Source organism: Crenobacter oryzisoli, from assembly GCF_030385785.1.
Taxonomy (GTDB): Bacteria; Pseudomonadota; Gammaproteobacteria; order Burkholderiales; family Chromobacteriaceae; genus Crenobacter_A; species Crenobacter_A oryzisoli.
Genome location: NZ_JAUEDK010000033.1, coordinates 1 through 46,903 on the forward strand (window position 1 = coordinate 1; position 46,903 = coordinate 46,903).

Genomic DNA, 46,903 nt, shown 5'->3' on the forward strand with positions numbered 1-46,903 from the left:
CCGAAGTCCGTGCTGCCGTTCGACTTGCATGTGTAAAGCATTCCGCCAGCGTTCAATCTGAGCCAGGATCAAACTCTTCAGTTCAATCTTTCGCTAATTTCGTACTTGGCTGCAAGCTCAAAGAAACCATGCGATTTCCTTAATCTTGCGGCATGAGCTCCTGATCAATCCAGGCTCTCACACCTATCGGTTGTTCGTGCTGTTAAAGAGCGGTTGTTGCTGACGGCGTCGCTTCGTGGCGTTGCTGGGTCAGCAGCAGAGGAGGTGAACTATACGCCCCGACCCCGGCGGCGTCAACACCTGCTTGCTGAAAAAAGGCGAAAAACCGGCAAACCAGAGCAAAACCACAACCAAGGCATTGATAAAAAACAAATTATGATTATTAACTGTTTTACAAAAACAGCCCGACCAGTCGCTAGCCCGCCAATGGCGACCTTTCTGACCCTGGCTCCATCCCCAATTCCGACCGTTAAACCCGCTGCATCACCCCAAAAAACCAAAAGCCAGGCCGAACTGACGTTCGGCCTGGCTCTGTAATGGCAATGTCTGCGATCGCGAGGGTTGTGACTCCCTCTCTAAACAAAGGCACTCATAGGACTATGCTGCGTTTGCCTTGCGCTTGCGACTACGCTTTGCCGGCTTGCCCTTCCCCCCATCAGCAAGCTCCGTTGCCTCTACCTCCGGCCGCTCCACCAGAACAAAGTCCACTTTGGAACTCTCTAGATCGGCACGAGCCACCTTGACGGTCAACCGATCACCCAGGCGGTACTCGGCGCCACTTTTCTCTCCGACGATAGCCATCACTTCGGGGCGGTAGTGAAAGTAGTCCTTACCCAATTCGGAGATGTGGACCAGCCCTTCAGCATGAATCTCGTCCAGCATCACGAATACGCCAAAGCTGGTCACCGCGCTGACTTTTCCGGTAAATACTTCGCCGACCCGGTCGCGCATATAGTAGGTCTTCAACCAAGCCTCGACGTCGCGGCTCGCATCATCCGCTCGTCGTTCCGTCACCGAGCAGTGTTCACCCAACTGCAACCACTTTTGCTCGGGCTTGTAGTGCCTCCCGGCCAATACCGCCTTGATCGCACGATGCACCAGCAGATCGGGATAGCGGCGAATCGGCGAGGTGAAGTGGGTGTACGCCTCGTAGGACAGGCCGAAGTGACCAATATTGTCCGGGGCGTAAACTGCCTGGCGCATCGACCGCAGCAACATGGTCTGCAACGCTTCGGCATCGGGACGGCCTTTGATCTGCTCGCTCAGTGCGGCGTAGTCCTTGGTTGTCGGCTTTTCCCCACCCTCCAGGGTCAGGCCGGCCAGACTAAGGAAGGTGCGCAGGTTCTCAAGCTTTTCTGGTGTCGGTCCTTCGTGCACCCGGAACAGGCAGGGATGCTTGTGCTTGATCAGGTAGTCGGCCGAGCAAACGTTGGCGGCCAGCATGCATTCTTCGATCAGACGGTGGGCGTCGTTACGCACCACCGGAACGATGCGGTCGATCTTGCCGTCGTCATTGAACAGCATCTGCGTTTCGATCGTGTCGAAGTCGATCGCACCCCGCTTTTCACGCGCGGCAAGCAGTACCTTGAACAAATTGTAGAGCACGTCGATCTGTGGCTTTTGCGGATGGTCGCTGCCGTTCTGCACCCAGTCCCATACCTGATTGTAGGTAAGCCGCGCGCGCGATTGCATCACTCCCGGGTAGAAACGGTAGGCGGTGACCGCACCTTCTACCGAGATCTGCATGTCGCAGACCATGCACAGCCGCTCGACTTCGGGGTTGAGCGAGCAGATGCCATTGGAAAGTGCTTCGGGCAGCATCGGGATCACCCGGCGCGGGAAGTACACCGAGGTGCCGCGGTCGAGCGCATCGACATCTAGCGCATCGGCTGGCTGCACATAATGGCTGACGTCGGCAATCGCCACCACCAGACGGAAGTCATTGCCGACGCGTTCGGCGTACACCGCGTCGTCGAAGTCGCGCGAGGTCTCGCCATCGATGGTCACCAGCGGCAGGTCACGGATGTCTTCGCGCCCCTTGCCTTCCAGATCCTTCTTGCGCACGTTCTTCGGCGTTTTCTTCGCCTGTTCGACTGCGGCGTCGCTGAAGCGGTACGGCAGCACATGCTTGCGCAACGCAATCTCGATTTCCATACCTGGGTCGGCGTAGGCGCCGAGCACCTCGATCACCCGGCCGATCGGCTGGCGATAGGCGTCGGGCTGGGTAAGGATCTCGACCATCACCACCTGGGCGTGCAGAGCCGTTCCCTGCCCACCTGGTTCGATCAGAATGTCCTGGTTGATGCGGCGGTCCTCAGCCACTACCAGCCAGACGCCGCGCTCTTGATAGATACGGCCAACCAGCTGTTTGACCGCTCGTTCGAGCACTTCGACGATGCGCCCTTCGCGGCGGCCACGCCGATCGGTACCGATCACGCGCACCAGCACCTGGTCGCCGTGCAGCACCTTGTGCATCTCGCGCTCGGACAGGAACAGGTCGTCGCCGCCTTCTTCAGGGATTGCGAAACCGAAACCGTCGCGGTGCCCCTGCACGGTGCACTTGATCAGGTCGAGCTTGTCGGCGACGCAAACCGCGCCCTTGCGGTTGATGACGACCTGGCCGTCACGCTCCATCGCGGTCAGGCGGCGTTCGAAATAACGGAATTCCTCTTTCTGGATGGACAATAGTTCGGCCAGTTCATCCGGATACATCGGTACCCCCTGCTCGGCGAGCAAGGTCATTACGTACTCGCGACTCGGTAAGGGATTGTCGTATTTGAGTTTTTCCCGCCCTAGATGAGGATCCAGTTCACGCAGGGTCATTTTTTTTGAGTCTTTCTGCTTTTTAGGCATTGACAACCTCGTCCGGGTCTATATAATTCGCAACTCGTTGATGCGTTGTGTCGGAAATGATACAGCAAAGCAGCGCCCAGGTGGCGGAATTGGTAGACGCACTAGGTTCAGGTCCTAGCGGTGGCAACACTGTGGAAGTTCGAGTCTTCTTCTGGGCACCACTCTATAAATTAGAGTAAGCTTGCTAGCAGCAACATTGAAAATTTGGTCGTGCCCAGGTGGCGGAATTGGTAGACGCACTAGGTTCAGGTCCTAGCGGTGGCAACACTGTGGAAGTTCGAGTCTTCTCCTGGGCACCAAAGATTCTTGAAGGCCGTTTTATCTAAAACGGCTGGCAGTACCGATGTATAGGTTTTAGCCCAGGTGGCGGAATTGGTAGACGCACTAGGTTCAGGTCCTAGCGGTGGCAACACTGTGGAAGTTCGAGTCTTCTCCTGGGCACCATACTGAAAAAGCGCAGCATTTTATGCTGCGCTTTTTCTTTTTCCATCCCACCTTCGCACTCCCAATGAAAAAGGGACGGCCACAGCCGCCCCTCCGTGATCGCCAAGCCTACGTTGGCCGAATCCCCTTATTTCTTCTGCGAGAAATCCAGCGCCGCGCTCAGGTCGCCCATAGGCTTGAAGCCGTTGGCCAGCAGTGCCGCATCGCGCTGCGCTAGGCCGGGCAATACAGGCAAGGAGTAGCGATGCGTGATGAGGCGCAGGATCGACGCAGTATCGTACTGGGTCTTGTCAATGAAGCCCTTCTTCGCGAACGGTGAAATGATGATCGCCGGGATGCGGGTACCTGGCCCCCAGCGGTCCCCCTTAGGGACAGCGGCATGGTCCCAGAAACCACCGTTCTCGTCATAGGTGACTACGATCAGCATGTTTTTCCATTGCGTGCTGGCCTGAAGCTGGGAGATCACGCCGGCGATGTGCGTGTCACCATCGAATACGTTGGCATAGCCTGGATGTTGGTTGAGGTTGCCTTGCGGCTTGTAGAAAGCCACCGCCGGTAGCTTGCCCGCTGCTGCGTCTTGCAGGAACTGGCTGTCGAAGTCCTTCAAGTGTGCCGCGCGGTCGGCGGCATGGGTTGCCGGATCGAAATTGGCATAGTAGTTGAACGGCTGGTGGTGCGCCTGGAAGTTGGGCTGGGAACCGTTGTAGATTCCCGTCCGGCTCTGGCTCACCGCATTCCACGCGCCAGCATACCAGGCCCAGCTGATGCCTTTGGCCGACAGCAGATCACCGATGGTCGCCTGCGTCTGCGGCGGCAGCGTCGTGGCTTTGCTCGGGTCGGCATACCGCCCGCCGCTGTCGCTGCCGGCAGGAGCATTGCCGCTAGGCTGGTAGGCCGGCTGCATGGTGTTGACAGCGTAGAACATCCCCGAGGCATCCTTCGGCGTCAGCGTGCTATCGTTCAGATAAACGGCTTTGCCGCCCAGCACAGAAGTCGGCGAGGTAGATGCCGGAGTAAGCCGTACGAAATTGCCATTGGCATCGGTATCGATCGCCGAAATGCTGTTCTTGGCCGGAGAGCTGGCCGCATCGGCGTTTGGGTAGGTCGGTGCACAGGCGCAGATCAGGTACTGGTGGTTGAGGAAGGAGCCACCGAACGCGCCCATGAAGAAGTTATCGGCCAGGGTGTACTGCTGGGCGATCCTCCATATCTGCATCTTGCTGCCGTCGTAGTACCCCATCGACAGACCACCGGCGTCCGAGTACGCGGCGAACATGTCGTTCTTGCCGCCATTGATCTGCATTTGGTGGTTATAAAAGCGGTGAACCAAATCGCGGGTGGTGATGCTCTGCCCTACCACGACACCGGTGCCATTCAGGCCATTCGGATTGTCGATCTGAAACGGCTTGTTAGAGAAGCCGGTGGTCTGTGCCTGAGTCAGTGTGACGCTCTGTCCGGCGGCGGTGAGTCCGCCCCAAGCCGGCGGCAAGCTCGGCAGTGTCGAGCCATCGAAGTCCTTCTGCGGCACATAGCCACCAGTCGAGCTTACATTGACTCCCGGAATGCCGTTCGCGCCCGGGAACAAGCCGAACAGAGTGTCGAAACCGCGGTTTTCGGCATAGATCACTACGATGTTCTGGATCTGGTCGAGCGCCAAGCGGTTGCCCAGCGCCTTGCCGATATCGCCATCCTTGCCGGCAGCGGCCACCGCATCGGCGATGCGGCCAATCGCCTGGTCGATCTCGCCCTGTAGCGCAGCCTTGATCTTCGGGTCGCTTTCCTTGTTGTGATCTGACAGCAGCTTTTCGGCGGGCACCCCCAGGCGCTGCGCCAGGGCGGCCTTGGCGGCGGCGAGATCACCACCATTGACGCCCATCAGCGCGACCAGTTCGGTCGACAGTGCGCTGACTACCTGACCGGCCCCGGCTGGAGCACGGAATACCAGCGGGGTGCTGACCTTGGTCTCGGTTTTCTTGTCTGGGTCGTAACGGGTCGCATCGGTCCCGATCTCGGCCGCAATCGGTCCCTGTCCCGTCAGCGTATAGGCACCATTGCTATCGGTGTAGGCGCTAGACTCATTGGCGTCGCAGCGACCGTTGTTGTTCACGTCGAGGCAGACCTTGGCGTGACGGAAGTAGCTCCCCGTGACCACGCCGCTGGTGGTCGGGCCGATCGCGGAGTTAGCCGAATCGCTGCTGGAACAGCCACTCAGCACCAGCAAGACGACCGTGAGCGGTAACAAACAGAATGTGCGCTTCATCATGAAATCCATGAGGAGAAAACTGTGCGCATTATGTTGATATGATGTTACGTAGCTATGCGCAGCCCATGACAAACGGTATTTCAATGTCGCCATTTACCATATTAGTCATCAGTCGGTCACTCTCCGCGACTAGACTGCGCGCCACTCTCTAGATAGCGCAGGATCCTACCATGCTGTCCAAGCCCCCCTTTTCGACCGGATCGCTCCGTCCAGTACCCGCACTGCTGACACTGAGTTTGCTACTGGTCGCCGGCTGCAGCGACAAGGTGGCCGGTTTGCAAGCAGCGACGCAGGTCAAGGACCCCGCCTATCAAAATGCGGCGTATGCACCAGACGGCAAGCATCCATCGATCGCCGAATTGTCGGCGCTGGGCCGCCAGTTGTTCTTCGATCGTTCGCTGTCTGGTTCGGGGCAGCTCGCCTGCGCCAGCTGCCATAGCCCTGCTCATGCCTACGGCCCGCCGAACGATCTGGACGTCGGACTGGGCGCTATCGGCGGCCAAACGGAAGGTGGCCGCGCGGTGCCTTCACTACGCTATCTGCAAAATGTCCCGCCGTTCTCCGAGCACTTTCACGACAGCGATGGCGATGACAGCGCCGATGCCGGCCCGACCGGCGGACGTACCTGGGACGGCCGCGCGAGTTCTGCCCACGAGCAGGCGCGCATCCCGCTGCTGGCACCAAACGAGATGGGCAACCGTTCGCCCGCCGACGTGGTCGCCAAGCTGAAACGGGCACCATATGCGGCAGAATTCCGACGGGCCTTCGGTGACGATGTGTTCGCCAATAGCAACCGTGCGTTCGCCAAAGCATTGATGGCACTGGAGGTGTTCCAGGAGACGCCGTCCGAGTTCTACCCGTACAGCAGCAAGTACGACGCCTACCTGCGTGGCCAGGTAAAACTCAGCCGCCGGGAGGTGCGCGGCCTGGCGGTATTCAACGATCCGAACAAAGGCAACTGCGCCTCTTGCCACATCAGCACGGTCAGCAGCGAGGGGGCATTTCCGGCATTCAGCGATTTCGGCCACATTGCGCTGGGCGTGCCACGCAACCGCCGGCTGTCCGTCAACGTCGACCCCAGCTACAATGATCTGGGACTGTGTGGCCCTCTGAGGACCGACCTGAGGGACAGGCAGGAATACTGCGGACTGTTCCGGACCCCGTCGCTGCGCAACGTCGCAACGAGGCACAGCTTCTTCCATAACGGGGTGTTCCACAGTCTGCGCGAGGTACTGGAATTCTATGCGGAACGAGACACCAGTCCGCAGCGCTGGTATCCGCACGGCGCCGATGGCAAGGTGGCCAAGTTCGACGACTTGCCGGCGCGGTACCAACAGAACGTCAATAGGGAAGCGCCGTTCGGCCGACCCTCTGGCGACAAACCGGCATTCAATGCACGCGACATCGACGATATGCTCGCCTTCCTGAAGACACTGAACGACGGTTACCAGCTGCCGGCAAAGCCGCGGCCAAGGTTGGCCAAACGGTGGGTTACCGCGCCAGCTGACACGCCGAGAACCTGCTCGCGATCTTGCGAGCAGCGCCAACAAAACGGGCGCCCCTAGGGACGCCCGTTGTTCATCTTGCAAGTCTTGGCAATCAGCCGCCGAACGGATGACGCAGCACGATGGTCTCTTCGCGGTCCGGACCGGTCGAGATCATGTCCACCGGCGCTTCGCAGATTTCCTCGATGCGCTTCAGGTATGCCTTGGCAGCGGCCGGAAGGTCTTCGTAACGCTTCACGCTGAAGGTGCTGTCGGTCCAGCCCGGCATGGTTTCGTACACCGGCTCGCAACCTGCGACGGCTTCGGAGCCGAACGGCAGGATGTCGACGGTTTCGCCGTTCAGCTTGTAGCCGACGCACAGCTTGATCTCGTCCATGCCGTCCATCACGTCGAGCTTGGTGATGCACATGCCGGACACGCCGTTGATCTGGATCGAGCGCTTGAGGGCGGCGGCATCGAACCAGCCACAGCGGCGGGCACGGCCGGTAGTTGCGCCGAACTCGCTGCCGCGCTCGCCGAGGCCTGCGCCGACCTCATCGAACAGCTCGGTCGGGAACGGGCCGGAACCCACGCGGGTGGTGTAGGCCTTCACGATGCCCAGCACGTAGTTGAGCATCTGCGGGGCTACACCGGCGCCAGGGGCTGCCGCGCCGGCCACGCAGTTGGACGAGGTCACGTACGGGTAGGTACCGTGATCGATGTCGAGCAGGGTGCCCTGCGCGCCTTCGAACAGCAGCTTCTCGCCACGCTTGTTCATTTCGTACAGGGTGCGCGACACGTCGCCGACCATCGGCTTGATGCGTTCGGCCATCTTCATGGCGGCATCGAACACCGCGTCGAACTCGACCGGAGCGACCTTGAAGAACTCGGTCAGCTGGAAGTTGTACAGCGCGAGGTTTTCCTGCAGCTTGGTGGCGAAGCGCTCGCGATCGAACAGATCGATCACACGCAGTGCGCGGCGGGCGATCTTATCCTCGTAGGCCGGGCCGATGCCGCGACCGGTGGTGCCGATCTTGCTGGCGCCTTTGGCCGCCTCGCGCGCCTGGTCAAGCGCAACGTGGTACGGCAGGATTAGCGGGCAGGTCTCGGCGACCATCAGACGGCTGGCCACATCGATGCCGGCCGCTTCCAGTTCGTCGATTTCCTTGAGCAGCGCTTCCGGCGACAGCACTACACCGCTACCGATGAAGCAGTCTACGCCTTCACGCAGGATGCCCGACGGGATCAGGTGCAGAACGGTCTTCTTGCCACCGACCACCAGGGTATGGCCCGCATTGTGGCCACCTTGGAAGCGCACCACGCCCTTGGCGTGATCGGTCAGCCAGTCAACGATCTTGCCTTTGCCTTCATCACCCCACTGGGTACCGATCACGACAACGTTCTTGGACATTTTGGTCAAACCTCTTGCGTCAGAATTCAAATCAGTTGAACGAAACCACCTGCCAACCCTCGGCGGCGCGCACCAGTTCGCGGTCGCAGTTGAGGGCTTGGGCGGATTCGCCCAGGTAGTCGATGATCACCACTTCGCCACGGCGACGCAGTGCGTCGACTTCGGCGCGCGCGTCCGGCAGCAGCCGGGCGGCGACGCGGATTGCCTGTTCATGGTGGCGCTGCGGCAGGATGCGGATCAAGTCGCGCAGGTCGAAACTGAAGCCGGTGGCCGGACGACCGCGACCGAAGCTGCGACCGACGTTGTCGTAACGGCCGCCGCGGGCGATCGACTCCGACCAGCCTGGCGCGTATGCGGCGAACATCAGGCCGGTGTGGTAGCTGTCGCCACGCAGTTCTGCCAAGTCATAGCTGACGTCGACCGAATCACCCAGCGCACGGCCCACTGCGGCAAGCTGCATCAGGCCCAGCTCGATTTCCGGCAGCGACGGCAACTTGGTGCGTGCCTTGTCGAGCACCTCGCCACGGCCGTACAGCTCCGGCAGCACCAAGAAGGCGCTGCGGAATGGCTCAGCCACATCCGCCACCAGTTCGCGGATCGTCGCGACATCTTTTGTTTGCAACACATCAAGCAGTTCACGCGACGCCTGAGCAGACAGCCCCGAGGCGCTGGCAAGGCCGCGGAAGATTGCGATATGGCCCAAATCGAGGCGCACCCCGTCGACCTTAACCAAGCGCAACGACGCGAGCATCAGCTCGACGATTTCCAGGTCGGCTTCGGTACCGGCATAGCCATACAGCTCGGCCCCGATCTGCAGCGGCTCGCGCGAGCTCATCAGGCCATTAGGCCGGGCATGCAGCACGCTACCGGCGTAGCACAACCGGGTTACGCCGGTGCGTTCAGCTAGCAAGTGGGCGTCGATGCGCGCTACCTGCGGAGTAATGTCGGCGCGCACGCCGAGCTGACGACCGGACAGCTGGTCGACTACGCGGAAGGTCTTCAGCGCCAGGCCGGGATCGCTCTCGGCCATCAGCGAGTCGATGTACTCCAGCATCGGCGGAGACACCAGTTCGTAACCGCCGGTGCGAAACAGCTCCAGCATCGCAGCCTTAGCGGTTTCTACCTGGCGTGCAGTGGCCGGCAGTATGTCGGCGATATGTTCGGGTAACAGCCAATTACGCATTTTCAATTGCCACACAAGCTAAAGGCGGGAGAGGCTCCCGCCTTGTCATCGGCAAACTGGCCGGAGAGCCCGGCCAGCGCTTTCATGTCGGATTGTTATTTACCCTTGCCTGCACCTGCCTGCGGGTTCTTGAAGTATTTGAAGAACTCCGAGTTGGGTTCAAGCACGAGCACGTCACTCTTGTTCTTGAAGGACTGCTTGTACGCTTCCATGCTGCGCCAGAAGGCGTAGAACTCCGGGCTCTTGCCGTAGGCGTCGGCATAGATCTGCGCCGCCTTGGCATCGCCCTCGCCCTTCAGTTGCTGCGCCTGCTTATACGCCTCGGCGAGGAGCACCTCGCGCTGGCGGTCGGCATCGGCACGAATCTGCTCAGCATCCGCAGCACCTTCGCTGCGCAGCTGACTGGCGACGGTACGCCGCTCGGACTGCATGCGGTCGTACACCGAAGAGCTAATTTTATCCGGAAAATCGACGCGCTTTAAGCGGACATCGAGAATTTCCACGCCGATCTTGCGCGCATCGATATCGGCACGCTTGCGCACCACGTCCATCACCAGGTCGCGCTGGCCGGAAATGACGTCAGCGACGGTCTTCTGGCCGAACTCGGCACGCAGGCCGTCGTTGATGGTCTGGCGCAGGCGCGACACCGCTGCCGTCTCGTTGCCGCCGACACTCTTGTAGAACTGCTCGACGTTGATCACGCGCCATTTCACGTAGCTGTCGACCAGCACGTTCTTCTTCTCGCGGGTATTGAACAGTTCCGGCGCTTCGGTATCGATGGTCTGGATGCGTCGATCGAAGTAGCGCACGTTCTGCAGCAGCGGCACCTTAAAGTGGATGCCCGGCTGCTTGATCACATCGACCACTTCACCGAACTGGAACACGATCGCGAACTGGCGCTGGTCGACGGTAAACAGCGACAGGCTAGCGATCAGCACGGCGCCCATGATAGCGACCAGGGTGGGGATCAGTCTTTCCATGCTCACTGCCCCCCGAAGTCGCGACCGCGGGTGACCTCACGGCCGCCTCCGCGAACGGAACTGGACGAGGTCGATGGCGCGCTCGCCCCGGACGGCGCCGTCTCGGCCTGTGCAGCCGGAGCGGCCGGAGCCGATGCAGCAGCCGGTGCCGTCGACAAGGTGGTGCCCGGGTTAGTCGCCTGGATCAGCTTGTCCAGCGGCAGATACAGCAGGTTGTTGCCCCCCTTCTGATCGACCACGACCTTGGTGGTGTTGCTCATGATCTGTTGCATCATGTCGTAGTAGAGCCGGTCGCGGGTGACCTTCGGCGCTTTGTTGTATTCGGGCAACACTTGTTTGAAGCGCGACGCATCGCCTTCGGCGTTGTCCACCACCTTCTGCTTGTAGCCTTCCGCCTCTTGCAGCAGGCGCGCAGCCAAGCCTTTGGCCTTCGGCACTACCTCGTTGGCGTACGCCAGGCCCTCGTTGCGCAGCTTGTCCTTGTCCTGACCGGCCTTGATCGCATCGTCGAAAGCAGCGAGCACCGGCTCCGGCGGCTGCACGTCGTTGATGTTGACCTTGGCGATGCGCACCCCCATTCCGTAGCGATCGAGGATGGTCTGCATCAGCTTCTGGGTATTGGCGGCGAGCTGGGCGCGCCCTTCGTTGAGCACGAAATCGACCTTGTTACGGCCCACTTCTTCGCGGATCGACGTCTCGGCGACCTGCTTGACGATGTCTTTGGCGTCGCGGTCGTTGGCCGCGTTGTTGAACAGAAAGGCCTTCGGATCGGTAACGTCGTATTGCACCGACATCTGGACGTCGATGATGTTCTGATCCTGGGTCAGCATCAGCGACTCTTCCGGTACCCGGTTCTTGGCGTTGCTGCGATAGCCGACCTCGATGCTGCGCACCTCGGTCAGATTGACGATCTCAACCTTTTCGAACGGGTAAGGGATGTGCCACTGCAGCCCGGACTCGGTAGTGCGGTTATAGCTGCCCATGCGCAGCACCACGCCTTCCTCGCGCGCATCGACCACGTAGAGGCCGCTAGCGAGCCAGATGGCGGCCAGCACGCCGACGATGGTAAGTGCTCCGCCCTTAAGGGCGAGCTTGCTGTCGGGTTCGGGGGTGCCGCCACCCACCGGCTTCGCGCCCAAGAGGCGCGCCAGTTTCTGATTCAGGCGGCGAAACAACTCATCGAGGTCCGGCGGTCCGTCATTGTTCCGGCGTCCCCTCTTCGGGTCATACTGCGACATTGTTGTTGTTTTCTTCTTTCAGATAGTCGGATTGGAGGGCCTGCGCACGTTCGGCCAATGCTTCTCGCAAGAGTTCCAGCCCCTCGCCAGTCAGAGCGGAAACTCGCACTCCAATCGCAACGCCATTGACATCGCGCTCGATCGCCGGCGGTAGCCCCTTCAGGTCGGTCTTGTTCCAGACCAACAGCTGCGGGATGTCCTGCGCACCGATCTCGCCGAGCACCAGATTCACCTCTTCGATCTGACGATCTCGTGCCGGGTTGGCCGAATCGACCACGTGCAGCAACAGGTCGGCCTGCACGGTCTCCTCGAGCGTCGCGCGGAACGCCGCCACTAGGGTATGCGGCAAATCGCGGATGAAACCCACGGTGTCCGATAGCACCACCGACACGGACTCGTTCAGGTAGAGCTTGCGGCTGGTGGTATCGAGCGTGGCGAACAGCTGGTCGGCAGCATAGGCGCGCGCCTTGGTCAGACTGTTGAACAAGGTCGACTTGCCGGCGTTGGTGTAGCCGACGATAGACACCGACAGCAGGCCGGAGCGGCTGCGGCCGCGGCGCTGGGTATTGCGCTGCTTCTGCACCGTTGCCAGCCGATCCTTCAGCATCTTGACGCGCTTGCCCAGCAAGCGACGGTCGGTTTCCAGCTGAGTTTCACCCGGGCCGCGCAGACCGATACCGCCCTTCTGCCGCTCCAGGTGGGTCCAGCCGCGCACCAAACGGGTCGCCAGATGCGACAGCTGCGCCAGCTCGACCTGCAGCTTACCCTCGTGGCTGCGCGCCCGCTGCGCGAAGATGTCGAGGATCAGGCTGCGCCGGTCGATCACCCGACATTGCAGCGCGCGTTCGAGGTTGCGTTCCTGCGCCGGTGACAGCGCATGGTTGAACACCACCACGTTGGCCGAACCGGCGCGCACCGCAGCGGCGACCTCTTCGACCTTGCCCTTGCCGGCAAACAGCGCCGGATCGGGTCGACTGCGCTTGCCCTCGACGATGTCTGTCACATCGACGCCGGCACTGCGGACTAGGTCGGCGCACTCATCGACGCCGTCGCGAAAGTCCGGCTCACCGAAGTCGAGGCAGACCAAGACGGCCTTATCACCTATGTCAGGACGATCAAACACCTGAAAGAACCGAGCTGAGAAAAAAGGACGGCTGATGTCCGCGAAACTACTGTTTCACGGACATCAGCCGGTTAGACGCAGAATCAGGCGTCTTGCTGTTCCGGCTTCTGCACGCCGTGGTCATGCGGGATGCTGACCGGGCGGGCGGGCACGACGGTAGAGATCGCGTGCTTGTAAACCATTTGGGTGACGGTGTTCTTCAGCAGAACCACGTACTGGTCGAACGATTCGATCTGCCCCTGCAGCTTGATGCCGTTCACCAGATAAATCGACACCGGCACATGTTCTTTGCGCAGCGTGTTCAGAAACGGGTCTTGTAACATTTGCCCTTTGGAACTCATTCGTTAATCTCCGACTAGGTGATTTTTAATAAAAATTGTTACCGACCGGCCTGCTCGCTTAGTTGTAGCAGAAAAAAAGTTGCCGGACTATTTTTTGCCGCGCCGCGCTCCCGGGCGGTCGCCCGGACGCGGATTCCGTTCCTGATGGAACGGGTTTTCGCTGGTCTTGTACTGCACACGCAACGGCGTGCCTTGCAATTTGAACGCTTTGCGGAAGGTATGTTCCAGATACCGGGTATAACTGTCCGGGATCGCGCTCAGCGAGTTGCCGTGGATCACGATGATCGGCGGGTTCATGCCGCCCTGGTGCGCATAGCGCAACTTCGGTCGCATCAACCCATTGCGCGGAGGCGCCTGACGCTCGACCGCCATCTCCAGCACCCTGGTCAGCTTCGGCGTAGCCAGCTTCGCCATCGCGGCTTCGTAGGCTTCGTCGATCGACTTGAACAAATCGGCCACCCCACGGCCCTGCAGCGCCGAGATCTGATGGAACTTCGCGAACTCCAGAAAGCCTAGCTTGCGCGCGATGTCGCGCTTGACCTTGTCTTTCTGTTCCTGATCCAGATTGTCCCACTTGTTGACCGCCACGACCAGTGCGCGTCCCGCCTCCAGCGCGAAACCGGCAATGGTCGCGTCCTGATCGGCGATGTCTTGCTGCGCGTCGAGCACCAGCACGGCGACGTTGGCGTCCTCGATCGCCTGCATGGTCTTCACTACCGAGAACTTCTCGATCGCCTCATCGACCTTGGCACGTCGGCGTACGCCGGCTGTGTCAATGATGGTGTACGGATGTCCCTCTCGCTCGAAGTCGATGTAGATGCTGTCACGGGTGGTGCCAGGATGGTCGAAAGCGATCACCCGCTCTTCGCCGAGAATGGCGTTGACCAGCGTCGACTTGCCGACGTTCGGCCGACCGATCACTGCGAACTTCGGATGCTTGACCTTTTCCTCGGCGACTTCGTCCGGGAACGGCTCGAGCACCAGCTCGACCAGATCGCGCACCCCGTCACCATGTGCGGCGGAGATTGCCAGCGGGTCGCCCAAGCCCAGCTCGTAGAACTCGGCGGCGGCGATCGCCCGGTTCATGCCTTCGGCCTTGTTGACCGCGAGGAATACCGGGCGGCCGCTCTGGCGCAGCCGATTGGCGATGATTTTGTCCTGCGGGGTGACGCCGTTGCGACCGTCGACCAGGAAGACGATCGCGTCCGCCTCGTCGACCGCCTGCAGCGTCTGCTTGGCCATCTCGAACAGGATGCCCTCGTCGACCACCGGCTCGAAACCGCCGGTGTCGACCACCAGGTACGGCTTGCTGCCGACCCGGCCGTGACCGTAGTGGCGATCACGGGTCAGGCCGGGTTGATCCGCCACCAGTGCATCACGGCTGCGGGTCAGGCGGTTGAAGAGGGTCGACTTACCAACGTTCGGTCGACCGACCAAGGCAATAGTGGGTTTCATTACTGCAACTTATCCCAAAGAAACGAGTGCCAGACGTCCACTGCTGCCCTGCAGCAGCACCGTGTCGCCAAGCGAAACAGGTTGAGCGGTCAGCGCGTCGGTGCCGACCTTATGGCGGCCGACCAGGCGACCATCGCCAGCGTTGATCAGGTGGGCGTAACCTTCACCGTCAACCACCAGCACGTTGCCACCGATCAGCGCCGGACCGGAGACGTTGCGGTATTTCAGGTCATCCAGCTTCCACAGGTTGCGGCCGGTGCCCCGGTCAAACGCCCACACCGAACCGTCGTCGGCAGTGGCATAGAGACGCTGCTCATCCACCGCCAGTCCTTGGCTCGACGACAACTCGCGCGCCCACATCAGGTTGCCGGAGCGGGCGTCGAAGCAGGCGACGCGCCCCTGGTAGGCCGCAGCACAGATCTGGCCATGATCGAACACCGGCCGGCTGACCACGTCGGTGACACGCTCGAGCTCGGACGCGCCGCGTGGGTTGGCCACGGCCACGTCCCACAGCACATCGCCATTGCTCGGGCGCAGCGCCTGCAGACGACCACCGGCTTGGCCAGACAGCAGCGCCTCGTTGCCGACCGCGCTCAGCGACGCGGTGTTGCGAACGATCAGCTGGGGCAACGAACGGGACACCGACCACAGTTGCTTGCCATCCTGCACATCGAAGCCGGTCAGGCGGCCGTCGTTGGTGTGCACCACCAGCACTTGGCCGACCAATACCGGCGCCTCAAGCGCAATGCTGGTCAGCGACTGGCGCCAGCGTGCCTTGCCGTTGCTGCGGTCAATCGCCAAGAGCGAGCCGTCGCCGGTGCCGACATAGATCGAACCGTCGTCGGCGGCAACACCACCGGTCAGCTCAGTCTTTTTCAGGTCCCAGCGCGAGAAGGTGCGGCCGCTGGTCGCATCGAGCACACGGATGGAGCCCTCCGAGTTGGCAACGATCACATTGCCGTTGCGGTACAGCGGGGTGAAGCCGCCACGGCTGGTATCGCCGATGTCCTCGCTCCACTTGATCGCCAACTTCTGCTCGGCCTTGATGGCATGCAGCGGTGTCGGCTGGTTCGCCTGTTCTCCACCGAACCAGCTGGCGCAACCGCCGAGCAGGACGGTCGAAAGTACAGCCGTAGCAAGCAGTTTCATTCGCATATCAGGCCCCCAGCGCATCGAGTTTGGTCTGGATCAGCTGGCGGTTCGGCGAGTCGCCGATCAGCTTCGCCAGCGCCGTCTTATACGCTTCACGGGCTGCCTTGGCATCCCCCTTGGCCTGATAGATGTCGCCCTTCAGATCGAGGAACAGTGCATCGAACGAAGCGGCATGCTCGCGCTCCAGCTCGGCGATCGCTGCGTCGTAATGTTTCTCATCCAGCAGCACGCCGGCGTAGCGCAGCTGCGCCACCGCCTTCACCGCCGGTTCCTTGCTGGTATCGATCACCCATTTGAGCTGGGTCTTGGCCGTGGCCAAATCGTTCTTGTCGAACGCCACGCGGGCAGCCAGCAGCGCCCCGCGGCTGGCGTAAGCGGTCGACGGGTAGTCGGCGACGAGCGCCGCCTGCACCGGCTTCAGCTTCGCCAAGTCGCCCTGCTGGGCGGCCTGCTCGAGCTGACTGTACAGCGCCTCAGCCTTTTCCGCTTGGGTCCGCTGATAGTATTTCCAGCCCACGAAGCCCGAATAACCCAGCGCTGCGGCCAGCACGACACCGGCGATCCACTTGCCCCAGTCGTTCCAGAACGCCTTCAGTTCGTCGATCTGTTCCTGTTCCTGCAAATCGAAAGCCATGCCTTATTCCCCTTGGCCATCGAGGCCGCCGAGCGTCGCGACCAGCGCGTCCAGCGCGACGGTTTGCTGCGCGACGTCGCCACGCAGCGGCTTGAGCACCGCTTGGCCCGACGCGATCTCGTTCTCGCCGACGATCACGGCGTAGCGTGCGCCGCTGCCGTCGGCCTTCTTCATCTGCGACTTGAAACTGCCTTCGCCCAGGTGCTGGATCACCGAGTAGCCGCCATCGCGCAGTTGCTTGGCAAGCTGCATGGCGTACAGCGGTGCGCCCTCGCCCTGCTGCAGCAGATAGACGTCGACGCTGCGCTGCGCCGGCAGCAGGTTCTTTTCCTGCAGCAACAGCAGCACGCGCTCCATGCCCATCCCGAAGCCGATGCCCGGCGCGGGCTTGCCGCCGAGCTGCTCGATCAGACCGTCGTAGCGGCCGCCGGCGCAGACGGTGCCCTGGGCGCCCAGTTCGGTGGTCACCCACTCGAACACCGACTGGTTGTAGTAGTCGAGGCCGCGCACCAGACGTGGGTTTTCCACGAACTCGATGCCGAGGGCCGCGATCATCGCCTTCCAGCCCTCGTAGTGGGCGCGCGACTCCTCGCCCAGGTAGTCGTACAGACGAGGCGCACTGTCGGCCATTTCCTGCAGCGCCGGGTTCTTGGTGTCGAGCACGCGCAGCGGGTTGCTGTACATGCGGCGCTTGCCGTCTTCGTCGAGGATGTCGACGTTGGCCTCCAGGTGCTTGATCAGCGCCTCGCGATGCGCGGCACGCTCTTCCTTGTTTCCCAGCGAGTTGATCTCGAGGCGCACGTACTGGTCGATGCCCAGGCGCTTCCACAGATCGGCGGTCATCAGGATGATTTCCGCGTCCACGTCCGGGCCAGCAAAGCCCAGTGCCTCGATGCCGACTTGGTGGAACTGGCGGTAGCGTCCCTTCTGCGGGCGCTCGTGGCGGAACATCGGGCCCATGTACCAGACCTTCTGCGTGGCGTTGTAGAGCAGGTTGTGCTCGACCACCGCGCGCAGCGTGCCAGCAGTGCCCTCCGGGCGCAGCGTCAGGCTGTCGCCGTTCAAGCTGTCGACGAAGCTGTACATCTCCTTCTCGACAATGTCGGTGACCTCGCCGATCGAGCGCACGAACAGCGGCGTGGTTTCGACGATCGGGGTGCGGATATTCTGGTAGCCGTAATCGGCAAGCAGTTGGCGCAATACGCCTTCAAAGTATTCCCACTGGTGCGATTCGGCCGGCAATACATCGTTCATGCCTTTGATCGCTTGGAGTTTCTGTGCCATTGCTAGTCTTCTTGGATCTGCGGATGGTGGCCGAATCAAGCCAGCGGCTTGATCGGGATAGTTCGGTTGGTGGTGTCGCGGCGCTTGGCGCCGCCCTCGCCGTAACGGGTGCGCACATAGTCGTCGACAAGTGCCAGGAACTCGGCCGCGATGCCGTCGCCCTTCAGCGTGACGGTCTTCTCTCCGTCCACGTACACCGGCGCCACTGGCACCTCGCCGGTGCCCGGCAGGCTGATACCGATGTCGGCTAGCTTGCTCTCGCCCGGTCCGTTGACCACGCAGCCCATCACCGCGACGTTCAGGTCCTCGACGCCCGGGTATTGTAAGCGCCATACCGGCATCTGTTCGCGCAAATAGGTCTGGATGCTGTCGGCGAGCTCCTGGAAGAAGGTGCTGGTGGTGCGGCCGCAGCCCGGACAGGCGGTGACAAGCGGGGTAAAGCTGCGCAAGCCCATGGTCTGCAGGATTTCCTGCGCGACGATGATTTCCTTGGTACGCGATTCGCCCGGGCTCGGGGTCAGCGAGATGCGGATGGTGTCGCCGATGCCTTCCTGCAGCAGCACCGACAGCGCCGCGGTGGAGGCGACGATGCCCTTGGAGCCCATGCCGGCCTCGGTCAGGCCCAGGTGCAGCGGGAAGTCGCAACGGCTACCCAGGTCGCGGTACACCGCGATCAGATCCTGCACGTGGCTGACCTTGCAGGACAGGATGATCTTGTCGGCGGGGAGCCCCAGCTCCATCGCCTTGTCGGCCGATTCCAGCGCCGAGACGATCAGCGCCTCGCGCATGATCGCCGCCGGCGGCAGTGGGTTGGCCGAACGGTTGTTGACGTCCATCAACCTCGCCGCCAGTTCCTGGTCGAGGCTGCCCCAGTTCACGCCGATGCGCACCGGCTTGTCGTGGGCGATTGCCTGCTCGATCATGAAGCCGAACTTGTCGTCGCGCTTGGCGCCGCGGCCGACGTTGCCCGGGTTGATCCGGTACTTCGCCAACGCACGCGCCGCGGCCGGATAGTCGCGCAGCAGGCGGTCACCGTTGAAATGGAAGTCGCCGACCAGCGGCGTGTTGCAGCCCATGTCGTCGAGACGCTGGCGGATCTCCGCCACCGCTGCCGCGGCTTCCGGGCTGTTGACGGTGATGCGAACCACCTCGGAGCCGGCATCGGCCAGTTCCTTCACCTGCGCGGCGGTGCCCGCCGCGTCCGCCGTGTCGGTATTGGTCATCGACTGTACCATCACCGGCGCGCCGGAACCGACCTGTACATGACCGATCATCACCTGGCGCGTTGCGCGGCGAACCAACTTGTCGCTATCCATCACTCGCTTGCCACCTGCTCGTTGCGTTTACTTGAGTTTCACGTTGGCCGTCGTGCCGTGCGTCTTGCTCTTCAGATCGACCGGCTGACCGTTATACGACAGTTCGACGGCGGGGGCGTTGCCGATGCGCACGGCGATCGGCGGCTTGCCGGTGACGCTCTTTTCGGTACCTGCCGTCAGGGTCTGGAACACCAGCTTCTTGCCGGTGGCGTCAACGACCGAGATCCAGGCATCGGCACTGGCCTTCAATTTCACTTCGCCACCACTCGTCTCGGCGGCCGGGGCACTGGCCTGGGCGACAGCCGCTGGCTTGGCCTTGGCCGCCGGGGCCGGTGTCGCGGCAGGGGCCGACGCAACAACCGCTGGCGCGGAGGCGGCCACCGGAGCCGAGGCAACCGGGGCCGAAGCCTGTTCGGCCATCATCGGCGCCAGCTCGTTGCTCACGGCCGGCTTCTCTGCATTGGACTTGCTCCACCACCAGCCGGCGCCGGCAAGACCGGCCACCACGAGCAGCCCCAGCAGCACGAGCGGGCCACGCCGGCGCGTCGGCTCGGCAGCTTCCTGTGCCGCCTCGATCTCGTGGGCGAAATTCTCCACCACCTTGGCCACCGACGGCACGCGTGACTCCAGTGCCGCCATCAGCGGCGCGCTATCCAGATCGAGGAAGCGCGCATAATTGCGCACGAAGCCGCGCACGAAGGCCGGCCCCGGCAAGGCGTCGAAATTGTCGCTCTCGAGCGCCTCAAGTTGGCGGATCGACAGTTTCAGCCGATCGGCCACGTCACCCAGACTCAACCCTGCCGCTTCCCGTGCTGCCTTGAGACGGGCGCCGACACCGATCGGTTCCGGCGTTGTGCTTGGTGCTTCGATGTTTTCCATCGTTTTAAAGTCCACTTAACAGCTGTTGGGTCTCCCTGGAGTCGGGGAAGCGGGACGTGAGCTGACCGGCGAGCTGCTGCTCGCGCTCCACCTCGCCGTTCAGACGAGCGATCGCGACGCCCAGCAGCAGCTCGTCGGCAGACAGCGGCACGCCGATCCGCGTGCGCCGGTCGAGATAGCGTCCCGCCAGCTTGCCGTTACCCTGCTCCAGATGTAAGCGAGCCAGCTCCGCCAGTGCCCTCGGAAAGGCCGGGGCAATCTGCAAAGCGGCCAAAAACTGCTCATTGGCTTCGACCTTTCGGTCAAGCCTGTTCAAGCAAACGCCCAGGTTGAGCCGGGCGGTCTGCGGTGTATCGTACAGCGGGTCGGCCAACGCCCGCTTGAAATACGCGAGCGATTCGTCGGCCCGGCCACGCTGGCACAGAAACCAACCATAGTTATTGTTGGCTTCGGGACTGGCTGGTGCCAAGGCCAATGCGCGCAGGAAACTCTGTTCGGCGTCGCCGTCTACTCCCAACTGTTGTAGCACGTTGGCTCGCAGCAAATGGCCGGGCATATAGCCAGGGTCGACGCTGACCGCCTCGGTGGCCGAATCAAGCGCCGCCTTCAGGTTACCGACACGGGAGTATTCGACAGCAAGCTGCGCACGGATCTGTGCAAGATCGCGCGACGGGCTAGCCGCAGGCGCCACGCCGCTGAACACGACAGCGACAAAACAGGCCAGCAGGCCGTACCAGTATCGGCTCAGTGCTCGCGTGCCTCGACAATCTGCTGCCACTTGACCTGGCGACGGGTCTTGTCCTGCACCTGGCCGGCCAACTGACCACAGGCCGCGTCGATGTCGTCGCCTCGAGTCTTGCGCACCGTTACCACGAAGCCCGCATCCTGCAGGATCGAACGGAAGGCATGGATCGCATTGTTGCTGGAGCGACCATAGCCCGAGTTCGGGAACGGGTTGAACGGGATCAGGTTGAACTTGCACGGCACGTCCTTGACGAGCTCTATCAATTGCCGTGCATGTTCCGGTCTGTCGTTGACACCGTCAAGCATCACGTATTCGAACGTCACAAAGTCGCGCGGCGCCTTTTCCAGATAGCGTCGGCACGCGGCCATCAGCTCTTTGAGCGGATATTTCTTGTTGATCGGCACGATCTCGTCGCGGATCGCGTCATTGGGCGCGTGCAGCGACACGGCCAACGCCACCGGACAGGCCTCGCGCAGCCGGTCCATTTGCGGCACGAGCCCGGACGTCGACACGGTGACGCGGCGACGGGACAGGCCGTAGCCGTGGTCGTCGAGCATGATTTGCAGGGCGCTGACCACGTTGTCGAAGTTGGCGAGCGGCTCGCCCATGCCCATCATCACCACGTTGGAGATCACCCGCTCGTTCTTCGGGGTGACGCCCATCGCCTTGTTGGCCCACCACAGCTGGCCGATGATCTCGGCGGTAGAGAGATTACGGTTGAAACCCTGGCGGCCGGTGGAGCAGAAGGTGCACTCCAGCGCACAGCCGACCTGGGATGACACGCACAAGGTGCCGCGTTCATCCTCGGGGATGAACACGGTTTCGACCCCGTTGCCGGTGCCGACGTCGAGCAGCCACTTGCGGGTGCCATCACTGCTGTCCTGCCCGGTCATCAACGACGGCACGCGCACCTCGGCCGATTCAAGCAGCTTGACGCGCAGGCTCTTGGCCAGGTCCGTCATCGCATTGAAATCGGACTCGCCCATCTGGTGCATCCAGCGCATCACCTGTTTGGCGCGGAACGGCTTTTCGCCCATCGCGGCGAAATGTTCGGTCAGTTGCGCCAGGTTGAAGTCGAGCAGATTGGTTTTCATGGCAGTAATCAGCGGAAACTACAGAAACCGGGCGGCGGATACCGCCCGGTTGGAGGACAGGCTTAGCGCGAGCAGAGGTCGGCAGCTTCGAAGAAGTAGGCGATTTCGATCGCAGCGTTCTCCAGGCTGTCCGAGCCGTGCACGGCGTTGGCGTCGATCGAGTCGGCGAAGTCGGCGCGGATGGTGCCGGCGTCAGCTTTTTTCGGATCGGTGGCGCCCATCAGTTCGCGGTTCTTCAGCACGGCGTTTTCGCCTTCGAGCGCTTGCACCATCACCGGACCGGAGATCATGAAGTTCACCAGGTCGTTGAAGAACGGACGCTCTTTGTGCACAGCGTAGAAGCCTTCGGCTTCGGCGCGGGTCAGCTGCTTCATGCGGGCGGCGATAACCTTCAGGCCGTTCGATTCGAAACGGTCGTAGATCTTGCCGATCACGTTTTTAGCGACAGCATCCGGCTTGATGATGGACAGGGTGCGTTCGATTGCCATATTACTCTCCCAATATGCAGAACAACTGGCTACACTGTTTGAAACAGCCAGCCAGCTGGCGTTGTAATTCATTAAGGAACCCGGCATTTTAGCAGCCTTTTCAAGGCGATGCCGAACAAAATATAAGCAATGACCCCGCCCGACAAAGTCCCCTCACGCCCCCCGGCCTCTCCCACCGACAAGCGCATCAAGAAGCGGCTCCTAATCGCCGGCGGGGTGGTCGTGCTTGCCCTAGGCACCGCCGCGCTCCTGAGCAACCAGCGCCCCAAGGTCGAGACCACAGCCGGCTCGCCGCAGACCAGCAGCGGCAAGATCGTCAACAAGGATACGTCGGGGAACGTGATCGAGAAGCTCGAGGCGAGCGCTCCCGAGGCCGGTGCACCGGTAGCCAGCGCCCCCGCAGCCCGTGCCGCCGCACCGCAAACGTCCCCAGGCTTGCCATCCTCGCCCGATACCGGTCGCACACCGGCGCTGGCGGCGGTCGGCCCGGCGGAATTGCTGCCGCCGCCGGCAGCGCCAGCGGTGAAGCCTGCCCCGGTGAAGCAACAGCCAGCCCCTCCGCCACCGATGGCTGAAGTGCAGAAGAAACTGCTCCCGATCACCAACGCTCCGGTCGCGCCGAGCAAGCCCTCTGTTCCGACGACCGCGACGGCGGCACCGGCCAAGCCGGAAGGCAGCTCGCTCGGGTATCAGTTGCAACTGGGGGTGTTCAGCAGCACCGAGAACGCCGACAAGCTGGTGAAGGCGCTGAAGGAGAAAGGCATCGAAGCACACACCGAGACACGCGTCACGGTCGGCCCCTACCGCAGCCGCGCCGAGGCCGAGGAGGCCGTCGCCACGCTGAAAGGGCTGGGCTACAACCCATTGCTGCTGCCAGGCGGCCCGTCCAAATAAGCCCTCTTCATCCCCATGCAAACAGCCCCGCCATGCGGGGCTGTTGCGTTGCGGTTCGGACAACCGTGTCGGGTAGGAAGCAAACCCCTTGCAGCGCTACCGGTCAGCCCCCTGCCGCAGACAGTAGCAGCGCGGCAAGGCAGAGCAACGACGCGGAAGGGCCTTCCCCGCAGCGTTTAGCCGGTTACTACGTCCTTGCTCGGCACGAGCTGGAACTCGTCGCCCAAGTGCGGCAGCGCCAGGTAGCTGGTCGACTGCATCTCGGTCAGGCGGCTGGCAGTCCGGAAGAACTCGTTCGACTGCACACCCTCGGTGTAGATCTCGTCGGCCACGACCTCGCTCGACGCAATCAGCTTGACGCGGTGGTCGTAGAATACGTCGACCAGCCAGGTGAAGCGGCGTGCCTCGTTGGCCTGACTCGCCGGCAGCTTGGGGATGTCCGACACCAGCACTGTATGGTACTCGCGAGCGATTTCCAGGTAGTCAGTCTGCGCACGCGGACCACCGCAGATCGCCTCGAAGTCGAACCAGATTACCCCGCCCGCCTTGGCACGGGTGGCAATGGTGCGACCGAGCACTTCGATGCCGCCCACGTGGTTGGCGGCACCGGCGGTCAGGCGCTGGAACATCGCGGCAAGCTGCGCGCTGGCGGCCTCGCCGGCCGGCACCAGGAACAGCGGCTCGCGGGTCAGCTCGCGCAGTCTGTAGTCCTGACCACCATCGACGTTAAGCACGGAGAGGTTGGCCTTGAGCATCGCGATCGCTGGCAGAAAGTTGTGGCGTTGCAGGCCGTTCGGATACAGATCGTCCGGCGGATAGTTGGACGTTGCCACTACCACCACGCCGCGCGCGAACAGCGACTCGAACAGCCGACCGAGGATCATCGCGTCGGCGATGTCGCTGACGTGGAATTCGTCGAAGCAGAGCACGCGCACTTCCCTCGCCAACTGGGCCGCCAAGGCGATCAACGGGTCCGCCTGGTGATGAAAGCTCTTCAGGCGGTTGTGCACCTCGGCCATGAAGGCGTGAAAGTGCACGCGGCGCTTGCGCTTGTACGGCAGGCAGCCGTAGAACGCATCCATCAGAAAGCTCTTGCCGCGCCCGACGCCACCCCACATGTAGAGACCTCGCGGCACCTCGGGCTGCAGCAGGCTGCGGCCGAGGAAGCGGTTGCGCTTCTTCTTGAAGTCGACAAGCTCGCGCCACAGCGCGTCGAGGCGCTCGATCGCGGAAGCCTGCGCCGCATCGTGGATGAAGCCCGGTTGCTGGGACGCCGCCTGATACCAGCTCTTTGGGGACATTACGCCGTCGCTGACGGCTGGGGTGAACGCATATTGGGCCATGAGCCGCCTCGGAATCTGTCGCAGCGGCGATTGTAGCCCGAGCGCCGTCAGAACCGGAACCTTGCCACGACCAACCTGTATGGCGATTCGGCCCACCTTGCCCTCTGGAGGCCCATGATGCGTTACTTTCCACTGCTTGCCCTCGCCGTGTTGCCACTAGCCGGCCAGACTGCGGCGCTCAGTGCTCACAGCCCCACCCCGCCTGCGTTGCTGGTCGAGCTGTACAGCTCCGAGGGCTGCAACAGCTGCCCGCCGGCAGACGCTTGGCTCGGCATGTTGGGCCGTTACGGCCCTCGGGTCATCCCGTTGGCGCTGCATGTACCCTACTGGGACGGTCTGGGCTGGCGCGACCGCTTCGCGCAACCGGCGTTCGAGGCGCGCCAACGCCAACTCGCCGCCGCGAATGGCAGGGGCTTCGTGTACACACCAGGGGTATTTGCCAACGGCCGCGAGTTTGCCGACTGGCACCGAGACAGCGCGCTGCGCGAGCGGCTGGCCAACGTCGGTACCAATGCGCCACAGCTGCGACTAGAGGCGAGCGTCGACGTCGGCACGATAGCCGCGACGCTGGCCGCCGACAGCCTGCGGCCCGGGGAGCAGCTGCGCCTGGCGCTGGCACAGGATGGGCTGGTTAGCCGGGTGCAGGCGGGCGAAAACGCAGGCGTCACACTGCATCACCAGCATGTGGTGCGCGCGTGGCAGGGCCCGTGGACGACACAGCAGGCTCACGCCCGCTTCCAGCTCCCGGCCGACGGCGGAGCCTTGACGCTGGTTGGATGGGTCGAACGCGCGGCCAACGGACAGGTACTGAACGCCGTCGCGCTACCGTTGCCCCACTGAGAAAGACATTCGGCCACCCCTAGGGCTGGCCGAATAGTGCGAAACAAGTGAAGTCAGCGGCTCAGCCGAACACCCCGGTCGACAGGTAACGGTCGCCGCGGTCGCAGACGATGGACACGATGACCGCATTCTCCAGTTGCGCCGACAGCTTCAGCGCCACCGCCAGCGCACCGCCCGACGACGGGCCGGCCAGGATGCCCTCCTCGCGCGCCAGACGCCGTGCGGTCTCCTCGGCCTCGGCCTGCGTCACATGCTCAAGCCGGTCAATCGCGGTGAAGTCGCAGATCTTCGGCAGGTACTCGTCTTCCCACTTGCGAATGCCGGGAATCTGGCTGCCCGGCTCCGGCTGGACGCCGACGATCTGCACCGCTGGGTTCATCTCCTTCAGGAAGCGGCTGGTGCCCATGATGGTGCCGGTGGTGCCCATGCTCGACACGAAATGGGTGATGGTGCCTGCGGTGTCCTGCCAGATCTCCGGACCGGTGCTCTCGTAGTGGGCAAGCGGATTGTCCGGGTTGGCGAACTGGTCAAGGATCACGCCGACGCCCTCCGCCTCCAGGCGGCGCGCCTCGTCGATCGAACCGGGCATCGACAGCGCCGCCGGCGTCAGCACCACTTCGGCACCGTACGCGCGCATCGTGAGCACCCGCTCGGCACTGGAATTCTCCGGCATCACTAGGATCAGCTTGTAGCCCATCATCGTCGCCGCCATCGCCAGACCGATGCCGGTGTTGCCGCTGGTCGGCTCGATCAGCGTGTCGCCCGGCTTGATGCGGCCGCGTGCCTCAGCGTGACGGATCATCGACAGCGCCGGCCTGTCCTTTACCGACCCACCCGGGTTGTTCCCCTCCAGCTTCACCAGCACGGTGTTGGAGGTGTGGCCCGGCAGGCGTTTGAGTCTGACCAGCGGAGTACGACCGACGAAGTCTTCCAGGTAGTTGAAGGTGGGCAGCGCCATGTGAAAACCTTTCAAAATGATGGCCCATTATACGCTGCCACCCGGCAAATTCGCCCCCGTCGCCAATAGGGCCGTTGCCAGGCGAGCCAAACGACAACGCCCGCCCCGAGAGCGGGCGGGCGTTGTCGTTTAGGGTGCCGGCACCTTAAAACGTAGCATCGCTGACAAAGCCCAGCGCAGCGATCCTGGCTAGGCGCCCTGCCGCAGGCAGTGCACGTAGTACGGCAAGGCAGGGCAACAACGCCAGGAGGGCTTTGTCAGTGACGCTCAGCGCGCGTACAGCCAGTCGACGTAACGGTCGACGCCCTGCTGCACGGTCAGGAACGGCGCGTTATAGCCGATGTCGCGCAGCTTGGTGATGTCGGCCTGGGTGAAGCTCTGGTACTTGCCCTTCAGCGCGTCCGGGAACTCGGTGTACTCGAGGATGCCCTGGGCGACCAGCTCCTCCAGTGTTAGCGCGGGCTTGCCCTCGTGACGGCGGCAGGCGTTGACGGTGGCGACCGCCACGTCGTTGAACGGCTGCGCGCGGCCGGTGCCGAGGTTAAAGATGCCGCTCTTCTCTGGGTGGTCGAGGAAGTGCATGTTCACCCGCACCACGTCGTCGACCGACACGAAGTCGCGGCTCTGGCCGCCATTCTCCCAGCCGTCCCAGCCGCCGAACAGCTTGACCTTGCCGGTCTCGCGGTACTGGTTGTAGTTGTGGAACGCCACCGATGCCATGCGGCCCTTGTGCTGCTCGTTCTGGCCGTAGACGTTGAAGTAACGGAAGCCGGCCACCTGGGCGGTCAGGCCCTCTTCCATACGCTGGCGCAGGATCTGGTCGAACAGGAACTTCGAGTAGCCATACACGTTCAGCGGACCCTCGTGCGAGCGCTCCTCCTTGAACACCTTGCCGCCGCCATATACCGCCGCGCTGGACGCGTACAGGAAGGGAATCTCTTCTTCCTGGCAGAAATCGAACAACGCCAGCGTGTACTGGTAGTTGTTGTCCAGCATGTACTTGCCGTCGTGGTTCATCGTGTCGGAGCACGCGCCCTGGTGCAGGATGGCGGTCAGCTCACCTTCCAGCGCACCGCTGACCACGCGCTCGATGAAGTCGTGCTTGTCGAGGTAGTGCGAGATCTCGCAGTCGACCAGGTTCTTGAACTTGTCGCCATTGCTAAGATTGTCAACGGCGATGATGTCGGTTTCGCCGCGGGCGTTCAGCGCGCGGACCAGATTGGAGCCGATGAAGCCGGCGGCGCCGGTAACGACGATAGTCATGATGCAATCCTCAGGTGGGCCGAAGCCGGCTCAGAACGACGAGCCCGGCTGCGTCAGAAAGTCTTGTTCTTCCGGAGTGGAGGCGCGCCCCAGCGCCGCGTTGCGGTGCGGGAAACGGCCGAAGCGGGCGATGATCGCGTGGTGGCGACGCGCGTAATCGAGTGTCGAGTCGTGGTCCGGGCTGTCGTCCGGCAGCGAGGCGTGGCGGCGCAGCGACTCCTCCTGATCGGCCAGTTCCTCGCTATGCTCGAGCGGCAGGTAGAAGAACCACCGCGCCACCGGCGGCAGCGCGACGTCCCAGCGGTTGGCGATCGCTTCGCGGACGAGCCGCCGTGCCGCCGCATCGGTCGCGAACGCATCGGCATGGCCACGGAACAGGTTGCGCGGAAACTGGTCGAGCACGATCGCAAGCGCCAGCGCGCCCCGTGCGCTGTCGACGTCGTCGTCGAGCTGCCCGGCATGGGCGCTCTGCCACAGGCCGAGGAAGCGGCGGTGCAGTTCGGCATCGAACGCCGCGTTCTTCGCGAACCAGTAGTCCTGCGGCACCGACAAGGCATTCAGATCGCGACCGCCGAACCAGAAGTCCAGCACTTCGTGCTGCCAATTATGCGCCATGCCACCCTCCTCAGTGCGTTCGCTCAAACCGCGAACAGCTCTGCTTGGCTGCACACCGCGGTGCCGAGCTTACCGACCACGATGCCTGCGGCTGCATTGGCCAGGCTCATCGCCTGCGGCAGCGCGAGACCGGCGGCCAGTGCCAGCCCCAAGGTACCGATCACCGTATCACCCGCACCCGAAACATCGTAGACCTCGCGAGCCTGCGTCGGTTCGTGCACCACACCGTCGGCGCGGAACAGCGTCATGCCCTCCTCGCTGCGCGTCACCAGTAGTGCGTCGAGATTGAGCTCGGCGCGCAACGACTCGGCACGGGCGTTGAGATCGGCCTCGTCCTTCCAGCGCCCCGCCACCTGGCGGAATTCGCTGCGGTTCGGTGTCAACAGCGTCGCGCCGGCGTACTTGGTGTAGTCGTCGCCCTTCGGATCGATCAGCACCGGCTTGCCGGCACCGCGCGCCAGCTCGATCATCCGCGCCACATGGGTCAGGCCACCCTTGCCGTAATCGGACAGGATCACCACGTCGTGGGCGTGAACGATTGCCGCGTATTCATCGAGCTTGTCCGCCAGCACCTCGTGGCTCGGCGCGTCCTCGAAATCCAGGCGGATCAGTTGCTGCTGGCGGGCGATCACACGCAGCTTGATCGTGGTGGAGATATCCGGGTCGCGACGGAACGAGGTGGCGATGCCGTCGGCTTCGAGCAGCCGCTCGAGCGCAGTCGCCGCCTCGTCATCACCGGTCACCGACAGGATGGTCGCCTGGCCGCCGAGGCTGGCGATATTGCGCGCCACATTGGCAGCGCCGCCGGCGCGCTCCTCCATCCGCTCGATCTTGGCCACCGGCACCGGCGCCTCGGGCGAGATGCGGGTGGCGTCGCCGAACCAGTAGCGGTCGAGCATGACGTCGCCGACCACCAGCACGCGAGCCCGGGCCAGCCGCTCCGCCAACTGCACCGCGTTCAGCTTTACTTTGTCGAGTACATGCATGATGCCGTCTCCGCTCAGCGGCCGATCGCGATGTAACGGAAGCCCTGCTCGCGCACCAGCGCCGGGTCGTATAGGTTGCGACCGTCGAAGATCACCGGCGCCTTCATTGCGGCGCGGATCGCATCGAAATCGGGCACGCGGAACAGCTTCCACTCGGTGACGATCACCAGCGCGTCGGCGCCATCGAGCGGCGCCATCATGCTGTCGGCGAACGTCAGGCGCGGATTGTCGCCCATCACCCGCTGCGCCTCGTGCGTGGCGACTGGATCGAAAGCGACCACCTCGGCGCCGCGCTGGATCAACTCGGCGACGATCACGCGGCTCGGCGCCTCGCGCATATCGTCGGTGTTCGGCTTGAACGACAAGCCCCACAGCGCGAAGCGGCGGCCGGACAGGTCTTCGCCGTACTCGGCGACGATCTTCTCGACCAAGCGGTGCTTTTGCAGATCGTTGGCGTCTTCGACCGCTTCGAGCACACGCAGACGGTGGCCGTGCTCGCGCGCGGTCGAGATCAGCGCCTTGACGTCCTTCGGGAAGCAGGAGCCACCGTAGCCGACGCCCGGGTAGAGGAAGTGGTAGCCGATGCGCGGGTCGGAGCCGATGCCCTTGCGCACCATCTCGATATCGCCGCCCAGCGTCTCGGCGAGGTTGGCCAGCTCGTTCATAAACGAGATCCGCGTCGCCAGCATCGCGTTGGCGGCGTACTTGGTCAGCTCGGCCGAACGCACGTCCATGAACAGAATGCGCTCGTGGTTGCGCTGGAACGGCTCGTACAGGCGGCGCATCAGCGTGATGGCGCGCTCGTCGTCGGCACCGATCACCACCCGGTCCGGACGCATGAAGTCGTCGATCGCCGCGCCTTCCTTGAGGAACTCCGGGTTGGACACCACGCTATACGGCAGCTCGACACCACGTGCGGCCAGCTCTTCGGCGATCGCCGCCTTCACCTTGTCGGCGGTGCCGACCGGCACGGTCGACTTGTCGACGACGACCTTGTAGGCGTCCATATGGCGGCCGATCGCGCGAGCGGCCGACAACACGTACTGCAGGTCGGCCGAACCGTCCTCGTCCGGCGGGGTGCCGACGGCGATGAACTGGATCTCGCCGAACGCAACCGATTCGGCCACGTCAGTGGTAAACGACAGGCGGCCGGCTTCGACGTTGCGACGCACCAGCTCCTCGAGGCCCGGCTCGTAGATCGGCACGCCGCCGTTTTGGAGGATGGCGATCTTGTTCGGGTCGACGTCGAGGCAACACACCTTGTTGCCCATTTCGGCCAGGCAGGTGCCGGTAACCAGGCCGACGTAGCCGGAGCCGATAACGGTAATTTTCATTGCTGCGCGTCCTTGTAGAGGGCGATCTCGCGATTGATCGTGGTGAGCACCGCCAGCGGATCGGCGGCGCGGGTGATCGGGCGCCCGATCACCAGGTAGTCGGCGCCAGCAGCGATCGCGGCAGTCGGGGTCATCACGCGACGCTGATCGTCGGCGGCCGAGTCGGCCAGGCGGATGCCCGGCGTCACCAGCTTGAAGTCGGTGCCGAGCGCGGCCTTCAGGCGCGACGCCTCTTGGGCCGAGCACACCACGCCGTCGAGGCCGCTGTCGCGGGTCAGCGTCGCCAAGCGCAGCACCTGCTCTTCGGGCGGGATGGTGATGCCGATCTCGGCCAGATCGCTCGCCTCCATGCTGGTCAGCACGGTCACGCCGATCAATAGCGGACGCTGGCTGTACGCTTCGAGCGCCTCGCGCGCAGCCGCCATCATGCGGCGACCGCCCGAGGCATGCACGTCGACCAGCCATACGCCGAGCTCGGCGGCGATCTTGCAGGCATGAGCAACGGTGTTCGGGATATCGTGGAACTTCAGGTCGAGGAAGACCTTGAAGCCGCGCGCCACCAGCGCCTCGATCAACGAGCGGCCGGAGGCGGTGAACAGTTCCTTGCCGACCTTGAGGCGGCACTGGGCCGGGTCGAGGCGGCTGGCGAAATCGAGCGCCTCGCGTTCGGTAGCGAAGTCGAGCGCCACGATCACGGGCGATACCGGCTCGAGGTCGAGGCCGGCGGCAAGCAATGGGTTCATGCGAGGTCCTGCTGAAGTATCAATGAATTTCGGAACGGTTCGGCGTCAGGCTTTCCCACTCGCCGCATACCGGGCAATGCCAGAAGAACGCGCGCGAGCGGAAGTTGCAGCACTTGCAGCGGTGCATGGTCAGACGCGCGGCGTTTTTCATCACCACGGTGCGGGCCAGCTCGGCGTCCATGCGCTTGTCGGGTGACAGCTCGTCCATCTGCGCCTCGATCAGCCGGTATACACCGGCGAGGCTCGGGCGGCCGTGCACCGCTTCGCGCACTGCCTCGAGCGCCTTCTCCTCGCCCTCGTAGGTGGCGACCTTCTGATAGAGCAGATCGGTCAGTTCCAATTGCGGGAAGGTCTTCAGGTAGCCGCGCAGCAGCGCGATGCCGTCGAGCGGCCTGCCGAGTTTCTCGTAGGCGTCGAACAACCGTTCGCCAGCCATCGAAAGGTATTCGTAACCCTGCTTCTCGATCGCCTGCCAGGCGGCGATCGCCGCCTCGCTATCGCCCTCGGCGAAGGCGATGTCGCCGGCGATCAGGCTGGCGCGCACGCACTTGCGGTTGGCGTTGAACGCCGCCTTGACGAACTCGCGCGCCGCCGCGTAATTGGAGCGGAACAGCTCGGCCTGCGCCAGCTCGCAGTAGAACTGCGCCACTTCATGCAGGAAGGAATGCGAATCGCTGGCGAGTCCCCGCGCCAGTTCGATCGCCTTCTGCCAGTCGCGGTCCTGCTGGTAGATGTCGAGCAGTTCCTTGCGCGCGGCGAGGCTCATATTGCCGTCAACCAGCTTCACCAGCGTCTCTTCGGCGCGGTCGATCAGCCCGGCCTTGCGGAAATCCTGGGCCAACTCGAATCGCACGCTATCGCGCGACTCGGCGGCCAGCTCGGTTGAGTCGAGCATGGTGTGGTGCAGACGGATCGCACGGTCGTTCTCGCCGCGCTTGCGGTAGAGCTTGCCGAGCGTCAGCTGGAGCTCGAGTGCATCGGGGTGCTGGCGCGCCACTTCGGCCAGGGCGCCGGCGGCGACGTCGGTCTTGTCGTCGACCAGCGCGTCGAGACCCTTGAAGAAGCCGCTCGGCACCGCCATCGCCTGCTTGAGCACAGCGCGCATGTCGACGCGCGCGGCAAACCAGCCCAGGCCGAAAAACGCCGGGAACAGCAACAGCCACCACAAATCCAGATCCAAGGAATACCTTTCAACGGGAACGCAAACGCCCGCCGCCGGTGACCCGACGGCGGGCGAACGAAATATAACAATCAGTCGGCCAAGGCGTCACTCGGGTCTGCCGTGGTCGAACGGCCCTGCTGCTGCAGGCGCATTTCTTTTTTCAGTTGCGACAGCTCTCGCCGCATCTTCAGGTAATAGGTAAAGGTGGCCAACAGGCCGATCGCCGCACCCGCCACGAAGAACAGCAGCAGGAATACGATCAGCGGTGCGCTCCACACCTGGCCGAAGAACAAGCGGAACTCGACACTATGGCTGTTCTGCACGGTGACGGCGACCAGCAGAATCAAGAGGGCAATCTCTATCAGGCGGATCAGGTAACGCATGGCGGTTTCGCTTCGTATTGGTCGAAGCCAAGTTTATACGATTTGCGCGGCGCATCCCAAGGCAAAGCGCCAACAAAAAACGCCGCGTCGGAGACGCGGCGTTGACTATGGCGTATTCAGGCTTGTTTAGTACTACGCTTGCTCGTCGCTAAGCAGGGCTCCATCGACCCGCTCGCGCAGTTCCTTGCCGGCCTTGAAGTGCGGCACGTACTTCTCAGGTACTGAAACGCTGGACCCCGACTTCGGGTTGCGGCCGACCCGCGGCGGACGGTAGTTCAGATCGAAGCTACCGAAGCCACGGATTTCGATCCGCTGCCCTTGGGACAGGCTGCTGGCCATCGCATCCAGAATGGTTTTGACGGCCAGCTCAGCGTCTTTGAAGACCAACTGAGAATTGCGCTCGCCAAATCGTTCGGCCAACCTCGCAATCAGCTCAGACTTGGTCATCGGGCGTATTACTCGTTACCGCCCGACAGCTTGGCCTTCAGCAGCGCGCCCAGGCTGGTCGTGCCGGTGCTGACGTTCGATTCGTTAGCAGTCGACAGCGAACGCAGGGCAGCGGTCTCTTCCTGAGAGTCCTTGGCCTTGATCGACAGGCTGATGTTGCGCGACTTGCGGTCAACGGCAATGATCAGCGCTTCGACTTCTTCGCCTTCCTTCAGCACGCTGCGAGCGTCTTCGACGCGGTCGCGCGACAGCTCGGAAGCACGCAGGTAGCCTTCGACGTCAGCCGACAGCTGAACCACGGCGCCCTTGGCGTCCACCGACTTCACGGTACCCTTAACCAGCGAACCCTTGTCGTTGATGGCCACGAAGTTGTTGAACGGATCGCCTTCCAGCTGCTTGATGCCGAGGCTGATGCGCTCTTTCTCGACGTCGATCGACAGCACGACGGCTTCAACTTCGTCGCCCTTCTTGAACTTGCGAACGGCGTCTTCGCCGGTCTCGCTCCACGACAGGTCGGACAGGTGCACCAGACCGTCGATGCCACCCGGCAGGCCGACGAACACGCCGAAGTCGGTGATCGACTTGATCGCGCCTTGCAGCTTGTCGCCCTTCTTGTAGGTCGCAGCGAAATCGTCCCACGGGTTGGCCAGGCACTGCTTCATGCCCAGGCTGATACGACGGCGGTCTTCGTCGATCTCGAGGATCATCACTTCGACTTCGTCGCCAACTTGAACCACCTTGGACGGGTGTACGTTCTTGTTGGTCCAGTCCATTTCGGACACGTGTACCAGGCCTTCGATGCCCTGTTCGATTTCAACGAACGCGCCGTAGTCGGTCAGGTTGGTCACCTTGCCGAACAGGCGGGTGCCCGACGGGTAGCGACGCGACAGGCCGATCCACGGATCTTCGCCCAGCTGCTTCAGGCCCAGCGAAACGCGGTTCTTCTCTTGGTCGAACTTCAGGACCTTGGCTTCGACTTCGTCGCCAACGGCCAGGACTTCGCTCGGGTGCTTCACACGACGCCATGCCAGGTCGGTGATGTGCAGCAGGCCGTCGATACCGCCCAGGTCAACGAACGCACCGTAGTCGGTGATGTTCTTGACGATACCCTTGATGACGGCGCCTTCGCGCAGGGTTTCCAGCAGAGCCTTGCGCTCTTCGCCCAGGGTCTCTTCCAGCACGGCGCGACGCGACACAACGACGTTGTTGCGCTTGCGGTCCAGCTTGATGACCTTGAATTCGATTTCCTTGCCTTCGTACGGAGTGGTGTCTTTCACCGGACGTACGTCGACGAGCGAACCCGGCAGGAAGGCGCGGATGCCGTTGACCATCACAGTCAGACCACCCTTGACCTTGCCGCTGATCATGCCCGACAGGATCTTGCTGGTTTCCAGCGCTTCTTCCAGTTCCACCCAAGCGGCCAGGCGCTTGGCTTTTTCACGCGACAGCTTGGTTTCGCCGTAGCCGTTTTCCAGCGCGTCGATCGCAACGGTCACGAAGTCGCCGATGGCCACAGCCAGCTCGCCGCTATCGTTCTTGAATTCTTCAACCGGGATCAGCGACTCGGACTTCAGGCCGGCGTTGACGGTGACGAAGTTGTTGTCGATGCCAACGACTTCGGCGGTGATCACTTCACCCACGCGCATTTCTTGAAGAGCAAGGCTCTCTTCGAACAGTTGGGCAAAGCTATCCATGGTGAGGGTAGTCATTAAAGAATACTCACTTGCGCACGTCCAAGGTCGTGCAAGGTTAGGTTGGCACTGGCCGCATGCCCTTGGTCATGCGGCGCTGCAAAAAATCTACTTGCCGGAAACGACGAGCGACTGGTACCAGCCGAGCACGGTTTCGACCGCCTGGTCGACGGTCAGCTCGGTGGTGTCCAGCCGCTTGGCATCCGGCTCTTGTCTCAACGGGGCTACCGGGCGGGCCGCATCGCGTGCATCGCGCGCCTCGATGTCATCGAGAATCTGCTGGAGGTTAGCAGATTCTCCCTTGTTGATCAACTGCTTATAGCGTCGATCGGCGCGTTCTTCAGCACTGGCGGTCAGAAAGATTTTCAACGTGGCGTCGGGGAATACCACCGAACCCATGTCGCGACCGTCGGTGACCAGGCCCGGCGCCTGGCGGAACGCGCGCTGGCGCTCGAGCAGCGCGGCGCGCACCGCCGGCAGCGCGGCAATCTTCGAGGCGCCCATGCCGATCACCTCGGCGCGGATCTCCTCGCTGACGTCCTCGCCGGCCAGCCACACCTGGCTGTCGCGAAACTCGACCGGCAGCGTCAGCGCCGCCTCGGCCAGCGCCTCCTCGTCGTCGAGCTCGATCTCGTCGAGGCGGGCGTACAGCGCGGTCAGCCGGTACAGCGCGCCGGAATCCAGATAATGGAAGCCGAGGCGGGAGGCAACGAGGGCGGCGACGGTGCCCTTGCCGGAAGCCGACGGGCCGTCGATGGCGATTACCGGGACAGTCATGACATTCCTTCAAACAAAGCAAAAGCCGGCGATGGCTTTCTTTCAGAAAACACCGTGCCGGCTCGACAATTCGGCCGGGATTCTACCCCGATTCGCCGGTCAGCCCAACCGCGATTGTGACCTTCTCGCTACAGCCGTTATGATTGGACGATTATTCCAATCCGACAAAGACGATCCGCTTCATGGAAACCCTAGACCTGCTGCCCGCCGGCCCGCTAGCAGGCAGCGTCAAGCTGCCCGGCTCGAAGAGCATCTCCAACCGCACCCTGCTGCTCGCGGCGCTGTCCGACGGCGTCACCGTGGTGCGCGAGCTGCTCGACTCGGACGACACCCGCCACATGCTGACCGCGCTGAGCCAGCTCGGCGTCGGCATCGAGTCGCTCGGCGACAATGCCTACCGCGTCAGCGGCAGCGGCGGCGCCTTCCCGGTCAAACAGGCCGAACTGTTCCTTGGCAACGCCGGCACCGCGTTCCGCCCACTGACCGCTGCGCTGGCGCTGATGCAGGGCCACTACCAGTTGTCGGGCGTGGCGCGCATGCACGAGCGCCCAATCGGCGACCTGGTCGACGCGCTGCGCGTGGCCGGTGCCGACATCGACTACTTCGGCAACGAAGGCTACCCGCCGCTGGCGATCAAGCCGGCGACAATCTCGGCCGATCGGGTGATCCCGATCCGCGGCAATGTGTCGAGCCAGTTCCTCACCGCGCTGCTGATGGCGCTGCCGCTGACCGGCCAGAGCGCCACCATCGAGGTGGTCGGCGATCTGATCTCCAAGCCGTACATCGAGATCACGCTGAACCTGATGGCGCGCTTCGGCGTCACCGTGGTGCGCGACGGCTGGCAGCGCTTCACCATCCCGGCCGGCCAGCGCTACCGCGCGCCCGCCGAGATCCTGGTCGAGGGCGACGCCAGCTCCGCCTCCTACTTCCTCGCCGCAGGCGCCTTGGCCGGCGGCCCGGTGCGGGTCGAGGGCGTGGGCCGCGACAGCATCCAGGGCGACGTGAAGTTCGCCGATGCGCTCGCCGCGCTCGGCGCCACCATCACGATGGGCGAACACTGGATCGAGGCGGCCGCGCCGGCCGGCAAGCTCAAGGCCTTCGATCTCGACCTCAACCACATCCCCGACGCGGCGATGACGCTGGCGGTGGCGGCGCTGGCCGCCGACGGCCCGTGCACCTTGCGCAATATCGCCAGCTGGCGCGTGAAGGAAACCGACCGGCTCTCCGCGATGGCGATCGAACTCAGAAAAGTCGGTGCCACCGTCGAAGAGGGCGAGGACTATCTGGTGGTGACCCCGCCGGCCGCGCTGATCCCGAACGCGGCGATCGACACCTACGACGACCACCGCATGGCGATGTGCTTCTCGCTCGTGTCGCTGTTGGGCGTGCCGGTGACGATCAACGACCCGAACTGCGTGGCCAAGACCTTCCCGGACTACTTCGCGCGCTTCGCCGCGCTGGCCGGCCGCTGAGCGACGCCCACTTGGCCGACCCCGCCGGTTCGGCCTTTTGTTTATCCACTTAGTAATCCAAGTTACTATTCATAAATCTAACTAATATCCTGCTCCGGGAAAGGACCGCCATGACCCCCGCTCTGCTCGTTATCGACCCGATCAACGACATCATCCACCCGGACGGCAAGCTCGCCTCCTGCGCGGCCTCCGTCGCCGAGCACGATGTGCTGGCCCGCATCAACGCCGCGGTGTCACATGCACGCGCCCAGGGCTGGCCGGTGATCTGGGTCAGCGTCGGCTTCGACAACCCGGAGCGCGAAATCCCGCCGCGCTCCAAGCTGTTCGCAGGCGCGCGCAGCGGTGCGGCGCTGAAGAACGGCAGCTGGGGCACCGCCTTCCATGACGCGCTCGACGTCGCCGACGACCTGTTCATCGTCAAAACGCGTGTCAACCCGTTCTACGGCACCAAGCTCGCGGTGCAACTGGCCGCCAACGACATCGACACCCTGGTGATTGCCGGCGTGTCGACCACGATGGCGGTGCAGTGCGCCGCGCGCGACGCGCACGACCGCGACCTGCGCGTAGTGGTGCTGACCGACGCCTGCGCCGACCGCAGCGCGGCGCAGCACCAAGCCTCGCTCGACGCGCTTTCGCTGATCGCCGAGCTGCGCGATACCGCCAGCCTCGCCGAACTTAACTAAGCGCGGCTTTCGCCGGCACTGGGCTTGGCCGCACGAAGCGTTGTCTTATAACAAACGAGTCCCCAGCCCGGTCGATCGCACCTTGTGGCACTTCGACACATCCCACCCCTGTTTGTCACCGGATCGGCGCGATTCGTGCCCATCCTGCACACCAAACTAGCGTTTGATCTCTTCGCAACAAGCTTTTGCGACACAAAATGCATCACACCCCGGCCGACATCGCTCGCCATTGGCATATCGGCGATTGAATCCAGCTGCGTCGCTCGGTAGTCTCGTGGTTCCACACATCAATAATCACAAGACTAAAGAGAGCGACCATGCAAGCCAGACTCGCCGAAGCCTCCCCACCCGCCCGCCCGCTGAACCGCCAGGACTACAAGACCCTGTCGCTCGCCGCGCTGGGCGGCGCGCTGGAGTTCTACGACTTCATCATCTTCGTGTTCTTCGCCGCGGTGATCGGCCACCTGTTCTTCCCGCCCGACAGCCCCGACTGGCTCAGCCAGTTGCAGACCTTCGGCATCTTTGCCGCAGGCTATCTGGCCCGCCCGCTCGGCGGCATCGTCATGGCACACTTCGGCGACCTGCTCGGCCGCAAGCGCATGTTCACGCTGTCGATCATCCTGATGGCGCTGCCGACGCTGGCGATGGGCCTGTTGCCGACCTATGCCAGCATCGGCATCGCCGCGCCGCTGCTCTTGCTGGCGCTGCGCATCCTGCAGGGCGCCGCGATCGGTGGCGAAGTGCCGGGCGCCTGGGTGTTCGTGTCCGAGCACGTACCCAACCGCCACACCGGCTACGCCTGCGGCACGCTGACGTCGGGCCTGACCGCCGGCATCCTGCTCGGCTCGCTGGTTGCCACCTGGATCAACACCGCCTACTCGCAGGCCGCCATCCAGGAATGGGCATGGCGCCTGCCCTTCCTGCTCGGCGGCGTGTTCGGCTTGGTGGCAATGTATCTGCGCCGCTGGCTGCACGAGACCCCCGTGTTCGCCGAGATGCAGGCCAAGAAGGCATTGGCCGAGGAGCTGCCGCTGAAAACGGTGGTGCGCGAGCACAAGCGCGCGGTACTGGTGTCGATGGGGCTGACCTGGCTGCTGTCGGCCGGCATCGTGGTGGTGATCCTGATGACGCCGACCTATCTGCAAAAGCAATTCCACATCGCCCCGGCCACCTCGCTGCAGGCCAACAGCCTGGCGATCATCGCGCTGACCATCGGCTGCATCTTCTTCGGTGCGCTGATCGACCGGCTCGGCGCCGGCAAGACCTTCGTGCTCGGCTGCCTGCTCCTGGCCAGCACGAGCTACGCCTTCTACCACTCGCTCGGCAATGCGCCGGAGCAGCTGTTCCTGCTCTACCCGCTCGCCGGCTTCGCGGTCGGCATCGTCGGCGCGGTGCCTTACGTGATGGTGCGCTCCTTCCCGGCGGTGGTGCGCTTCTCCGGCCTGTCGTTCTCGTACAACCTCGCGTACGCGATCTTCGGCGGCCTGACGCCGATCGCGGTAACGCTGATGCTGAAGAACGACCCGCTGGCCCTGGCCCACTATGTGTTGGCGCTGTGCGCGCTGGGGCTAATCCTGGGTCTGTATATGCTCGTCAACGATCCAAACCGCTCCCGCTGAACCGCCCCAGCCATCCACCACAACCCCGGCCAAGCGCCGGGGTATTTCATTGCTGGCACTCCACGCTCTGGTTCGCGCCCTGCGCCCTGTATACAATATCTAGACTGTAACCACATAAAAAACACAAAATGGCCGATTTATTCGCAGCACGGCGCGCCTTCATGCACGCCTTCGACATGCCGCTGCCGGACTCACCGACCTTCCGCGCAGAGCAGCTGGCAATGTGGCAAACGATGCTGGCAGAAGAGTGGCAGGAGTTCACCGAAGCGCTGGCCGACTACCGAACGTTGGCCGACCAACCGCCGGCCGAGCAGCTGCGCCGCCGCGCCGAGCTGACCGCCGAGGGCGTCGACGTGCTGAACGTGCTGGTCGGCCTGCTGCTGTCGCAAGGGCTGCCGGTGGAGGCAATGTTCAATGCGATCCACGCCGCCAATTTGCGCAAACAGGTGAACGGCCAAGTGGTGCGCCGTGCCGACGGCAAGATCCTGAAACCGGACGGCTGGCTGCCGGCCGACAAGGAGGACGTGATTCGCGCCGCGATGGCCGACGACTCCGCCCTCGCCTAAGCCCCCCCACCACCGTGACAGCCCGGCGCTACTCGCCGAGCCGCTCGCGCACGAACTCGACGAAACGGGTCAGCTTCGGCGTCGCCAGCCGGTCCTGCGGATAGACGATCTGCACCGGCCGGGCCGCCGGGGTGTAGTCGGCCAACAGCGGCACCAGCCGGCCGCTGGCCAATTCGTCGGCCATTAGCACTTCCGGCTGCAGGATGATGCCGAGCCCCGCCAGCGCCGCCATGCGTAGCGCCTGCCCGTTGTTGGTGCGAAAACGGTTCGGCGAAGCGGCTTCGACGCCGTCCGACTCGCCGCCCGGCGGCCAGCTCCAGTAGCGCCCCCAGTGAGTAAAACCCAGACAGTGGTGCCGCGCCAGCTCGTCCGGACGGGTCGGCGTGCCGGCACGGGCGAGATAGGCTGGCGCGGCGGCAATCACCATCCGGTACGGCGCCAGCGGCCGCGACACCAGCGTGGAGTCCTGCAGCTGGCCGATCCGGATCGCCGCGTCGATACCCTCCCCGACCAGGTCCACCACCCTGTCGTCCAGCAACAATTCGATGCTGACTTGTGGATAGCGCATCAGGTACTCGGCGACCAGCGGCGTCAATGCCTGGGTTCCCAGCGTTACTGGTGCGCTGATCCTGAGCAGGCCGCGCGGCTCGACACGCAGAACCTCCACGCTCGATTCGGCGGCGCGGATGTCGGCGAGGATCTGCCGGCAGCGCTCGTAGTACAGCCGGCCGATCTCGGTCAGGCTCTGCCGCCGGGTGGTCCGGGTCAACAGCCGCGCGCCGAGCTGCTCCTCCAGATGCCGCACATGGCGGCCGACCATCGGCGCCGACATGCTAAAGCGGTCTGCCACTGCGCTGAAACCGCCCGCCTCGACCACCGCAACGAACACTTCCATGCTGAGCAGCTTATTCACGATTAGAAACCCATAGTTTTTATTCTTGTAAATCTACACTGATTTATTCATTTTTTGCACTGGGCGACACTCTCTCCATCCCGACAGCAACGTCGGCTTCACTTAAGGAGAGCAGCATGAAAATCGCCGTATTCGGTGCCAGCGGCACGCTGGGCCGCGCCGTGGTCGAACGCCTCGGCCAGCATCACGACATCATCAGCATCGGCCGCACCAGCGGCGACTACCGCGCCGACCTGACCGACATCGCCAGCATCCGCACGGTGCTCGAAAAGATCGGCCCGCTCGATGCGCTGATCGCCACCGCCGGCCAGTTGCACTTCGGTCCGCTGGCTGAGACCACGCCGGAACAGTTTCAGATCGGCCTTAACGACAAGCTGCTCGGCCAGGTCAACCTGGTACTGGCCGGCCAGCATCACCTCAACGACGGCGGCTCGATCACGCTGACCAGCGGCATCGTCAGCGACGAGCCGATCCGCAACGGCAGCAACGCGACGACGGTCAACGCGGCGCTGGAGGGTTTCGTGCGCGCCGCTGCGCTCGAGTTGCCGCGCGGCCTGCGCGTCAATGTGGTCAGCCCGAACGTGGTCGTCGAGTCGTGGAAAGACTACGGGCCGCTCTTCCCCGGCGTCGAAGCAGTGCCGGTCGCGCGAGTGGCGCTGGCGTACCAGCGCAGCGTCGAAGGCATCCAGAGCGGACGTGTACTGCGGGTCTGGTAAGAACCTGTTCACGATCTGCTGCACTCGGGTGATCCTGCGTTGAAATGCCGCTCAAAATGCTCATGGACTCCCTGTCCATTCCGCTTTTTCGTGTCATTTCGCCTTGGCTGCCCCTTCGTTCGCGAGAACGTGAACAGGTTCTAAGAAAAAGGCAGGCCGCACGATGCGCGGCCTGCCTGCCTTCGATTCGGGTAAATCAGGGACATATCGAGCGTGCTAGCGCTCCACCTTCACCAGCGCCTTGGCGCGGTTGTGCAGCCATCCGTCCAACTCTCGCGCAAATACCTGCCGGTCGCGTTGGCCGAACGGCGGCGGCCCGCCGGTTTCGACACCGCTGTCACGCAGCTCGGTGAGGAAATTGCGCATCGTCAGCGCAGCGCGGATCGTGCTGGCGGTGTAGCGCTCGCCTCGGGGATTAAGCGCCTCGCCACCGGCCTCGACCACCAGAGCGGCGAGCGGCACATCGGCCGTCACCACCAGATCGCCTCGCTTCACCTGCTGCGCGATATAACCGTCGGCCACGTCAAAACCGCTCTCCACTTGTACTGCGTTCACCCACCGTGATGGCGGTGTGCGCAGCAGACGATTGGCGACCAGTGTCACCGCCACCTGCTCGCGATCGGCTGCGCGAAACAGCATCTCCTTCACCGCCGCCGGACAGGCGTCGGCATCAACCCAGATTTTCATCCGCACTCCTGTGTACTGAAAATCACTCACAAAACCCAACGCAGTGGTCGCGCGCGCCTTGACGCAGAAAACGAGGCATTGCCGAAGTTTCTGCAAAGATACGGCACAAGCGCGTACGGCAAGGCTGGGAACAACGCAGGGGATTGTTAGTGACGCTTAACGCCCGCCCGACACATCGAGCAGGCTGCCGGTACAAAACGACGCTTCCTTGGACAACAGCCAGACGATAGCGTTCGCCACTTCTTCTGCGGTGCCGCCTCGCTGCATTGGGATAGTAGGTGCCACACGCGCCACCCGGCCCGGCTCACCGCCGCTGGCGTGGATGTCGGTCTCGATCAGCCCAGGGCGCACCGCGTTGACGCGGATGCCCTCGGCGGCCACCTCGACCGCAAGGCCGAGCGTCATCGTGTCGATCGCGCCCTTGCTGGCCGCGTAGTCAATGTACTCGTTGGCCGAACCGAGCCGCGACGCGGCCGACGACACGTTGACGATCGCGCCGCCCTGCCCCCCATGCCGGATTGACATCCGCCTCACCGCCTCGCGCGCGCACAGGAAGCTGCCTATTACGTTGATCGCCATCACTCGCTGCAAGCGCGCCGCGTCGAAGTCCTCCAGCCGCCCCTGCGGCGACACCACGCCGGCGTTGTTGACCAGCGCCGACAAGGGGCCGAGCTCGGCGTCGCAGCGCTCGAACATCGCCACCACCTGCGCTTCGTCCGACACATCGGCCTTGAGCGAGACGGCACGTCCGCCAGCAGCAACGATGTCGGCCACCACCGCGTCGGCGGCAGCGCTATCGCGCAGGTAATTGACGCCGACCGCGTAGCCGGCCTTCGCCGCCAGCCGAGCGGTGGCAGCGCCGATGCCGCGGCTCGCGCCGGTAATCAGGACAACAGGCTGCATGGTGTCTCCTTATTCTTGTGGAATAACGCGTTTTCCGGTCTAGGGTTGACCAAAACGCGGGGGTGACAAAGCCGGCCATCCGGTTGGACGGCCTGCCTCAAAAACCGGGGTCAGCTATTGCGCAGGAAGCGCTGATGCCAGGCGACGCGCGCCTCGCGGGCGTGCTCGAAGAAGTCGTTCAGCTCGTCGGCGGCGCCGGCCTCCACCAGGCGGGTCAAGGCATCGAGGTTGGCGCGATAACGCGCCAGCTCGGCGAGCAAGGCGTCGCGGTTGGCCAAGCTGATATCGCGCCACATCTCCGGGTGGCTGCCGGCGATGCGGGTGAAGTCGCGAAAGCCAGTGGCGGCGAAGTCGAAACAGCGCACCGCGTCGGGCTTGTCGGCGACCATGCCGACGTAGGCGAACGCCAACAGATGCGGCAGGTGGCTAACGGTGGCGAACACCGCATCGTGCTCGTCGGGGCCCATCTGGTGTACGTTGGCGCCACAGGCACGCCACAGCTCGGCGACCAGTTCGGCCGCGTCTGGCGCAGTCTCGACCAACGGCGTGATCACCACCTTGCGGTTCTCGTACAGGCCGTACTGCGCGGCGGCAGCGCCGGACAGGTCAGAGCCGGCGATCGGATGCGCCGGCACACAGCGCGCCAGATGGCTGGGCAGGTGCGCGCGCATCAGTGCGACCACGTCGCCCTTAGTACTGCCTGCATCGGTGACGATGGCATGGGCGGGCAGCACCGGCGCGATCGCGTCGAACACCCGTGCCATCTGGCCAACCGGCGTCGCAACGAGCACCAGATCGGCGGCGGAGCAGGCAGCGGCCACATCCTGGCTCGCCTCGTCGATCACACCCAGCTCCAGCGCGCGGCGCAGGTTCTTCTCGGAGCGGCCGACGCCGATCACCCGACCGACCCGGCCGGCACGCTTGGCCGCCAGCGCAAAAGAACCGCCGATCAGGCCGACGCCGACGATCACCACCGTTTCCACCCGCTGCACGCTCATTCCTCTTCTGTCTCTTTGTTGGACAGGTATCATAAGCGATTTCCCGCCCCGAGGTCGCCGATGGCACGCCCGCGTAGTTCCTTGTACGTGTATTTCAAGCTCGCCGCGCCGGACACGGCGCTGTTTCACCGGCTCACCGCGATGCAGGCGGAGCTGGCTTGGCAGACCGGCGCCGATGCCCGCCTGCTGCACCGGCGCGACGACGCGCTCACCTGGATGGAAGTATACGAAGGCATTACCGACACCGATGCCTTCGCCCGTGCACTCGACGCCGCACTGCTGCGCCACGGTATCGACCCAGCAGCCCCGGCCCGCCATCTTGAATGGTTCGTGCCGTTCGATGCACCGCCGGTGCCATGAAAAACGCCACGGCTGATGCCATGGCGTCCTTGTTCCAATCGGGCTCGAAGATCCGCGCCTAAGCATGGCGAGCCCTAGTTTTCGTCGAGCCGCCGTCGTTGCCAGTGGCGCGTGACGGGAAACGCCGACCAGCGCCGCTGCGCGAGCTCGGCGACCGGTACGACGCCGAGCAGACTGTTGCCGAGGAACAGCTCGTCGGCGTCGAGCAGCTCGGTAAGCTCGGGTCGCGTTTCCGACACCGGGCATCCGGCTTCCGACGCAGCAGCCATCAGCCAGGCGCGCAGCGCCCCTGACACCCCGCAGAAGTCCAGCTTCGGTGTGCACAGCACACCATCCCGCACGTAGAACAGATTGCTCATCGTCCCTTCGGTCACCCGGCCATCCTCATCGAGCAGCAGCCCTTCGAAGATCGCCGGGTCATCCCACTCGGAGCGCGCCAGCACGTTCTCCAGCCGGTTCAGGTGTTTGATGCCGGCGAGCAGCGGCTGCCGCGACAGACGCAACTCGCACACCCGCACCGTCACGCCGTGTTCGGCCAACGTCCCCGGATAGCCTCCCCATGCCGCCGCCGACACGATCCGCGTCGGCATCGCATCGCCGGGCATCGCGTAGCCACGCTTGCCGACACCGCGGGTGATCACCACCTTGGCGACCGCACGCTCAAGGTTGACTGAACAAACGGCCAGCTCGCCAAGCAACAGCGACTCGTCCGGGCACAGCAAGCGCAGGCGGCGGCAGTCGTCCCGCAGCCGCGCGTAATGCCAACGCCACAGTCGCGGCCGGCCGGCCACGAGTTCGATGGTACGGAACACACCGTCACCGTATGCGAGGCCACGGTCGGCAGCGGACACGGTGTCGGCCGGCAGGCCGTTGATCAGCATCATCGCGATACCCCTCAGTCCACCACGCCGAGCGCGCGCAACAGCCCGCGCACCTTGTGGCGGGTCTCCTGCAGTTCCCGTTCCGGATCGGAGTCGGCGACGATGCCGCCGCCGGTGCGGAAGCGCAGCCGGCTGCCCTCCTGCATGAAGGTGCGGATCAGGATGTTGCTGTCCATCGTGCCGTCACGGTTGAGGTAGCCAAGCGTGCCGGTGTAGGCGCGCCGCGCGCTGTTCTCCAGCTCGCGGATGATCTGCATGGTGCGCACCTTCGGGCAGCCGGTGATGGTGCCGCCGGGGAATAGCGCGCGGAACACCTGGACGGTGTCGACGTCGTCACGCAGGCGCCCACGCACGTTCGACTCGATGTGGTGCACGTAGGCATAGCTCGCCACTGCCATCAGCTCGTTCACCTCCACCGTGCCCGGCTGCGAGATGCGCCCCAGGTCGTTGCGCTCCAGGTCGATCAGCATCACGTGCTCGGCACGCTCCTTGATGCTGCTGATCAGCCGCTGTTTCAGCGCGGCGTCCTCGTCCGGATCGGTCGAGCGCGGATGGGTGCCGGCGATCGGCCGGGTATCGGCCCAGCCGTCGCGCACTCGCACCAGTCGCTCCGGCGAGGAGCTGACGATCTGCGCGTCGCCCAGGTCTGCCAAGGCCGAGAACGGTGCCGGGTTGGCGCGGCGCAGCGCGGCGAACAGGTCCGGCGCGGCGATGCCGTCGGCCAAGGTCGCACGCCAGCCGCGCGATATATTCACCTGGAACACATCGCCCTCGTAGATGTAGCGCTTGAGCCGCACCACCGCGTCGGTGTACCACTCCGGCGGATCCTCCTCGAGCGCGGCCAGTGCCACCGGCTGCGGCTGGAACGGCGGGACATGCTCGACGCTGCGCGCCAGTTCGACCCGTTCCGCCTCGCTCTCGGCCATCAGCCAGGCCTGCTGCTTCTCGCGGTCGACCAGCACGGCGGCCGGCACCCTGGAGAGGGCGGCGATCGGGAAGCTGTCCGGCAGCGCCGCCGGCACGGTTGGCTCGAAGGCCGACAGCAGGTCGTAGCCGAGGTAGACGAACCAGCCGCCGGTGAACGGCAAACCGTGCGGATTGGCGACGTCCTCGCGCGGCAGCGCGGCCAGATCGGCGAGAAACGCCGCTTCGTCACCGGCCTGGTAGACGCGGCGCTCGCGCGGCAGGGCCAGCAGCAGGTCCCAGCCGGTATCGCCGGACGACTGCAGCAGGTAGGGGAAACGGACGCGGTCGGCGGCATGGAGCGCCAACAGGTCGGGAATCGAGGCGAGAGGCTGACAG

45 protein-coding genes, 3 tRNA genes and 1 rRNA gene are annotated in these 46,903 nt (G+C 63.6%); 13 read left to right on the forward strand and 36 right to left on the reverse strand.

Annotated features, from left to right (window positions below):
• Positions 1–84 (reverse strand): 16S ribosomal RNA (locus tag QU481_RS16245); the annotation flags it as partial.
• 180 nt (positions 85–264) lie between these two features.
• Here QU481_RS16245 and QU481_RS16250 point away from each other — a divergent pair.
• Positions 265–537 (forward strand): hypothetical protein, encoded by a 273-nt coding sequence (locus QU481_RS16250; RefSeq protein ID WP_289831081.1) that lies wholly within the window; start codon positions 265–267, stop codon positions 535–537.
• Between the two features lie 60 nt (positions 538–597).
• Here QU481_RS16250 and rnr read toward each other — a convergent pair whose 3' ends face one another.
• Positions 598–2,853 (reverse strand): ribonuclease R, encoded by a 2,256-nt coding sequence (rnr, locus tag QU481_RS16255; RefSeq protein ID WP_435382744.1) that lies wholly within the window; start codon positions 2,851–2,853, stop codon positions 598–600.
• Between the two features lie 74 nt (positions 2,854–2,927).
• Between rnr and QU481_RS16260 the strand changes: the two genes are divergently transcribed.
• The 3 genes from QU481_RS16260 (at position 2,928) to QU481_RS16270 (ending at position 3,297) form a co-directional block, all read left to right on the forward strand.
• A tRNA-Leu gene (locus tag QU481_RS16260) sits at positions 2,928–3,014 on the forward strand.
• 51 nt (positions 3,015–3,065) lie between these two features.
• Positions 3,066–3,152, forward strand: a tRNA-Leu gene (locus QU481_RS16265).
• 58 nt (positions 3,153–3,210) lie between these two features.
• Positions 3,211–3,297: transfer RNA gene (locus QU481_RS16270), tRNA-Leu, on the forward strand.
• Positions 3,298–3,424: 127 nt separating this feature from the next.
• Here QU481_RS16270 and acpA read toward each other — a convergent pair.
• Positions 3,425–5,560: an acid phosphatase gene (gene acpA / locus QU481_RS16275; protein ID WP_289831083.1), complete on the reverse strand. Its 2,136-nt coding sequence runs from the start codon at positions 5,558–5,560 to the stop codon at positions 3,425–3,427.
• 170 nt (positions 5,561–5,730) lie between these two features.
• Between acpA and QU481_RS16280 the strand changes: the two genes are divergently transcribed.
• Complete coding sequence (locus QU481_RS16280) at positions 5,731–7,125, forward strand: cytochrome-c peroxidase (RefSeq protein ID WP_289831084.1); 1,395 nt, start codon at positions 5,731–5,733, stop codon at positions 7,123–7,125.
• Between the two features lie 34 nt (positions 7,126–7,159).
• Here the strand turns inward: QU481_RS16280 and QU481_RS16285 are convergent, their stop codons facing one another.
• From QU481_RS16285 to ndk, 15 genes are all read right to left on the reverse strand, one after another.
• On the reverse strand, positions 7,160–8,455 hold the full coding sequence (locus tag QU481_RS16285) for an adenylosuccinate synthase (protein ID WP_289831085.1): 1,296 nt from the start codon (positions 8,453–8,455) through the stop codon (positions 7,160–7,162).
• Positions 8,456–8,486: 31 nt separating this feature from the next.
• On the reverse strand, positions 8,487–9,638 hold the full coding sequence (locus tag QU481_RS16290) for an ATP phosphoribosyltransferase regulatory subunit (protein ID WP_289831086.1): 1,152 nt from the start codon (positions 9,636–9,638) through the stop codon (positions 8,487–8,489).
• 95 nt (positions 9,639–9,733) lie between these two features.
• Complete coding sequence (hflC, locus tag QU481_RS16295; RefSeq protein ID WP_289831087.1) at positions 9,734–10,618, reverse strand: protease modulator HflC; 885 nt, start codon at positions 10,616–10,618, stop codon at positions 9,734–9,736.
• 2 nt (positions 10,619–10,620) lie between these two features.
• Positions 10,621–11,856 (reverse strand): FtsH protease activity modulator HflK, encoded by a 1,236-nt coding sequence (gene hflK / locus QU481_RS16300; RefSeq protein ID WP_289831088.1) that lies wholly within the window; start codon positions 11,854–11,856, stop codon positions 10,621–10,623.
• A complete protein-coding gene (gene hflX, locus QU481_RS16305; RefSeq protein ID WP_289831089.1) occupies positions 11,843–12,979 on the reverse strand; it encodes a ribosome rescue GTPase HflX in 1,137 nt (378 codons plus the stop codon). The genes hflK and hflX overlap by 14 nt, the downstream gene beginning before the upstream one ends.
• A gap of 83 nt (positions 12,980–13,062) precedes the next feature.
• Positions 13,063–13,320: an RNA chaperone Hfq gene (gene hfq, locus QU481_RS16310; RefSeq protein WP_289831090.1), complete on the reverse strand. Its 258-nt coding sequence runs from the start codon at positions 13,318–13,320 to the stop codon at positions 13,063–13,065.
• A gap of 87 nt (positions 13,321–13,407) precedes the next feature.
• Complete coding sequence (gene der / locus QU481_RS16315; RefSeq protein ID WP_289831091.1) at positions 13,408–14,775, reverse strand: ribosome biogenesis GTPase Der; 1,368 nt, start codon at positions 14,773–14,775, stop codon at positions 13,408–13,410.
• A gap of 9 nt (positions 14,776–14,784) precedes the next feature.
• Positions 14,785–15,924 (reverse strand): outer membrane protein assembly factor BamB, encoded by a 1,140-nt coding sequence (gene bamB / locus QU481_RS16320; RefSeq protein ID WP_289831092.1) that lies wholly within the window; start codon positions 15,922–15,924, stop codon positions 14,785–14,787.
• A 7-nt stretch (positions 15,925–15,931) separates the two neighbouring features.
• Positions 15,932–16,561, reverse strand: coding sequence for a YfgM family protein (locus QU481_RS16325; protein WP_289831093.1), 630 nt, complete (start codon positions 16,559–16,561; stop codon positions 15,932–15,934).
• A 3-nt stretch (positions 16,562–16,564) separates the two neighbouring features.
• A complete protein-coding gene (gene hisS / locus QU481_RS16330; protein WP_289831094.1) occupies positions 16,565–17,845 on the reverse strand; it encodes a histidine--tRNA ligase in 1,281 nt (426 codons plus the stop codon).
• A 35-nt stretch (positions 17,846–17,880) separates the two neighbouring features.
• Positions 17,881–19,161 carry a flavodoxin-dependent (E)-4-hydroxy-3-methylbut-2-enyl-diphosphate synthase gene (gene ispG / locus QU481_RS16335; RefSeq protein ID WP_289831095.1) on the reverse strand — a complete coding sequence of 427 codons (1,281 nt, stop codon included), beginning with the start codon at positions 19,159–19,161 and terminating at the stop codon, positions 17,881–17,883.
• A gap of 27 nt (positions 19,162–19,188) precedes the next feature.
• Positions 19,189–20,040, reverse strand: coding sequence for a RodZ domain-containing protein (locus tag QU481_RS16340; protein WP_289831096.1), 852 nt, complete (start codon positions 20,038–20,040; stop codon positions 19,189–19,191).
• 4 nt (positions 20,041–20,044) lie between these two features.
• Positions 20,045–20,818, reverse strand: coding sequence for a type IV pilus biogenesis/stability protein PilW (pilW, locus tag QU481_RS16345; RefSeq protein ID WP_289831097.1), 774 nt, complete (start codon positions 20,816–20,818; stop codon positions 20,045–20,047).
• On the reverse strand, positions 20,785–21,879 hold the full coding sequence (gene rlmN / locus QU481_RS16350; RefSeq protein ID WP_289831098.1) for a dual-specificity RNA methyltransferase RlmN: 1,095 nt from the start codon (positions 21,877–21,879) through the stop codon (positions 20,785–20,787). The genes pilW and rlmN overlap by 34 nt, the downstream gene beginning before the upstream one ends.
• A gap of 62 nt (positions 21,880–21,941) precedes the next feature.
• Positions 21,942–22,367: a nucleoside-diphosphate kinase gene (ndk, locus tag QU481_RS16355; protein WP_289831099.1), complete on the reverse strand. Its 426-nt coding sequence runs from the start codon at positions 22,365–22,367 to the stop codon at positions 21,942–21,944.
• Between the two features lie 129 nt (positions 22,368–22,496).
• Between ndk and QU481_RS16360 the strand changes: the two genes are divergently transcribed.
• Complete coding sequence (locus QU481_RS16360; protein WP_289831100.1) at positions 22,497–23,261, forward strand: SPOR domain-containing protein; 765 nt, start codon at positions 22,497–22,499, stop codon at positions 23,259–23,261.
• 176 nt (positions 23,262–23,437) lie between these two features.
• Here the strand turns inward: QU481_RS16360 and zapE are convergent, their stop codons facing one another.
• Positions 23,438–24,604 (reverse strand): cell division protein ZapE, encoded by a 1,167-nt coding sequence (zapE, locus tag QU481_RS16365; protein WP_289831101.1) that lies wholly within the window; start codon positions 24,602–24,604, stop codon positions 23,438–23,440.
• A 114-nt stretch (positions 24,605–24,718) separates the two neighbouring features.
• Between zapE and QU481_RS16370 the strand changes: the two genes are divergently transcribed.
• On the forward strand, positions 24,719–25,444 hold the full coding sequence (locus tag QU481_RS16370; protein ID WP_289831102.1) for a DUF1223 domain-containing protein: 726 nt from the start codon (positions 24,719–24,721) through the stop codon (positions 25,442–25,444).
• Between the two features lie 61 nt (positions 25,445–25,505).
• On the opposite strand, the gene cysM is transcribed toward QU481_RS16370, so the two are convergent.
• The 11 genes from cysM to cmk form a co-directional block, all read right to left on the reverse strand.
• Positions 25,506–26,402: a cysteine synthase CysM gene (gene cysM / locus QU481_RS16375; RefSeq protein WP_289831103.1), complete on the reverse strand. Its 897-nt coding sequence runs from the start codon at positions 26,400–26,402 to the stop codon at positions 25,506–25,508.
• A 267-nt stretch (positions 26,403–26,669) separates the two neighbouring features.
• Complete coding sequence (rfaD, locus tag QU481_RS16380; RefSeq protein WP_289831104.1) at positions 26,670–27,665, reverse strand: ADP-glyceromanno-heptose 6-epimerase; 996 nt, start codon at positions 27,663–27,665, stop codon at positions 26,670–26,672.
• 30 nt (positions 27,666–27,695) lie between these two features.
• Positions 27,696–28,280 carry a DUF924 family protein gene (locus QU481_RS16385; RefSeq protein WP_289831105.1) on the reverse strand — a complete coding sequence of 195 codons (585 nt, stop codon included), beginning with the start codon at positions 28,278–28,280 and terminating at the stop codon, positions 27,696–27,698.
• Between the two features lie 23 nt (positions 28,281–28,303).
• On the reverse strand, positions 28,304–29,266 hold the full coding sequence (gene rfaE1, locus QU481_RS16390) for a D-glycero-beta-D-manno-heptose-7-phosphate kinase (RefSeq protein ID WP_289831106.1): 963 nt from the start codon (positions 29,264–29,266) through the stop codon (positions 28,304–28,306).
• 14 nt (positions 29,267–29,280) lie between these two features.
• Positions 29,281–30,600, reverse strand: a complete 1,320-nt coding sequence (locus tag QU481_RS16395; RefSeq protein ID WP_289831107.1) for a UDP-glucose dehydrogenase family protein — start codon at positions 30,598–30,600, stop codon at positions 29,281–29,283.
• Positions 30,597–31,343, reverse strand: a complete 747-nt coding sequence (gene pyrF / locus QU481_RS16400) for an orotidine-5'-phosphate decarboxylase (RefSeq protein WP_289831108.1) — start codon at positions 31,341–31,343, stop codon at positions 30,597–30,599. Before pyrF ends, QU481_RS16395 begins: the two co-directional genes overlap by 4 nt.
• Positions 31,344–31,362: 19 nt before the next feature.
• On the reverse strand, positions 31,363–32,523 hold the full coding sequence (gene lapB, locus QU481_RS16405; RefSeq protein ID WP_289831109.1) for a lipopolysaccharide assembly protein LapB: 1,161 nt from the start codon (positions 32,521–32,523) through the stop codon (positions 31,363–31,365).
• 71 nt (positions 32,524–32,594) lie between these two features.
• The gene (locus tag QU481_RS16410) at positions 32,595–32,888 is read right to left on the reverse strand and encodes a LapA family protein (protein WP_289831110.1); all 294 of its coding nucleotides are present in this window, start codon (positions 32,886–32,888) and stop codon (positions 32,595–32,597) included.
• A gap of 132 nt (positions 32,889–33,020) precedes the next feature.
• The gene (locus QU481_RS16415; protein ID WP_289831111.1) at positions 33,021–33,335 is read right to left on the reverse strand and encodes an integration host factor subunit beta; all 315 of its coding nucleotides are present in this window, start codon (positions 33,333–33,335) and stop codon (positions 33,021–33,023) included.
• 8 nt (positions 33,336–33,343) lie between these two features.
• A complete protein-coding gene (gene rpsA / locus QU481_RS16420) occupies positions 33,344–35,044 on the reverse strand; it encodes a 30S ribosomal protein S1 (RefSeq protein ID WP_289831112.1) in 1,701 nt (566 codons plus the stop codon).
• 90 nt (positions 35,045–35,134) lie between these two features.
• Complete coding sequence (gene cmk, locus QU481_RS16425) at positions 35,135–35,803, reverse strand: (d)CMP kinase (RefSeq protein ID WP_289831113.1); 669 nt, start codon at positions 35,801–35,803, stop codon at positions 35,135–35,137.
• 182 nt (positions 35,804–35,985) lie between these two features.
• Between cmk and aroA the strand changes: the two genes are divergently transcribed.
• From aroA to QU481_RS16445, 4 genes are all read left to right on the forward strand, one after another.
• Positions 35,986–37,275 (forward strand): 3-phosphoshikimate 1-carboxyvinyltransferase, encoded by a 1,290-nt coding sequence (aroA, locus tag QU481_RS16430; protein WP_289831114.1) that lies wholly within the window; start codon positions 35,986–35,988, stop codon positions 37,273–37,275.
• A 110-nt stretch (positions 37,276–37,385) separates the two neighbouring features.
• A complete protein-coding gene (locus QU481_RS16435) occupies positions 37,386–37,958 on the forward strand; it encodes a cysteine hydrolase family protein (protein ID WP_289831115.1) in 573 nt (190 codons plus the stop codon).
• A gap of 317 nt (positions 37,959–38,275) precedes the next feature.
• Positions 38,276–39,577, forward strand: a complete 1,302-nt coding sequence (locus QU481_RS16440; protein WP_289831116.1) for an MFS transporter — start codon at positions 38,276–38,278, stop codon at positions 39,575–39,577.
• A 128-nt stretch (positions 39,578–39,705) separates the two neighbouring features.
• Positions 39,706–40,143, forward strand: coding sequence for a nucleoside triphosphate pyrophosphohydrolase family protein (locus QU481_RS16445; protein WP_289831117.1), 438 nt, complete (start codon positions 39,706–39,708; stop codon positions 40,141–40,143).
• A gap of 28 nt (positions 40,144–40,171) precedes the next feature.
• Here the strand turns inward: QU481_RS16445 and QU481_RS16450 are convergent, their stop codons facing one another.
• Entirely contained in the window at positions 40,172–41,056 is an 885-nt protein-coding gene (locus tag QU481_RS16450; protein ID WP_289831118.1) for a LysR family transcriptional regulator, read from the reverse strand.
• Positions 41,057–41,133: 77 nt separating this feature from the next.
• On the opposite strand from QU481_RS16450, the gene QU481_RS16455 reads away from it, so the two are divergent.
• Positions 41,134–41,772 (forward strand): short chain dehydrogenase, encoded by a 639-nt coding sequence (locus QU481_RS16455; RefSeq protein ID WP_289831124.1) that lies wholly within the window; start codon positions 41,134–41,136, stop codon positions 41,770–41,772.
• 216 nt (positions 41,773–41,988) lie between these two features.
• Here the strand turns inward: QU481_RS16455 and QU481_RS16460 are convergent, their stop codons facing one another.
• The 3 genes from QU481_RS16460 to QU481_RS16470 form a co-directional block, all read right to left on the reverse strand.
• Positions 41,989–42,459, reverse strand: a complete 471-nt coding sequence (locus QU481_RS16460; protein ID WP_289831119.1) for a YaiI/YqxD family protein — start codon at positions 42,457–42,459, stop codon at positions 41,989–41,991.
• A 156-nt stretch (positions 42,460–42,615) separates the two neighbouring features.
• Positions 42,616–43,362 (reverse strand): SDR family oxidoreductase, encoded by a 747-nt coding sequence (locus tag QU481_RS16465; RefSeq protein ID WP_289831120.1) that lies wholly within the window; start codon positions 43,360–43,362, stop codon positions 42,616–42,618.
• 110 nt (positions 43,363–43,472) lie between these two features.
• On the reverse strand, positions 43,473–44,360 hold the full coding sequence (locus QU481_RS16470; RefSeq protein ID WP_289831121.1) for a prephenate dehydrogenase: 888 nt from the start codon (positions 44,358–44,360) through the stop codon (positions 43,473–43,475).
• 60 nt (positions 44,361–44,420) lie between these two features.
• Between QU481_RS16470 and QU481_RS16475 the strand changes: the two genes are divergently transcribed.
• A complete protein-coding gene (locus QU481_RS16475; RefSeq protein ID WP_289831122.1) occupies positions 44,421–44,720 on the forward strand; it encodes a DUF4936 family protein in 300 nt (99 codons plus the stop codon).
• 74 nt (positions 44,721–44,794) lie between these two features.
• On the opposite strand, the gene pabC is transcribed toward QU481_RS16475, so the two are convergent.
• Together pabC and QU481_RS16485 are read right to left on the reverse strand one after the other, a co-directional pair.
• The gene (gene pabC / locus QU481_RS16480; RefSeq protein ID WP_289831123.1) at positions 44,795–45,604 is read right to left on the reverse strand and encodes an aminodeoxychorismate lyase; all 810 of its coding nucleotides are present in this window, start codon (positions 45,602–45,604) and stop codon (positions 44,795–44,797) included.
• An 11-nt stretch (positions 45,605–45,615) separates the two neighbouring features.
• On the reverse strand, positions 45,616–46,903 hold a 1,288-nt coding region (locus QU481_RS16485), incomplete at its 5' end, for an aminodeoxychorismate synthase component I (protein WP_435382745.1).

Bases quoted from the DNA above. Each gene is read 5' to 3' on its own strand.
- QU481_RS16470 (WP_289831121.1), bottom strand. From the start codon at position 44,360: ATGAGCGTGCAGCGGGTGGAAACGGTGGTGATCGTCGGCGTCGGCCTG.
- rfaD (WP_289831104.1), bottom strand. From the start codon at position 27,665: ATGACTATCGTCGTTACCGGCGCCGCCGGCTTCATCGGCTCCAATCTG.
- cmk (WP_289831113.1), bottom strand. From the start codon at position 35,803: ATGACTGTCCCGGTAATCGCCATCGACGGCCCGTCGGCTTCCGGCAAG.
- zapE (WP_289831101.1), bottom strand. From the start codon at position 24,604: ATGGCCCAATATGCGTTCACCCCAGCCGTCAGCGACGGCGTAATGTCC.
- hflC (WP_289831087.1), bottom strand. From the start codon at position 10,618: ATGGAAAGACTGATCCCCACCCTGGTCGCTATCATGGGCGCCGTGCTG.
- QU481_RS16340 (WP_289831096.1), bottom strand. From the start codon at position 20,040: ATGGAAAACATCGAAGCACCAAGCACAACGCCGGAACCGATCGGTGTC.
- rpsA (WP_289831112.1), bottom strand. From the start codon at position 35,044: ATGACTACCCTCACCATGGATAGCTTTGCCCAACTGTTCGAAGAGAGC.
- QU481_RS16290 (WP_289831086.1), bottom strand. From the start codon at position 9,638: ATGCGTAATTGGCTGTTACCCGAACATATCGCCGACATACTGCCGGCC.
- hflK (WP_289831088.1), bottom strand. From the start codon at position 11,856: ATGTCGCAGTATGACCCGAAGAGGGGACGCCGGAACAATGACGGACCG.
- QU481_RS16370 (WP_289831102.1), top strand. From the start codon at position 24,719: ATGATGCGTTACTTTCCACTGCTTGCCCTCGCCGTGTTGCCACTAGCC.
- hisS (WP_289831094.1), bottom strand. From the start codon at position 17,845: ATGGCACAGAAACTCCAAGCGATCAAAGGCATGAACGATGTATTGCCG.
- QU481_RS16410 (WP_289831110.1), bottom strand. From the start codon at position 32,888: ATGCGTTACCTGATCCGCCTGATAGAGATTGCCCTCTTGATTCTGCTG.
- QU481_RS16325 (WP_289831093.1), bottom strand. From the start codon at position 16,561: ATGGCTTTCGATTTGCAGGAACAGGAACAGATCGACGAACTGAAGGCG.
- QU481_RS16280 (WP_289831084.1), top strand. From the start codon at position 5,731: ATGCTGTCCAAGCCCCCCTTTTCGACCGGATCGCTCCGTCCAGTACCC.
- QU481_RS16385 (WP_289831105.1), bottom strand. From the start codon at position 28,280: ATGGCGCATAATTGGCAGCACGAAGTGCTGGACTTCTGGTTCGGCGGT.
- rlmN (WP_289831098.1), bottom strand. From the start codon at position 21,879: ATGAAAACCAATCTGCTCGACTTCAACCTGGCGCAACTGACCGAACAT.
- QU481_RS16475 (WP_289831122.1), top strand. From the start codon at position 44,421: ATGGCACGCCCGCGTAGTTCCTTGTACGTGTATTTCAAGCTCGCCGCG.
- QU481_RS16445 (WP_289831117.1), top strand. From the start codon at position 39,706: ATGGCCGATTTATTCGCAGCACGGCGCGCCTTCATGCACGCCTTCGAC.
- acpA (WP_289831083.1), bottom strand. From the start codon at position 5,560: ATGATGAAGCGCACATTCTGTTTGTTACCGCTCACGGTCGTCTTGCTG.
- QU481_RS16415 (WP_289831111.1), bottom strand. From the start codon at position 33,335: ATGACCAAGTCTGAGCTGATTGCGAGGTTGGCCGAACGATTTGGCGAG.
- aroA (WP_289831114.1), top strand. From the start codon at position 35,986: ATGGAAACCCTAGACCTGCTGCCCGCCGGCCCGCTAGCAGGCAGCGTC.
- pyrF (WP_289831108.1), bottom strand. From the start codon at position 31,343: ATGAACCCATTGCTTGCCGCCGGCCTCGACCTCGAGCCGGTATCGCCC.
- ispG (WP_289831095.1), bottom strand. From the start codon at position 19,161: ATGGATAGCGACAAGTTGGTTCGCCGCGCAACGCGCCAGGTGATGATC.
- QU481_RS16465 (WP_289831120.1), bottom strand. From the start codon at position 43,362: ATGCAGCCTGTTGTCCTGATTACCGGCGCGAGCCGCGGCATCGGCGCT.
- ndk (WP_289831099.1), bottom strand. From the start codon at position 22,367: ATGGCAATCGAACGCACCCTGTCCATCATCAAGCCGGATGCTGTCGCT.
- QU481_RS16285 (WP_289831085.1), bottom strand. From the start codon at position 8,455: ATGTCCAAGAACGTTGTCGTGATCGGTACCCAGTGGGGTGATGAAGGC.
- hfq (WP_289831090.1), bottom strand. From the start codon at position 13,320: ATGAGTTCCAAAGGGCAAATGTTACAAGACCCGTTTCTGAACACGCTG.
- bamB (WP_289831092.1), bottom strand. From the start codon at position 15,924: ATGAAACTGCTTGCTACGGCTGTACTTTCGACCGTCCTGCTCGGCGGT.
- QU481_RS16440 (WP_289831116.1), top strand. From the start codon at position 38,276: ATGCAAGCCAGACTCGCCGAAGCCTCCCCACCCGCCCGCCCGCTGAAC.
- QU481_RS16360 (WP_289831100.1), top strand. From the start codon at position 22,497: ATGACCCCGCCCGACAAAGTCCCCTCACGCCCCCCGGCCTCTCCCACC.
- rnr (WP_435382744.1), bottom strand. From the start codon at position 2,853: ATGCCTAAAAAGCAGAAAGACTCAAAAAAAATGACCCTGCGTGAACTG.
- cysM (WP_289831103.1), bottom strand. From the start codon at position 26,402: ATGGCGCTGCCCACCTTCAACTACCTGGAAGACTTCGTCGGTCGTACT.
- QU481_RS16395 (WP_289831107.1), bottom strand. From the start codon at position 30,600: ATGAAAATTACCGTTATCGGCTCCGGCTACGTCGGCCTGGTTACCGGC.
- rfaE1 (WP_289831106.1), bottom strand. From the start codon at position 29,266: ATGCATGTACTCGACAAAGTAAAGCTGAACGCGGTGCAGTTGGCGGAG.
- QU481_RS16435 (WP_289831115.1), top strand. From the start codon at position 37,386: ATGACCCCCGCTCTGCTCGTTATCGACCCGATCAACGACATCATCCAC.
- QU481_RS16460 (WP_289831119.1), bottom strand. From the start codon at position 42,459: ATGAAAATCTGGGTTGATGCCGACGCCTGTCCGGCGGCGGTGAAGGAG.
- pabC (WP_289831123.1), bottom strand. From the start codon at position 45,604: ATGATGCTGATCAACGGCCTGCCGGCCGACACCGTGTCCGCTGCCGAC.
- der (WP_289831091.1), bottom strand. From the start codon at position 14,775: ATGAAACCCACTATTGCCTTGGTCGGTCGACCGAACGTTGGTAAGTCG.